Genomic DNA, 57,671 nt, shown 5'->3' with positions numbered 1-57,671 from the left:
ACCGGACGTGACCGTCGCCGAGCTGGTGCGGCGCGTGCAGGTGGAGCTGACCGGGGCGCTGCGGCACCAGCGGTACCGCTACGAGGACATGCTGCGCGACCTGCACGCCGTCGGCGATCACCGGGAGACCCGCAGCGCGTTCGGGCCTGTGGTGAACCTGATGATGTTCAACCCGGAGTACGCGTACGGCGACATCACCGGCGAGTACAACCTGCTCTCCACCGGCCCGGTCGACGACCTGTCGGTGAACGTGTACGCCGGGATCGCCGGGCGCAGCACGCGGGTGGACTTCGAGGCCAACCCGCGCCTGTACGGCGACGAGACGCTCACCCGGCACCACCGCCGGTTCCTGGACTTCCTCGGCGCGTTTGCGCGGTCGGCCGACCACGCGGTGGGCGACCTGCCGCTCGCGGCGCCCGGCGAACTCGCCGGCCTCGTCCCCGCGCGTGGCCCGCACGTCGAGGACGTGTGCTTGTTGCCCGACGTGCTCACCGCGCACGCCGGCTCGGAGCGCGTCGCCGTGCGCGACGGCGCCGTCGTGCTGACCTACCGAGAACTGGACGAGCGTTCAACTGCGCTCGCGCGCAGGCTGATTGCGTGCGGCGCGGGACCCGACGACCGGGTCGCGGTGCTGCTGCCGCGCTCGGCCGGCTCGGTGGTCGCGCTGTGGGCCGTCGCCAAGGCCGGCGCCGCCTACACCCCGATCGACCCGGGCACCCCGGCGCTGCGGCTCGCCGAACTGCTGCGCGACGTGCCCGTCGCGGTGTGCGGCGACGACGTCGCCCTGCCCGACGGCGTGACCCGCGTGGATCCGGCGGGCGGCGAGGTGTCGCCGGCGCCGTTCGACGCGGGCGAACGGCTGCGTCCGCTGCACCCCGACCACCTCGCGTGGGTGATCCACACGTCCGGCTCCACGGGCACCCCCAAGGCCGTCGCCGTCAGCCACCGCGGGCTCGCGGGCCTCGTCGCGACGCTGCGGGAGCGGTACCCGGCCGACGCCACGTCGCGCGTGCTGCACCTGGCCGCCCCGAGTTTCGACGCGTCGCTGCAGGAACTGCTGCTGTGCTTCGACGCCGGCGCCACCCTGGTGGTCTGCCCGCCCGACGTGGTCGGCGGACCGGACCTGGCCGCGCTGCTGCGCGAGCAGGCCGTCACCCACGCGATCACCGCGCCTGCCGTCCTGGCCGTCACGCCCGAGGCCGACCTGCCGGCGCTGCGGATGCTCGACGCGGGCGGCGAGGCCCTGGCGAGCGACGTCGCCGACCGGTGGTCGCGCGGGCGCACGATGCTCAACGCGTACGGGCCCACCGAGACCACCGTCCTCGCCATGCTCAGCGAGCCGCTGCGGCCGGGTGGGGGAGTGCCCATCGGCGCACCCGTCCACGGCGTGACGGCCGTCGTGCTCGACGCGCGGCTGCACCCGGTGCCCGTCGGCGCGGTCGGCGAGCTGTACCTGGGTGGGCCGGCCGTCGCGCGTGGATACCTCGGCGACCCGGCGCTGACCGCGGCCCGGTTCGTCGCGTCGCCGTTCGGCCGCGTGTACCGCACAGGAGACCTGGTGCGCTGGAGCCGTGCGCGTTTCTGGTCGTCGGAGCTACCAGAAACGCGCACGGGCGGCGGGGACGTCCTGGAGTTCGTCGGGCGCGCCGACCGGCAGGTGAAGATTCGCGGCTACCGCATCGAACCCGGCGAGGTCGAGGCGGCGCTCGCCGCCCTCGGCGACGTCTCGAGCGCGGCCGTCGTCGTCCGCGGCGACACGCTCGCGGCCTACGTCGTCGGCGACGTCGAGCCCGACGACGTGCACGTCCGCCTCGCCGAGCGCCTGCCCGCCTACCTGCGGCCCGCGACGGTCACCGTGCTCGACGCGCTGCCGCTCACGCCGGGCGGCAAGATCGACCGTCGCGCCCTGCCCGCCCCGGCTGTCGACACGGCCACCGGCTCGCGCCCGCCGACCGGCCCGACCGAGACGCTCGTCGCGCAGCTGATGTGCGAGATCGTCGGCGTCGACCGGGTGGGGGCGGACGCGAACTTCTTCGCCCTCGGCGGGCATTCGCTCGGCGCCGCACAGCTCGCGGCGCGGCTCGGGGCCGCGTTCGGCCGCGACGTGCACCTGCGCGACGTGTTCGACCACCCCACCGTCGCCGAGCTCGCCGCGGCCGTCGACGCCGGACCGGCCGCCGCGATGCCCGCGCCCACGCGCTCGGACGACGACACGCCCGCGCCGCTCGCCCCCGCCCAGCGACGGCTGTGGCTGCTCGCGCAGGGCGACACCGCCGCCTACCACCTGCCGTTCGCGCTGCACCTCGACGGCACCCTCGACGTGGCCGCGCTGCGCGCTGCGCTCGGCGACGTCCTCGACCGGCACGAGATCCTGCGCACCGTCTACACCGAACCCGGCCCGCGGCAACGGGTCCGGCCCGTGGCCGAGGTGCTGCCCGCGCTCGACGTCGAACCCGTCGACCCGGCCGACGTGGACGCCCTGATCGCCGAGTGGGCCGCCGCACCGTTCGACCTCGCCACCGGCATCCCGCTGCGGGTGCGGCTGCTGCGCGTGGGCCCGGACCGGCACGTGCTCGCCGTCGTCGCCCACCACATCGCCATGGACGGCGCGTCGTTCGTGCCACTGACCCTGGACCTGGCCGCCGCCTACGCCGCCCGCGTCGACGGGCACGGCCCGCGGTGGGAACCGTTGCCGCTGCGGTACTCCGACTACGCCCGCTGGCACCGCGCCCTGCTCGGCGACGCGGACGACCCGGACAGCCTCGCCGCCCGCGAACTCGCGCACTGGACCACCACGCTCGCCGGGCTGGGCGAGGCGCCGACGCTGCCCACCGACCGTCCCCGCCCCGGCAGCCCCGGACCGGCCGAATCGCTCGAATTCGCCGTCCCCGCCGCGCGGTTCGAGGCGCTGCGCCGCCTGGCCGCCGCGCACGACGCCACCGCGTTCATGGCGGTGCACGCCGCCGTCGCCGTGTGGCTGTCGGCGTGGACCGGGGGGCGCGACGTCGCCGTCGGCTCCGGCACGGCCGGCCGCGAGCACCCCGACCTCGAGCGTCTCGTCGGCATGTTCGTCGGCACCGTCGCGCTGCGGCTCGACGTGGACCCGGCCGCGTCGTTCACCGAGCTGCTCGCCGCGGCCCGTCGCGCGGACCTCGACGCCTACGCGCACGCGACGGTGCCGTTCGACCGCGTCGTCGACGCGCTCGGGTTCGCCCCGTTCCAGGTGATGCTCGCCTACGACAACCTCGCCGTACCCGACCTCGCGCTGCCCGGGCTGAGCGTGCGCGCCGAGGAGATCCCGTCCGGCCGCGCCCGGTTCGACGTGGAGATCGCGGTGCGCGAGCTGCCCGACGGCTCCCTGCACGGACGGGTGATCTACGACGGTGCCCTGTTCGAGCGCGCGACGGTCGCCGCCGCGGTGGCCCGCCTGCACGCGGTGCTCGACGCGGCCGTCGCCGCGCCGCAGGCACCCGTCGGCGATCTCGAGCTCGGCGCTCCCGAGGTCGTCCTGGCAGACCCCGGGCCGGTCGCGACGTTGCCGGAGCTGCTCGCCGCGCACCCGCTGCGGGTGAGCGCTCCGGGCGGCGCGCCGATCGAGTTGATCGCCGCCGCAACACCGTTGGCGCGGCACCTGATCGAGCGCGGTCTCGGCCCGGAGGATCGGGTGGCGATCCTGCTGCCGCGGTCGGTGGACTCGGTGCGCGCGGTGGCCGCCGTCGCGCTGACCGGGGCGGCGTTCGTGCCCGTCGACCCGGCGCAGCCGGCGGTGCGGATCGCCCGGATCCTCGCCGACGCCGGGGTGCGGCACGTCGTCGCCCGGCCCGGTACGTCGCTGCCCGACGGCGTCGCACTCGTCGACCCGGCCGCCGGATCCGCGCGGTCGGCGCCGATCACCGACGCCGACCGGGTGCGTTCGCTGCGACCCGACCACGCCGCGTACCTCGTCTACACCTCCGGCTCGACCGGCACGCCGAAGGGCGTCGTCGTCACCCACCGGGGGCTCGCACCGCTCGTCGCGGCGCTGCGCAGCCGGATGGACCTCGACCCGCAGGCGCGGGTGCTGCACTTCGCGTCGCCCGCGTTCGACGCGTCGGTGCTCGAATACCTCCTGGCCGCCGCGGCCGGCGGCACCCTCGTCGTCGCGCCGCCGGACGTGTACGGCGGCGAGGGCCTGCTGGAACTGCTGCGCGCCGAACGCATCACGCACTGGTTCTCCACCCCGGCCGTGCCTGCCCAACTGGACCCCGCGGGCCTGGACGCGCTGCGCGTGCTCGCCGTCGGCGGCGAGGCGTGGCCGGCCGAGACCGCGGCCCGGTGGGCGCCCGGCCGGACCATGCTCAACGTGTACGGGCCCACCGAGACCACTGTGCTCGCCACCGCCAGCGCGCCGCTCGTGCCGGGGGAGCGGCTGACCATCGGCACCGGCCTCGACGGCGTCACCGCGCTCGTGCTCGGCCCGCGGCTGCGGCCCGTGCCCGTCGGCGTGGTCGGCGAGCTGTACCTCGCCGGGCCGGGCCTGGCCCGCGGCTACCTCGGGATGCCGAGCCTGACCGCGAGCCGCTTCGTCGCGTCCCCGTTCGGCGGCGGTCGCATGTACCGCACGGGCGACAGGGTGCGCTGGAGCGGTGTGTCCTTCGGGCGGCCGGAGCAGCCCAAAGGACACACCGGCGGCGGAGCCGCCCTCGAGTTCGTCGGGCGGGTGGACCATCAGGTCAAGCTCCGCGGGTTCCGCATCGAACTCGGCGAGATCGACGCCACCCTCACCGGGCATCCCGCGGTCGCCGCCGCCGTCACCGTCGTGCGGGGCGAGGCGCTTGTCGCGTACGTACACGGTCCCGACCCCGCCCGCCTCGACCCGGCCGAGCTGCGGGAGTTCGTCGCCGCGCGGCTGCCGCGGCACATGGTGCCCGCCACGGTCACCGTCCTCGACGCGCTGCCGCTCACGAGCACCGGCAAGATCGACCGCGCCGCGCTGCCCGAACCCACCGCAGACCCGGACCGCCCGAGCACCGGATATCGCAGCGCCGCCGAGGAACTCGTCGCCGGTGTCGTCGCCGACCTGCTCGACCTGCGCGCCGTCGCCGCCGACGACGACTTCTTCGCGCTCGGCGGCAACTCGCTGCTCGCCACCCAGCTCGCCGCGCGCCTCGGCGCGGTCGCCGGCCACCGCGTCGGCGTGCGGGAGATCTTCGAGCACCCCACCGTCGCCGGCCTCGCCGTCGCCGTGTCCGATCCGATTGCCGGCGAACGCCTTCCGCTGCTGCCGACCGACGACACCGGTCCGGTGCCGCTCGCGCCGGCGCAGCAGCGGATGTGGCTCGCCAACCGGCTCGACGTCGCCGACGCCGCCCCCGGCGACCACGTCGCGTTCGCCGTCGACCTCGCCGCCGGCACCGACCTCGACGCCCTCGCGACCGCCGCCGCGGACGTGATCGCCCGGCACGCCGTGCTGCGCACCGTCCACCCCGACGGTCCGGACGGGCCGACGCAGCGGGTGCTGCCCGGCATCGCTCTTGACCTCGCGCCACACGCGACACCCGCCGACCTCGACGACGCCCTCACCGAATTCGCCCGCACCGGATTCGATCTCACCGTCGACCCGCCGCTGCGCACCCGCCTCTACCGCACCGGCGCCGGCTACACCCTCGCGGTGGTGCTGCACCACATCGCCGTCGACGGGCTGTCGCTGCTGCCGCTCGGCCGCGACCTCGCGCTCGCCTACGCCGCCCGGCGCGACGGGCGCACCCCGGCGTGGCCGCCGCTGCCCGTCACCTACCGCGACTACGCCCGCTGGCAGCACACCCTGCTCGGCGACCCGGCCGATCCCGACAGCCTCGCCGCCCGCCAGCTCGCGCACTGGACCCGCACCCTCGCCGGCGCCCCGCCGCTGCTGGCCCTGCCCACCGACCGTCCCCGCGGCGACGGCGACGGCGCTGCCGGGCGCGTGCGCTTCTCGGTGCCCGCCGAACTGCACGCCGCCGTCGACAAGCTGGCCCGCGCCCACGACGCGACGACGTTCATGGTCGTGCACGCCGCGCTCGCCGTGCTGCTCGCGACCCTGGCCGCCGCCGAGGACGTCACCGTCGGCACCCCCGTCTCCGGGCGGGTCGACCCGATGCTCGACGACGTGGCCGGCATGTTCGTCGGCACCGTCGCGCTGCGGCTGCCCGTGCCGGCCCGCGCGACGTTCGCGGAACTGCTCGCCGACACCCGCCGCGTCGACCTCGACGCGTTCGCGCACGCCGACGTGCCGTTCGACCGGGTCGTCGACGCCCTCGGCGCCTCCGCGTCGCGGCACCACCCGGTCTTCCAGGTGGTGCTCGCCTACGAGAGCTTCGCGCTGGACGGCCTCGACGTGCCAGGCGTGACCGGGGTGCGCGAGATCTCTACCGACACGGCCCGATTCGACCTCGAGGTCACCGTCCGCGAGACCCGCTCCGCCGCCGGCACCCCCACCGGGCTCGACGGGGTGCTCACCTACGACCATGGCCTGTTCGACCACGACACCGTCGCCGCGTGGGCGCCGTTCCTGCTGCGCATCCTCGACGTGGTCACCGCCGACCCGGCCGTCGCCGTCGGCGGCATCGACCTGCTCGGCCCCGACGACGACGCGTCCGCACCCCGGCCGGCCACCGACACGGCCACGCTGCCCGCGCTGGTTGCCGAGCAGGCACGCCGCCGCCCCGACGCGGTCGCGCTCACCCACGGCGACGACACCCTGACCTACGCCCAGATGCACGCCCGCTCCGGGGCGCTCGCCGAAATGCTCGCCGAGCGCGGGCTCGGCATCGAGGACGTCGTCGCCGTCGCGCTGCCCCGCTCGCTCGACCTGGTGGTGGCGATCCTCGCCGTCGCCCGCGCCGGCGCCGTGTACCTGCCGCTGGACGTCACCCACCCGCCGGCGCGGCTGCGCGCCCTGCTCGACGACGCCGCCCCCGCTGCGGTGCTGTGCGACACCGGGTTCGCGGTCGACACGGATGTGGCTCTCCTGCACGTCGATGCGCCCGAGGTTCGGCAACGCCTGGACGCCGGCGCCGCGTTCGACGCTGCCGTGCCCGCCGGTACCGGCGCGTACCTGATCTACACCTCCGGCTCCACCGGCACCCCCAAGGCCGTGCTCGTCGGGCACGAGGCCGCCGCGGCGGTGTTCGCCGCCACCGGCGACGTCGGGTTCGGCCCGCGCGACGTGTGGACCCTGTTCCACTCCCCGGCGTTCGACTTCTCCGTGTGGGAGATGTGGGGAGCGCTGACCACCGGCGGGCGCCTCGTCGTCGTCGACCACTACACCGCCCGCGACCCCGGGGCGTTCGCCGCGCTGCTCGACAGCGAGGGCGTCACCGTCCTCAACCAGACGCCCACCGCGTTCGGCCAGCTCGCCACCGTCGACACCGCGCTGCCCACGCTGCGGCTGCTGATCTTCGGCGGCGAAGCCCTCGACCCCGGGCGGGTCCGGCCGTGGCTCGCGGACCGGCCGCACGTGCGCGCGGTGAACATGTTCGGCATCACCGAGACCACCGTGCACGTCACCCGCGGCCCCGCCGCCGAGCCCGGCGTCGGGCGGCCGCTGCCCGGGCTCGACGTGCAGATCCTGGACCGGTCGATGCGCCGCACCCCGCCCGGCACCGTCGGCGAACTCTACGTCGCCGGAGGCCAACTCGCCCGCGGCTACCGCGGCCGCCCCGGCCTGACCGCCACCCGGTTCGTCGCCGCGCCCGGCGGCGCCCGCCGCTACCGGACCGGCGACCTCGGCCGCCGCGGCCGCGACGGGGTGCTGCACCACCGGGGCCGCGCCGACGACCAGCTCGAGCTGCGCGGCTACCGCATCGAACCCGGCGAGATCGAGGCCGCGCTGCTGCGCTGCGACGGCGTTACCCAGGCCGTGGTGGTGCTGCGCGACGACCGGCTCGTCGCCTACCTCGTCGGCGGCTCACCCACCGGGGCGCTGCGCGCGCTGCGCCGCACCCTGCCCGACTACCTCGTGCCCGCCGCCGCCGTCGCGCTGGATGCGCTGCCGCGCACCGCCAACGGCAAGCTCGACCGCGCGGCCCTGCCCGCACCCGCCGTCGCCCCCACCGGCGGCCTCGCCCCGCACGGGCCGCTCGAGGAACTCGTCGCCGAGGTGTTCCGGGAACTGCTCGGCGCCGGGCCCGTCGGCGCCGGCGACGACTTCTTCGCGCTCGGCGGCAACTCGCTGCTCGCGACCCGCCTCGCCGGGCGCCTCGCCGACATCGCCGACGTCGACGTCACCGTCCGCGACGTGTTCGACGCCGCCACCGTCGCCGGCCTCGCCGCGCTCCTCGCCGCCCGCGCCGGCACCGGCCGTCGCCGTGCCCCGCTCGTCGCGGCCGGCGACGACGCCCCGGCGCCGCTGTCGCCGGCGCAGCAGCGGCTGTGGTTCGTCAACCGGCTCGACCCCGGATCCGGCAGCTACAACCTGCCGTTCGCGGTGCGGCTCGACGGCCGGCTCGACGTCGCGGCGCTCACCGCCGCCGTCGCCGACGTCCTCGACCGGCACCGCACCCTGCGTACCGTGTACCCCGACGCCACCGCGCAGGTGGTGCGGCCCGCCGCGCGGCCCGGCCTCGAGCCCGTCGCCGTGCCCGCCGAGGGACTCGACGAGTTCGTCCGCGAGTTCGCCGCCCCCGGCTTCGATCTCACCCGCGAGACGCCGGTGCGGATGCGGCTGTACCGGCTCGCGCCGCGGCGGCACGTGCTTGCGGTGGTGGTGCACCACATCGCCGCCGACGAATGGTCGCTCACCCCGCTGCTGCGCGACATCGTCGACGCCTACACCGCCCGGCTCGCCGGGGAGGCTCCGCGGTGGGCGCCGCTGCCGGTGCAGTACACCGACTTCAGCCGCTGGCAGCGCGCCGGCGCCGACGACCAGCTCGCGCACTGGACGACCGTGCTCGCCGGCCTGTCCGACGAGGTGACCCTGCCCGGCGACCGGCCGCGGCCCGCGCGCCCGACCGGCCGCGGTGCCACCCACCGGGTGACGGTGGATCATGCTGTAGCCGAAGGTGTTTCGCGGCTCGCGCGGAACGGTAGCGCGACGACGTTCATGGTGCTGCACGCGGCGCTGGCCGTGCTGCTGGCCCGGCACGGCGCCGGCGACGACATCGCCGTCGGCACCGTCGTCGCCGGGCGCGGCGACCCGCAGCTCGACGCCCTCGTCGGCATGTTCGCCGGGACCCTCGTCCTGCGCACCCCCGTCGACCCGGACGCCTCCTTCGCCGACCTGCTCGCCGAGGTCCACGCCCGCGACCTCGCCGCCTACACCCACCCCGACGCGCCGTTCGAGACCCTCGTCGAACGCCTCAATCCCGCCCGCAACCCCGCCCGGCACCCGCTGTTCCAGGTCGCCCTGTCGCTGCGCCGCCCCACCGTCGACGCGTTCGAGCTGCCCGGCCTGACCGCGCGGGTGCTGCCGGTGGCCGACGAGCACGCCAACTTCGACGTCCAGCTCGTCGTCACCGAGACCGGCACCGGCGTCGACCTCGAATTCGCCTACGCCACCGACCTGTACGACGCGGGCACCGTCGCCGCGTTCGCCGACCGGTATGTCGCGATCCTGCGGGCCGCCGTCGCCGATCCGGCCGTGCGGATCGGCGACATCGACCTGCTCACCGAGCGGGAACGCGCCGCGCTGGTCCCCGCCGCCGGCCCCGAGCCGGCCCCGGCGCGGACGCTGTGGCAGTGGTTGGCCGCCGGCGCCGCCCGCGGCGGCGACGGTGTGGCCGTGCGCGACGGCGACACCGAACTGACCTACCCGCAGCTGCTCGCGCGCGCCGACGCGCTCGCCGCCCGGCTGCACGCCGCCGGCGCCCGGCCCGGCACGGCCGTCGCGTGCGCGCTGCCCCGCTCGCTCGACTCCGTCGTCGCGGTGTGGGGCATCGCCCGGCTCGGCGGCGCCCCGATGCTCGTCGACCCCGCCCAGCCCGCCGCGCGGCTCGCCGCGATGCTCGGCGACGCGACCGTCGGCGTCACCGGCGCCGCGCACCGCGGGTCGCTGCCCGCCACCGTGACCTGGCTCGATGTCGCCGGCTCCCACGGTGCCGGCTTTCACGGTGACGGTGTCGAGGTGGCCGACCCGGGCTCCGGCGCGCCCGCCTACCTGGTGTTCACCTCCGGAACCAGCGGAAACCCCAAGGGCGTCAACATCACCCACCGGGGGGTGAGTGCCCTCGCCGAGGACCTCGCCGAGCGGTTCGCCGCCGCGCCCGGCGACCGGATGCTGCACGTCGCGTCGCCGAGCTTCGACGCGGCGATGCTCGAGCTGCTCGTCGCGGGCACCGCCGGCGCGACCCTCGTCGTCGCCGGGCCCGACGCGTACGGCGGCGACGCCCTCGCCGACCTGCTCGCCGGCGAGCGCATCACGCACGCGTGCGTCACCCCGTCGGCGCTGGCGACCGTGCCGCCGCGGGCGCTGCCCGACCTGCGGGTGCTCATGCTGGGCGGCGAGGCCGTGAGCGACGAGCTCGTCGCCCGTTGGGGCGCGGGCCGTCGCCTCTACAACGGCTACGGCCCCGCCGAGGCGACCGTCTTCGCCACCTGTTCGTCGCCGCTGACGCCCGGCGCGGACGTCGTGATCGGCACCCCCGTGCGCGGGGTGCAGGCCGTCGTGCTCGACGAACGGCTGCGGCCCGTGCCCACCGGCGTGGCCGGCGAGCTGTACCTGGCGGGGGAGCGGCTCGCCGACGGGTACCGCGACGACCCGGGCCGCACCGCGACGCGGTTCGTCGCCGCCGACGGCGGTCGTCGCCGGTACCGCACGGGCGACGTGGCCCGCTGGGCCCGTGCGCGTTTCCGGTCGTCGGAGCTACCAGAAACGCGCACGGGCGGCGGGGTCGCGTTGCGGTTCGTGGGGCGCAGCGACGATCAGGTCAAGCTGCGGGGCGTGCGCATCGAACCGGGCGAGGTCGACGCCGCGCTGCGGACCGTGCCCGGCGTCGAGCAGGCCGCGACCGTCGTGCGCGACGGGGCGCTCGTCTCCTACGTCGTGCCCGCCGGCGTCGACGCCGAGGACGCGCGCGGGCGGCTGCGGCAGAGCCTGCCCGCCCACCTCGTGCCCGTCGTCGTCGTGCCGCTCGACGCGGTGCCGCGCACCGCGCACGGCAAGCTCGACGTCGCGCGGCTGCCCGCCCCCGACCTCGGCGGGCGCGACGAGCCCGGCACCGGGACCGAGGCGCTCGTCGCGCGGGTCTACGGCGAACTGCTCGACTCCCCGGTCGGCAGGACCGACGACTTCTTCGCCGTCGGCGGCAACTCGCTGCTCGCGACCGTGCTCGTCGGCCGGCTGCGCGAGGAGACCGGCGTCGCCGTGCCGCTGCGGCTGATCTTCGAGAACCCCACCGTCGAAGGGCTCGCCGCCGCGCTCGACGCCGGCGGACTCGACGTCGAGGCCGGGCCGGTGCCCGTCCACCCGCGCCCCGCCCGGATCCCGCTCAGCCGGGCGCAACGTCGCCTGTGGGGGCTCAGCCGCCTCGACCCCGACGCCTACCTGCTGCGCGCCGACGTGCGCCTGACCGGCCCGCTCGACGTGCCCGCCCTCGAGGCCGCGCTCGGCGACGTCGTGGCGCGGCACGAGATCCTGCGCACCCGCATCGTCGTCGACGAGCAGGGCCCGCATCAGGTCCTGGCGGACCGTGGTGTCCATTGGGACCTCGAGGGGACCGAAAGGACACCACGGCGCCTGCGCCTGACCGTGGACCACGCCGCGGCGGACGGGCCGTCGCTCGCGCCGCTGCTGCGCGACCTCGCCGTCGCCTACGCCGCCCGCGCGGCCGGGCAGGCGCCGCGGTGGGAGCCGCTGCCGCTGCAGTACGCCGACTACGCGCTGTGGGAACAGGCCCGCGGGATCCCGGAGGCGGACGCCGCGCACTGGCGGCGCGCCCTCGACGGGCTCGACCCGGTCGAATTACCCACGCAGGCAGGGTATTCGGAGACGGCGTCGTCGGAGCAGGAGGCCGGGACCGTCGCGTTCGAGGTGCCCGCCGACGTGCGCGCCGGGATCACCGACCTCGCGCGGGCCCACGGCGCCACCGAGTTCATGGTGCTGCACGCCGCGCTGTCGGTGCTGCTCGCCCGCGTCGGCGCCGGACACGACGTCGCCGTCGCCGCCGTGGTCTCCGCCCGCCGCTGGGCGCAGGTCGAGAACCTCGTCGGCCCGTTCCTCGAGACCCTCGTGCTGCGCGCCCGCGTGGAACCCGACATGCCGTTCGCCGGGCTGCTCGCGCAGGTCCGCGACTTCGACGTCGCCGCCCTCGACCACGCCGGGGTGCCCTACGAGCAGATCCTCGCCGGCCTGCCCGGCCGCGCCCCGCAGGTCGCGCTCGCCCTGCAGGACTTCACCCTCGCCCCCACCCGGATCGGGGACCTCACCGTCGAGGCCGAGGAGATCGTCCGCGGCGCACCGAAATTCGACCTGCAGTTCGCGTTCGCGCCCGCCGCGGACGGCTACGCCGGCACCCTCGTGCACGACGCGTCGCGGTTCGCCGGACCCACCGCGCGGCGGCTCGCGGACCGGTTCGTCGCCGTCCTGCGGCACCTCGTCGCCGCGCCCGGCACCACCGTCGGCGACCTGCCCGTCGACCGTCCCGCCGCGCCGCTGACCGGCGCCGCCCCCGCCCCGGCCCGACCCCTGCCGGACCTGCTGCGCGCCACTGCCGCCGCGCACCCCGACCGGGAAGCCCTGCGCGAGGTCGACACCGCCCTGACCTACCGCGAACTCGACGCCCGCTCCGACGCGCTCGCCGACGAACTGCGCGCCGCTGGCGCCGGCCCCGGCACCGTCGTGCCCATCGACCGGCCCCGCGGCCTCGAGTACGTGCTGCGGCTGTGGGCGATCACCAAGACCGGCGCCGCATTCACCGGCGCCCCCGACGCGGCCGGCCCGGCGCCGGCGAACGTCGCGTACGTCGTGTCGACCTCGGGCTCGACCGGGGCGCCCAAGCGCGTCGCCGTCACCCACGCCGGCCTCGCCCCGCTCGCCGCCGAGGCCGCCCGCCGCTACCGCGTCGGACCCGGCGACCGCGTGCTGCAGGGCTACCACCCGGCGTTCGACGCGGCCCTGCTCGAGATCCTGCTCGCCCACACCACCGGCGCGACCCTCGTCGTCGCCCCGCCGGAGGTGTACGCGGGGGAGGACCTGCAGCGGCTGCTGCGCGCCCAGCGCATCACCCACTACCTGTCCACCCCGGCGGTGCTCGGCACCCTCGACCCGCACGAGCTGCCCGACCTGCGGGTCGTCGCGTCCGGCGGCGAAACCCTGCCGCCGGCGCTCGCCGCCCGCTGGACCGACGGCCGGCACATGCTCGACGCGTACGGACCCACCGAGGCCACCATCGTCGCGACCCTCGCCGACGTCGACGGCCGCGGCGGCATCGGCCGGCCCGTCCCCGGCACTGTCGCGCACGTGCTCGACGCCCGGCTGCGCCCGGTGCCCGACGACGCCGTCGGCGAGCTGTACCTGGCCGGGGCGTCCGTCGCGCTCGGCTACCTCGGCGCCCCCGGCCTCACCGCGCAGCGGTTCGTCGCCGCGCCCGGCGGCACCCGCCGGTACCGCACCGGCGACCTGGTGCACCGCCGTCCCGACGGCACCCTCGCCTTCCGGGGCCGCACCGACCGGCAGCTCAAGGTCCGCGGCGTGCGCATCGAACCCGGGGAACTCGAGGCCGCCCTGCTCGCGCAGCCCGGCATCCGGCACGCCGTCGTGCTGGCCTCCGGTGGGGCGCTCGTCGCCTTCGCCGCCGCCGACCCGGACGTCGACGAAGCCCGCGTGCGCGCCGGTCTCGCCGAAACCGTTCCCCCGCACCGCATGCCGACGCGGCTGCGGTTGCTGCCGGAACTGCCCACCACCGTCAACGGCAAACTCGACACCGCAGCCCTGCGCGACCTCGACACCGCCGGGGATGCGCCCGCCGACGACCGGCCGCTCACCGACGTCGAGGACCTCGTCGTCACCGTCGCCGAGAGCGTGCTCGGCGCCCGGCCCGACATCCACGCCGGGTTCTTCGCCGCCGGCGGTGACTCGCTGTCCGCCGTCGTCCTCGCCGCCCGCCTCGCCGACGCCTTCGGCACCGACGTGCCCGTCCGCGCCGTGCTGCAGGCACCGACCCTCGCGGCACTCGCCGCCCACATCCGCGACGGCGACCGCACCCGGATCCCGTTGCGCCGCTATGACGACGACGCCCCCACCCCGCTCGCGCCCGCGCAGCAACGGCTGTGGCTGCTCGGCCGCGCCGAGCCCGGCAGCGCCGCCTACACCGTGCCCGTCGCGCTGCACCTGACCGGGGACCTCGACACCGCCGCGCTGGCCGCGGCCGTCGCCGACGTCGCCGCCCGGCACGAGATCCTGCGCACCGCCTACCCCGACGGCGTCGCGGCCGAGGTCGATCCGCCTGTGCTCGAAGCGGTTCCGGGCACCGACCCGGCCGCCGCCGTCGCCGAGGTGCTCACCGCGCCGTTCGACCTCACCGCCGACGCGCCGCTGCGGATCCGGCTGATCGAACTCGGCGCCCACGAATGGGTGCTCGCCGCCGCGGTCCACCACATCGCGTTCGACGGCGGCTCCGTCGCGCCGCTGCTGACCGACCTGCAGCACGCCTACGCCGCCCGCCTCGCCGGGGCGGAGCCGATCTGGTGGCCGCTGCCCGTGCGCTACCGCGACTACGCCCGCTGGCAACGCGACCTGCTCGGCGACCCCGCCGACCCGGACAGCCTCGCCGCCCGCCAACTCGACCACTGGGCAACGACTCTCGCGGGCCTGCCCGACACGCCGCTGCCGCTGCCCGCCGACCGGCCCCGGCCCGCGCGGCCCAGCCACCGCGGCGGCGCCGTCACCGCCCACCTCGACGCCGGCACCCACCGCCGCCTCCGCGACGTCGCGCGGGCCCACGATGCGACCGGCTTCATGGTGCTGCACGCGGCGCTCGCCGCGCTGCTCGCCCGCCGCAGCGGCCGCGCCGACATCGCCGTCGGTACCGCCGTCGCCGGGCGCGCCGACCCGCGCCTGCACGCCCTCGTCGGCATGTTCGTCGGCACCCTCACCCTGCGCACGACCGTCGCCGGGGACGAGCCGTTCGGGGATCTGCTGCGCCGCATCCGCACCACCGATCTCGACGCCCTCGCGCACGCGGACGTCCCGTTCGACCGGGTCGTCGCGCGGGTCGCGCCGGTCCGCGGCACCCACCATCCGTTGTTCCAGGTGCTGCTCGCCCACCGCACGGTGCCCGCGGGGGAGGACCTGCCTCAGTTGCCCGGCCTGCGCGTGCGCGAATTCGACGCCGGCACCCCGGCCGCGCAGTTCGACCTCACCTGGGACGTCACCGAACGCGACGGCGACGGGGGCATCGACGTGCGTCTCGTGTACGCCACCGACCTGTTCGACCCCGCCACCGCCGGCGCGCTGCTCGACGACTACGTCGCGCTGCTCGGTGCCGCGCTCGCCGACCCCGGCACCGCCGTCGGCGACCTCGCCGCCTCCGCGCCGGCACCGTTGTCCGCGCCCGCCGCGGCGCCGCGCACGCTGCCGCAGCTCCTGGCCGCCACCGCCCGCACCCACCCCGGCGCCATCGCCGTGCGGGCCGGGGCCGTCGCCTGGACCTACGCCGGGCTCGCCGCCCGCGCCGACGTCGTCGCCGGGGAACTGCGCGCGCGCGGCGTGACCCGCGGCGACGTGGTCGCCGTGGCCGTGCCGCGCGGGGAATGCTGGCCGCTCGCGGTGTGGGCCGTCGCCCGGACCGGCGCGGCGTGGGTGTCCGTCGACCCGGCGCAGCCGCCCGTCCGCGTCGAGACCGTCCTGCGCGACAGCGGCGCCACCGTCGGGTTGACCGTGGCAGGTGCCGAACCGGTGGGGGAGGGCATCGACTGGGTGGACCTGACCGGCGAGTGGGAGGCGCGGGAAATCCCTGCGCCGCAACCGCATCCGGACGACACCGCGGCGGAGCCGCGTCCGGACGACACCGCGGCGGAGCCGCGTCCGGACGACACCGCGTATCTGATCTACACGTCCGGGAGCACCGGCACCCCCAAGGGTGTCGCCGTGCCGCACCGCGGCCTGACCGCCGTCGTCGACGCGCAGCGGCACGTCCTCGGCGTCGCGCCGGGCAGCCGGGTGCTGCACGCGGCGTCGCACACCTTCGACGCGTCGGTGTTCGAACTGCTCGCCGCCCACGCGCACGGCGCGACCCTCGTCGTCGCCCCCGACCACGTCTATGCCGGAGCGGCGCTGCAGCGGCTGATCGTCGACGAGCACGTCACCCACGTGGTCGCCACCCCTACCGTGCTGGCCACCGTCGACCCGGACGCGCTGGGGCGCCCGGTCACCGTCCTGTCCGAGGGCGAGGCGCTCACCGCGCCCGTCGTCGAACGCTGGCGGCGGCACCGTCTGCTCAACGGGTACGGGCCCACCGAGTTCACGATCGCCGTGTCGTTCGGCGGGCCGTTCGACCCCGGCGCCCGGCCCACCGTCGGCGCCCCCGTCGCCGGCGCCACCGCCCACGTCCTCGACGCGCGCCTGCACCCCGTCCCGGCCGGGGTGATCGGTGAGCTGTACGTGACCGGGGCGGGCCTGGCCCGCGGCTACTACGGCCGAAGCGGGCTCACCGCAACCAGATTCGTCGCCGACCCGCACGGCGAGCCGGGTGCGCGCCTGTACCGCACCGGCGACCTCGCGCGCGTCACCGCCGACGGCGAGCTCGACGTCCTCGGCCGCGTCGACGAGCAGATCCAGCTGCACGGCATCCGCGTCGAACCCGCCGAGATCGACGCGGTGCTCACCGCCGCCGACGGCGTCGAGGCCGCCGTCACCGTCGCCGTGCCCGGCCCCGCGGGCGGAACCGTCCTCGCCTCCTACGCGCAGGGCAGCGCCGACGCCGCCGCGCTGCGCACCCGCGTGGCCGCGCACCTGCCGCGCGCGCTGCGGCCCACCGCGATCACCGTCGTCGACGCGCTGCCGCTGCTGCCGTCCGGCAAGGTCGACCGCGCCGCGCTGCCCCGGCCCGACTTCGCCTCGCCCGCAGACGGATTCGTGCCGCCCGACGGGGCGACGGCCCAGACGGTCGCCGCCGTGTTCGCCCGGCACCTCGGCCGGCCCCCCGGATCGGTGTCCGCCGACCTCGGGTTCTTCGACCTCGGCGGCACGTCGCTCGGGGCCGTCGCCGTCGCCGCCGACCTGCGTGCCGAACTCGACCGCGACGTCCCGCTCGACTGGCTGCTCACCGCGCCGACCGTCGCCGACCTCGCCGACCGGATCGACCACGGCGGCGACGACACCGACCCGCTCGCCACGCTGGTGCCGCTCGCGGGGCGCCCCGGCGGCACCCCGCTGTTCTGCGTCCACCCGATCAGCGGAATGTCGTGGTGCTACACGGGACTCGCGCCGCACCTGCCCGGAGTCGCGCTGTACGGGCTGCAGGCCACCCGGCTCGAGCCGCTGCCGCGCACCGTCGCCGAGTTCGCCGCCCGCTACCTCGACCGGATCCGCACCGTCCAGCCCGAAGGCCCCTACCACCTGCTGGGCTGGTCCCTCGGCGGCACCATCGCGCACGAGATGGCCGTGCAGCTGCACGAGGCGGGGCAGCAGGTGGCGTCGCTGATCCTGCTCGACACGCTCACCCCCGACACCCTCCCCGACGTCGCGGCCCTGCCGGACGAACCCGTCGTCGAGCTCGAGGTGCCCGGCCTGCCGTCGACGTTCGTCGCCGAGATCCGGGAGCGGGCTCTGGCCGCGGGCGCCGCGCTGGAGGAGGCCGTCACCGCGCACACCCCCCGCGTCCTCGACGGCGACGCGCTGCTGTTCCGGGCCCGGCCCGGCGGGCAGACCGGACCCGACCTCGCGGCGAGCTGGCGGCGCCACGTCCGCCGCGTCACCGAGCACGACGTGCCCTACCCGCACTCCGACCTGACCACCCCCGGCGCGCTGGCCCTGATCGGCCCCACGCTCGCCCGGCACCTGACCGAACGACAGAGTTCCGCGCCCGTAGGGTGCACCGACAGTGTCACAGCAACGAGGGAGACACCGTAATGGAAGTACACGACTACCTACGCATCCTGCAGGCGCGATGGAAGATCGTCGCCGTGACGACCGTGGTGGCGGTACTCGGTGCGCTCGGAGCCTCCCTGCTCACCACCCCGATCTACCAGGCGAGCACCCGGCTGTTCGTCTCCACCTCCTCCGGGGCCTCGGTCAACGAGATCTACCAGGGCAACCTGTTCTCGCAGCAGCGCGTCGCCTCCTACACCAAGTTGCTCACCGGCACCACGCTGGCGCAGCGCACCCTCGACCGGCTCGGCCTGTCCGACGTCACGCCGTCGCAGCTCGCCGGAAAGGTCACCGCATCGTCCGCCCCGGACACCGTGCTCGTCGACGTCAAGGTCGACGACGAGTCGCCGGAGCGGGCCCGGGACCTCGCCAACGCCCTCTCCGACGAGTTCGTCGTCATGGCGCGCGAGCTCGAGACCCCCGAGAACGGCGGTGAGCCCACCGCGCGGGTCGTCGTCGAGCAGCACGCCGACACCCCGGTGACCCCGGTGTCGCCGAAGACGAAGCGCAACCTCGCGCTCGGCCTCGCCGTCGGCCTGCTCCTCGGCATCGCCCTCGCGGTGCTGCGCGACCGGCTCGACAACACCGTCAAGGACCGCAAGACGGTCGAGGAGCTCGCCGGGACGGGCCTGGTGGGCACCATCCCCCTCGACAAGGAGCGGCAGGAGCACGCGGCGATCGACTTCCAGGAGTCGAACTCCGGCAGCGCGGAGGCGTACCGGGAGATGCGCACCAACCTCAAGTTCCTCGACGTCGACAACCCGCCGCGCGTCATCGTCGTCACCAGCGCCCTGCCGGCCGAGGGCAAGACCACCACGGCCATCAACACCGCGCTGGTGCTCGCGGAGGCCGGTCATTCCGTGGTGCTCGTCGAGGGTGACCTGCGCCGGCCGCGGGTGTCGAAGTACCTCGGGGTCGTCGGCGACGTCGGGTTCAGCACCGTGCTGTCGGGCCAGGCCGGTCTGGAGGACGTGCTGCAGCCCAGCCAGTACGAGGGCCTGTGGGTGCTGGCCTCCGGGGCGCTGCCGCCCAACCCCAGCGAGCTGCTCGGCTCCGAAACCGCCAAGCACGTCATCGATCACCTGCGGGCGCGCTTCGAGTACGTGATCATCGACGGCTCGCCGGTCCTGCCCGTCACCGACTCGGTCGTGCTCGCCGCGGCCACCGACGGCGCGCTGCTCATCGCTCGCCACGGCAAGACCACCCGGGAGCAGCTCAGCCGCGCGGTCGGCAACCTGGGCAGCGCCGGCGCGCACCTGCTCGGCACCATCATCACGATGACGCCGAACAAGGGCCGCGGCGCCTACGAGTACCGGTACTACTACGAGTCCGACGAGTCGGCGAAGAAGGCCACGGCCGCTGCGTCGACGTCCGCCCCGGCCGGGTCGGCTCCCGTGCAGCCGGGTCCTGTTGCACAGACCACCGGCGGACGCCGCTACCGCGAGGAGCAGAACCGGCCGGAACCGTACCGGCCGGAGCAGCCGCATCGGGGCGGGTCGGACCACGACGACGCGCAGCCGGGACAGCACTACCGGGCCCCGCAGGCGTACACCGCCGACCCCGCCTACCGCGAGCAGGCGGTGCCGACGGCGGTGTCGCGGCCCGTCGCGCCGTCGCCCATGCAGGGCCCGCGCAACGGGTCAGTCGTGGATCCGGGCGAGGAGCGGTAGCAGCAGATCGGCCATCTCGGTCCCGACGGCGACGAACGTGTCCTCGTCCAGACCGATCGGATCGGTGACGTCCTCCGGTCCGGGCGCGGGGAACTGCGCCCGGGCCGCGGCGAGCTCGGCGACGGTCTCGGCGCCGCTGAGCTGCTGCAGCCGCGCGGCCTCTCGCAGCGTGAACGTCCGCTTGAGCATCCGCGGCGCCGCCTGCAGCACGGCCCCCCGATGCGACTCGGCCATCGTGATCACCAGGTCGGCGTCCTGGGCGATGTGCGGCGACAGGCGCCGGGCGACGAAACCGTCGGGCTCGCCGCCGAGCTGGCGCAGCACGAGCGCGGCCGTCGGCTCCATGGGCCGCCCGACCATGCCGCGGGTGCCGGCGCTGTGCGCGGACAGCTCACTCCGGCCGGTTTCCGTCGCGTATGCGGTGGTCAACAGCTCGGCGGTGGGCGATCGGCAGATGTTCCCGGTACAGACGTACAGAATCCGCATCGCTCGATCCTAGGCAGCACACGGCTCGCTCGTCCGGTTGTGACGGCGTGTGTCCGATTCGCCGGGTGGGCGTGTCCGGACCGTTCGGTAGCATCGGGCGGTCGGGATGCGCCGGGGGTGGATGTGCGGCGCAAAACACAATCAGAAGGCGGCTGATGAGTTCGGTTCTCGGGGTGACCGCAGGGACGAGTGCCGTCCGGATCGTTCGTCCGATCGATCCGGCCGCGCCCGCCGCGGGCTACCAGTTCCAGGTGGTGGAGACCAGGCAGGACGATCCGGCACGGCTCGCGGCGCAGACCGTGGGCGTGCTCGTGCAGGCCGGCATCGCGGGCGACACCGTCGAGCGGGTGGGCCTGGTGTACCGCGACGCCGCCGACGCCGAGCGGCTCCGCGCCGCGATGGCCGAGCAGGGACTCGACCGCTACACCCTCGTCGGCGAGTCCGAGGCGGCCCTGGCCTACCTGCGGGCCACCGGCGAGCTCCCCGGTGACGTCGCGGTGCTCTACGACCTGGGTGCCTCCGGGCTCACCGTCACCGTCGTCGACCGCACCACCGGCGCCGTGCACACCGAACGCACCAGGACCGTCTCCGGCCGCCTGTTCGACGACGCAGTGCGCCTGCACCAGCTCGGCTCGGACGGGGTGTGGCGACCCGACGACCCGGAGGACGAGGAGTTCGTCGCCCAGTGCCGCACGGCCAAGGAACAGCTGTCCGGCAGCGACGCCGTCGCCGTGCCGGGCACCGCCGGCGTGATCCTCATGTCCCTCGAGACCTTCGACCCGCTGATCACCCCGCTCGTGGAGGGTTCCGCGCGGTTCCTGCGCGACGTCGTGCACCGGTCCGGCGCCCGGCCCGAGGCGATCGTGCTGCTCGGCGGCGGCGCCCACGTCCGGCTGGTGCGCCGGGTGCTCGAGACGTGGATGAAGCTGCCCGTCGTGGTGCCGCACGAACCCGAACTCGTCCTGGCCAAGGGCGGCGCCCTGCGCGCCGTCGCCGCGGGCCCCACCGCGTCGGCGGTCACCGAACTGATCGTCCCGCCGGGGGCCACCGAACGCATCGTCCCGCCGCGCGGAGTGGCGCCGCAGCGCACCGAGCGGCTCGCGCGGACCGAGACACCCGCGCCGGCCCCGGTGGACGACGCCGGGCCGCCCGAGCGGACGCCGGCGTGGAAGCGGGCGGCGACCGCGCCCGGCCCGCAGGTGTCGGGCCGCCAGATCAGCGGGGCCGGGCTGGCCGGCACCGCCCTGGGTGTGGTGGCCATGATCGGGCTGGCGCTGGGCGCACAGAACACCTTCGCCGGCGACGACGAGTCGGAGCCCCGGCCGACCGAGGTGATCGTGACGACGCCGCCGCGGACCCCGCAGCCGGCGCCCGCCGTCGCGCCGGCGCCGGCGCCGACGACGACCACCGTGCCGCCGATCGAGGAGTCCACGACGGAGCGGGTGGTGCCGCCCCCGCCGGTGGCCACCGCCCCGCCGCCGCCGCTGATCCCCGGGCTCAACATCCCGGTACCGACACTGCCGCCGCTGCCGCCCCTGCCCACGATCGAAGTGCCGCCGGAGCTGCGGCTACCGATCTGACGGACCCCTCCGCCGCCGGGGAGCCTCGTGGCCGATGGCGCCCGGCGCGACGGGTTAGAGTACAGACGATGTTTTCGCCGCAGAACACCCCGCTGTGCGACTCGGTCACGCTGGCCTATCGGCGCGTGCGCGCCGAGCCCGGTCAGCTGACCGTGCTGCGGCGGGCCCTGGAGCGCTGGCTCGACGCGGTGCACGTGCGCCCCGAGCTGACCCGCGACGTGCTGCTGGCCAGCTACGAGGCCCTCGCCAACGCCGTCGAGCACGCCTACCGCGACGGTGCATCGGGCACCCTCGACCTCGAGGCGACGCTGATCCCGGGCGACCGTCAGGTCGAGGTCGCCATCATCGACCGCGGCAGCTGGCGCGCGAACGACGCCGAGCCGGGCACCAGCTCGCGCGGGCACGGTCTCACGCTGATCAAGTCCCTGGCCGACACGGCGACCGTGGCCCCGGCCGACACCGGGACCGTCGTCACCATGCGCTGGAGTATCTAGCGGCAGTAGTTGTCGGCGACCGTAGTCGCCGGCATCGCTAGTTTCGGCGGCGGGGCAGCCGCACCACCTGGACGAAGAACTCGTCGATCTGCCGGACCGCCCCGATGAACTGGTCGAGGTCCACCGGCTTGGTGACGTACGCGTTGGCGTGCAGCCGGTAGCTGCGCAGGATGTCCTCCTCTGCGGCCGAGGTGGTCAGCACCACGACCGGGATGTCGGACAGGTCCGGGTCGGACTTGATCTTCTCGAGGACCTGGCGCCCGTCGTACTTGGGCAGGTTGAGGTCGAGCAGGATCAGGTCGGGACGCGGCGCTCCGACGTGCTCGCCGCGCTGGTACAGGAAGTCCAGCGCCTCCTCGCCGTCGCGGACGACGTGCAGCTCGTTGCCGATCTTGTTGTCCTCGAAGGCCTCACGGGTCATCAGCTCGTCGCCCGGGTCGTCCTCGACCAGGAGGACGTCGATGGGTTCTGCGGGGGTCATGCGGGGGCTCCTTCGAGATCGGTGTCGGCCGGGGCGTGCTCTTCGGGTTCTTCGTCGGGCAGGGCGGGCAGGGTGAAGCAGAACCGGGTGCCGCCGGTGTGCTCGGTGTCGATCCAGATCCTGCCACCGTGGTACTCGACGATCTTCTTGCACACCGCCAGGCCGATGCCGGTGCCGGTGTAGACGTCGCGGCCGTGGAGGCGCTGGAAGATGACGAATACCTTCTCGGCGAACTCCTCGTCGATGCCGATGCCGTTGTCCGTGACGCACAGCTGCCAGCGGCCGGCGCCCGCCCGGTCACCGTGGTCCTCACCGTCGATCCGGTCGCACGTGATCCGCACGACGGGTGCGCGGTCGGGGTGGCGGAACTTGATCGCGTTGCCCAGCAGATTCTGCCAGAGCATCGTCAGCAGGGTCGGATCGCCCGTGATCTCGGGGAGCTGCTCGGGCCGCTCGATGCGCGCCCCGGACTCGTCGACGGCGGCGGCGAGGTTGGCCACTGCCTTGTCCAGCGGCTGATCCAGATCGACGCGCACGTGGGCGTCGTTGACCCGGCCGACGCGGGAGAACGCCAGCAGGTCGTTGATGAGGACCTGCATGCGCTTGGCGCCGTCGACGGCGAACGCGATGTACTGGGTGCCCCGTTCGTCGAGCTTGTCGCCGTAACGCTTCTCGAGCAGCTGGCAGAAGGAGGCGACCTTGCGCAGCGGCTCCTGCAGGTCGTGGGAAGCGACGTAGGCGAACTGCTCGAGTTCGGCGTTGGAGCGGCGCAGTTCCTCGGCCTGGGCGTCGAGGTCCGCCTTCTGGCTGGCGAGGCGCTGGTGCTGGGTGTGGGCGGCCGCGAGCGCGAACACGATGCGCCCGCGCATGGCTTCGACGTCCTGGGCCAGGGCCCGGATGTCCTTCGGGCCCTGGGGCCGGATGTGCTGGTCGAAGTTGCCGTCCGCGACGACGCGCCGCGTCGCCGCGCGCAGGCTGACCAGCGGCATGGCGACGAGGTTGTGCACGAGGATCACCATGAGCAGGCCGGTGAGCAGGAAGCCTGCCACCATCGCCACGAGCACGGAGTTGCGGATCGTCCGGGCGTGGATGAGGTCGTCGTAGCCCTCCGCGCGGGCCTGGACGAGTTCGGCGTTCTGCGCCTCGAAGAGGGTGCGCATGGCGTCGAACGTGGTCCGGCCCCGCTCGGTGCTCGCAGGATCCACGGGCTGGGGGACGCCGGGGACGACGCTCGCAACGAGCGGGTCGGCGTAGTCGGCGCGCCACGCGGCCGCCGCCGCCTCGATCTCGTCGACGTCGGCGAGCAGTTCCGGATGGCCGGCGGTGAACTCCCGCATCCGGTCCGCGGCCTCCTGCTCGACCCGCTTGCCCGTCAGGTACGGCTCGAGGAATTCGACGTCGGCGGTGGCGGCGTAGCCGCGGGCGCCGGTTTCCTGATCGAGCAGCGCCGCCTGCAGCCGATACGCCTCGGCACGGGCCGGCTGGATCTGGTCGACTAGTTCGTCCGTGATCTGGGCCGTGCGCTGGATGAAGTAGCCACCCACGATGGTGCCGAGAACGACGAACACGGCGAGGACCGCGAAGGCGACCTGGAACCAGCTCTGGACCGTCAGCCGCGAGCGCACCCGCTCGACCTTGGGTTCGGGCATCGACGGGTCTCTCATGACTGCTCCGTCACCTTCTCGCTCCAGCGCACATGTACCACGGCCACGTCGTCGGCGAGTCCTCCGTGACTCTCCGCCAGCGCCTCGGCCCGGTCGATCAGGGTGTCGACGAACGCCTCGGGCGCCAGGTGGCCCTCCTCGCGGGCCAGCCGCAGCAGGCCCTCCTCGCCGAGGCGTTCGCCGCCGTCGCCGATCCGGCCTTCGAACAGCCCGTCGGTGAACATCATGATGCCGCCGCCTTCCGGCAGTTCCAGCTCGTGCACGGGCCATGTCGAGACGCCGGGCAGCAGTCCGAGGGCGGGTCCGCCGGGCGCCTCCACCCAATCCACCCCTCGGGAACTGTGCAGCAGCAGACCCGGATGCCCGGCGCGCATCACCTGCACCCGGCGCCGGTCCGGCGACATGGCGAGGCTGGTGAGGGTGGCGAAGTGCCGCTCGTTCGCCCGTTCGGCGACCATGATCTGCTCGAGCTTCTGCAACTGCGCGACCCCGGTGACGCCGGTGACCACGAGGGTGCGCCAGGCGATCCGAAGGCTCACCCCGAGTGCGGCCTCGTCGGGGCCGTGCCCGCTGACGTCGCCGATGAGCACGTGCACCGTGCCGTCCTCGGTCTGCACGACGTCGTAGAAGTCGCCGCCGAGCAGGGACTGCTCGCGCCCGGGCCGGTAGCGGGCCACGACGTCCACGTCGCCCGTGCCGCGCAGCATCGGCGACGGCAGCAGGCCGCGTTCGAGGCGGGCGTTCTCCCGCGCCTGCAGCCGGCTGGCCTGCAACGCGACGGCGGCATGCTCGGCCTGCTTGCGCTGGATCGCGTAGCGCACGGTCCGGCCGAACATGTCCGGCTCCACCCGACCCTTGACGAGATAGTCCTGCGCGCCGGCGGTCACCGCCGCCAGCCCCGTCTGCTCCTCGGCGAGGCCGGTGAGCACCACGACCGGAACGCCGGCGGCGTACTGCTGCACCCGGGCCAGCGCGTCCATGCCCTGCGCGTCGGGCAGATGCAGGTCCAGCAGGATGCAGTCGGGCAGTCCGTCGGCCAGCTCCGCGCGGGCCGCGGCCATCGTCTGGACCCATTCCAGGCGCATGCCCTGCGCGCTGTCCGCCACCAGTTCCTCGACGATGAGTGCGTCGCCGGCGTCGTCCTCGATCAGGAGGACCGACGGCTCCTCCCGGTCCCAGTCGGTCTCCAGAGCAACCGATGTACCTTTGCTGCTACTTCCTGGTGGTGCGCCGGCAGGCCCGTGCTGCTCGGAGAACATGGCCCCTGCCCTTCGATCTCGCGTGCCGTGATCCCGGATCCCTCGCTCCGGACGACAACAGAGGAAGAATACCTATCGTTCACCCGCCCGCCGTCGCCCGCGGACGACGAACCGGTCACCGGGCATGGCGGCCCTTCCGTGCGACGGGCTCGGGGGCGCCGGGCCGCGCCAGCAGTGCGGCGATGCCGGTGGTGAGCGGAACGGACAGAGCGAGCGCGATGCCGCCCACACACGCCCGCACCACCTCGATGGCGACGGCGTCGCCGGTGAGCACGTCCGAGATGGACCGGCCGGCGACGCTGAACAGCAGCAGCAGGGGCAGGGCGCCACCGGCGTACGCCAGCACCAGGGTGTAGACGGTGCTGGCGATGTGGTCGCGGCCGACCCGCATCGCGGAGGAGAACACCTTGCGGCGCGAGGCCGTGGGATCGAGCGCCGCCAGCTCGAACGCCGACGCCGCCTGGGTGATGGTCACGTCGTTGAGGACGCCGAGCGAACCGATGATGAAGCCGGCGAGGAGCAGGCCGGTGATGCTGACCTGCTCGAGGTACAGCTGCACGTCGGTGTTCTGTTCCTCGGACAGCCCGGTCAAGTGTGTCATCCAGATCGCGAGGTACGAGAGCAGGGCGGCGAGCAGCATCGACGCAAGGGTGCCCAGCAGGGCCGAGCTGGTGCGCAGATTCACCCCGTGCGCGAGATAGAGCACCGCGTAGAGGATGATCGCGCCGCCGACCAGCGCGACGGGCACGGCGGGTTTGCCGTCGAGCAGCGCGGGGAGCATGAACACCACGAGCACCCCGAACGCGATCAGCAGGCCGATCAGGGCGCGCAGGCCACGCCACCGGGCCACGGCCACGATGACCACGGCGAACGCCGTGATGATCAGCGCGAGGGGGAGCCCGCGGGAGTAGTCGTAGAACGAGTACTGGGTGGCGCCGGACGGGTCGACCTGCCGCACCAGCCGGATCTCCTCGCCGACGCGCAGGTCCGGCTGCCCCGGGCCGGGCCCGATCTCGAGCAGGGTGCGGGTGCCCTCGTTGGGGCCCGAATCGATGGTGACGATGCTGCGCTGGCACTGGTAGGCGTCGGTCGCGGGGGGAACGGGGTCGCCGGTGAACGGGCGGCCGGCCGAACTGCTCCCGCACGGGCCGATGTCCTGCTCGACGACGGTGCCGGCCTCGGTGACGACGGCTCCGCCGCCGGTGGTCTGGAACGGGGCCGGAATGTCGACCGCCTGCCCGCTGGGCCACAGCGCGACGGCGCCGGCGAACACGGCGACGCCGATCGCGACGAGGAGTCCGACGACGACCTTCGCAGCGGTGGGTCCGACCGGGATCGGCCCGGAGAAGTGGCCGTGGCCGTGTCCGTGTCCGTGGCCGGGGGGCTCTGAGCGAGTCACCGCATCAGGGTAACGACGAGATCGCGGCGAGGTCGCATCGCGGAAGCCCGGCCGCATCCGGGGGACAAGGGCTGGTGGTGGCGGGGAGCAGGGGGGGTGTCCCCGCCACCGTCGACCTGATCTCGCACAGGGGGGATGGCGTGATCAGGGAGCCCAGCACGCTGAGGTGCCGTAGACAAACGTACTGGCTCTGTCGGCCCCCGGGGTAGTACCTACAGTGTGTCGGTCCTCACCGGGGTCCGGCCGCACGCTCGTTTTCGGGGGGAGTCGACGGCTCTGCCTGCGGTGACGCCGTTCGTTCGTCGCAACATATACTTTCGACAACGGTCGGCGTGTCGTGCATCCCGGGCGTGTCGCGAGCAGGTCACCGCGGTCACTGCTTGTAGCTGGACAGGAAGTTGCCGAAGCGTTCGATGGCCACCGCCAGGTCACGGGCCCACGGCAGCGTCACGATCCGCAGATGGTCCGGATCCGGCCAGTTGAAGCCGGTGCCCTGCACCATCAGGATCTTCTCCTGCAGCAGCAGGTCCTGGACCAGCTTCTCGTCGTCGTGGATCTCGTACACCTCCGGGTCGAGGCGCGGGAAGGCGTACAGGGCGCCGCGCGGCTTGACGCAGCTGACGCCGGGAATCGAGTTCAGGCGCTCCCACGCGACGTCGCGCTGCTCGAGCAGCCGGCCACCGGGCAGGATCAGGTCCTCGATGCTCTGATGCCCGCCGAGCGCCACCTGGATGGCGTGCTGGGCCGGCACGTTGGGGCACAGGCGGGTCGAGGCGAGCAGGTCGATGCCCTCGAGGAACCCGCCGGCGTGGTCCTTCGGGCCGGTGATCGTCATCCAGCCCGACCGGTACCCGGCGACCCGGTAGGCCTTCGACAGGCCGTTGTAGGTCAAGCACAGCAGGTCGGGCGCGAGGGTGGCCAGGGAGATGTGCTTGGCGTCGTCGTAGAGAATCTTGTCGTAGATCTCGTCGGCGAGCAGCAGCAGCTGGTACTTGCGGGCCAGCTGTACCAGCTGCTCGAGCACCTCGAGCGAGTACACGGCACCCGTCGGGTTGTTCGGGTTGATGACCAGCAGGGCCTTGGTCTTCTCCGTGATCTTCGACTCGATGTCCTCGATGTCGGGATTCCAGTCGTTGGACTCGTCGCACAGGTAGTGCACCGGCGTACCGCCGGCCAGGGACGTCATCGCCGTCCACAGCGGGTAGTCCGGCGCCGGGATCAGCACCTCGTCGCCGTCGTCGAGCAGGGCCTGCATCGTCATCGTGATCAGCTCGGAGACGCCGTTGCCGAGGTAGACGTCGTTGATGTCGAGCTTCGGGAAGCCCGGCACGAGCTCGTAACGGGTGACGATGGCCCGGCGCGCCGACGCGATGCCCTTCGACTCCGAGTAGCCCTGGGCGTTGGGCAGGGCCGCGATCATGTCCTGCACGATCGTCTCGGGTGCCTCGAACCCGAACGGCGCCGGGTTGCCGATGTTGAGCTTCAGGATGCGGTGCCCCTCCGCCTCGAGCCGCGCGGCATGCGCGTGCACCGGCCCCCGGATCTCGTACAGCACGTTCTGCAGCTTCGCGGACTGCTCGAGCTTGCGGGTGATGCGGTGATGAAGGTGGCCCTGTTCTCCTGTACTCACGGCGTCCATGGTGCCACCCGGCCGCAACCGGGTTTCAGCCGGATTTCGCCTGCATCGCCGCGTCCACCGCGACGATCGGCCCGAAAAGTGCAATCATGACCACTTGTGACCGTTGCGTCGGGGTGACGCGCGGGTGGATTGAGGAGTCGCACGGTATGGCACAGGGAACTGTGAAGTGGTTCAACGCCGAAAAGGGTTTCGGCTTCATCGAGCAGGACGGCGGTGGACCCGACGTGTTCGTCCACTACTCGGAGATTCAGGGCTCCGGCTTCAAGTCGCTGGACGAAGGCGCCCGGGTCGAGTTCGAGATCGGGCAGGGACAGAAGGGCCCGCAGGCCCAGGGAGTCCGTCCCATCTGAGCGGGTCGTCCCGACGGTTCGACGGCGCTGCACCTACGGTGCGGCGCCGTCGCTGTATTCGGACCGGTCACAACTTCGTGGGTGGTTCGTCTCGTTTGTCCTACTATTCGGTAACATCCCGGCGCGTTGCGGACATATGGGATGTAAGAACCGTGATGTTCGGGGGACGGGCGAGACAACCAGGGGGTTGGTGTACATGGTGGGGGACGGGAGCGCGGGGGCGCGCTGGAAAGACCGGAAACGGTACCTGTGGCTGTGCGGGCTCGCCGTCCCGCTGAGCCCGTTCGTCGCGTGGCTGCTCGTCGAGTACCTGCACCTCGGTGTCTTCTGGGCGTTCGGTGCGCTGCTGATCGCGGTGATCGTCCCGCTCGTCGACCGGTTCACCGGCGTCGACAAGGCCAACCCGCCGGAAGAGGTCGTGCGCGACCTCGAGGAGGACCGGTACTACCGCTGGTGCACCTACCTGTACCTGCCGCTGCAGTACGCGGGCCTCGTCTTCGCCTGCTGGGTGTGGACCGTCGCGCCGATGGGCTGGCCCGAGCGGTTCGCGATGGCCGCCACCGTCGGCGTGGTCGGCGGCGTCGGCATCAACGCCGCGCACGAACTCGGGCACAAGCGCACCGACCTCGAACGCCGGCTCGCCAAGATCGCCCTCGCCCAGTCGGGCTACGGGCACTTCTTCGTCGAACACAACCACGGTCACCATCTGCGGGTCGCCACCCCGGAGGACGCGGCGACGGCGCGATTCGGCGAGACGTACTGGGAGTTCCTGCCGCGCTCGGTGTTCGGCGGTCTCCGGTCGGGCTGGCGGTACGAACGCGAGCGCCTGGCCCGTCGCGGGCTGCCCTGGTGGAGCCCGCGCAATAACGTCCTGAACGCCTGGGCGCTGACCGTTGTGCTGTACGCCGGGCTGATCGCGGTCTTCGGATGGTCCGTCGCGCCCTGGCTGATCGTGCAGGCCGTCCTGGCGGTGATGTTCCTCGAGGCCGCCAACTACCTCGAGCACTACGGCCTGCTGCGGGAGCAGCGACCCGACGGTTCCTATGTGCGCGTGGCGCCCCGGCACAGCTGGAACAGCGACCACAGCTGCAGCAACCTGTTCCTCTACCACCTGCAGCGGCACAGCGACCACCACGCCAACCCGCTGCGCCGCTACCAGACGCTGCGCACGATGGAGGAGGCGCCGCAACTGCCCGCCGGCTACGCGGTCATGATCCTGCTGTCGTTCGTTCCGTCGTTGTGGCGCAAGGTGATGGACCCGCGTCTTCTCGACCACTACGAGGGCGACCTCGCGCGCGTGAACCTCGATCCCGGGCGTCGCGAGGAGCTCATCGCCCGGCACAGCTGACGTCCCGGACTATCGCTCGTGTACCGGGTGCTCGGGTCGGGGGTGCCGGCTGTACCAACCGGCATACTGTCGGGCGGCGGGCGCTGCGGTGAGACCGTGGGCAAGGACCGACAACCCCACGGTGACGACCGCCGTCGTCAACAACACTTCCTCGTGCGGCAGCGTTCCGGGTTCCTCGACGATCAGGATCGTGAAGACGATCGTCGCCAGCCCGCGGGGGCCGAACCAGCCGACGAAGGCGACGGTCGGGCCGCGGGCGTGAGTGCCCAGGAGAGATATCGCGACCGGGATCACGCGTACGACGGTCAGGCTCAGCACTGCATACGCAAGCACAGGCCACGACAGAGCCGCCAGCGCCGGGCCGAGCAGCACAGCCCCGAAGACGACGAATGTCACGGCGTTGAACACCTCGCCGGATTCCTCGATCAGATGGGAGACATCTCCACCGGCGCGGTGCCGCATCGCCCCGAATACCAGACCTCCGACGAATGCTGCGATGAAGCCCGATCCGCCCAGTGGCACGGCGGACGTGTAGGCGAGCGTCGCGGCGGCCACCGGCACGATCTGACTCCACAGCGGATCGACCGGGATATGTCGGCCTGCGACGATCAGCACCGCGGCGGCGACCGCGCCGGCGCCGACTCCCGCGAGGACGCCGTAGCCGATCTCCTCGAGGACCAGCGTGACAGCAGCGCCGCCACCGATCGCACCCGCCTCTGCTTCGGCGATTGCCAGCACGATCAGGAACACCGGCACGCAGATCCCGTCGTTGAGACCGCTTTCGACGTTGAGACCCTGCCGGATCCGCAGCGGAAGGATCGGCAGCGTCACGACTGCCTGCCCGAGGGCAGCATCGGTGGGCGCGAGAATCACGGCGAGCAGGAGCGCCTCGGGCCAGGTCAGATCCGCAAGTACGAGCACCGCAACCGCGAACCCCGCGGCAATGGTGACAGGTAGGCCGAGTCCGAGAAGGCGTGCAGGAAGCGAGATTTCTGAGCGAAGCCCGGCAACGTCGACGTGGGAGGCGTCGGTGAACAACACGAGGGCGAGGGTCACCTCGGCGAGCAGCTTGACTGTTTCGCTGGTGGCCTCGAGGTCGATCAGTCCTGCCACCTGCGTTCCCATCAGCAGCCCGCCCGCCGTGAAGACGATCGGCGCGGTGATCGGTGTGCCGGCCACTCGCCCGGAGATCGTCGCATAGGCGAGCAGGACGCCGGCGATCGCGGGAAGAGCCCAGGTCATGACGTCCTCCGTGTTCGACGTCGCCCTTCCGGGCGGCTGGGCTCACTCGCTGATGAGCGCTTCGGCCCACCAAGCAGGCGGTTGTGGCAGTGCCGATTCGGGCGGGCCCGAGATCTTCGTCGGGCCGAGCACCGGCCAGGCAGTTGGGTCGAGCTGCGCCTGCCGGGTGACTATCGCGTCGGCGCTGATGTCGAACACGGTGAGATCCTGCGCGATGGTGACGGGCCCGTCGTATCGAGTGCGCATCTCCGCATAGACAGGACCCACGGTCTCGTGGTCGACAGCGAGGTGCCACATCGTCGACATTCTCGCGCCGGCTCGGGCGAAGACCTCGCCGGCCATGTGCGGGCTGGTGTGCGAACCGTTGACGACTTTCTCCGCGAAGTCCGGTGGCACGCCGGCCTTCCGTGCGAAAACGGATGCGGAGGGGAACGTTTCGTGGACGAGGAGGTCCGCCCCGTCGCACGCGTCGACGAGGGTTCGGCAGGGCCGGGTGTCTCCGGAGAACACGACGCTGCGGCCGTTGTAGTCCAGCCGGTATCCGACCGAGCCGTTCTGCATGTGGATCACCGGGAACGAACTGACCTGTACACCGTTGCGCTCGTACACGGTGGCGGTGCGGTCCCAAGGCACCTCGGTGGTCACCGTATGAGCGCCGGACTGGCCGGGGTGACCGCACAACGACTGCATGTCCCATGCGTGCGCCGCCTCGAGATGCCGGATGTAGGAGCGGGTCCCGAGCTCGGGTGTCTCCCCGGCCGGTCCCCACACCTCGACCGGGTCGCGACGGCCCGCCTTGGCCAGGCTCCACACCAGCGTCGGCATGTCACCGACGTGATCGGCGTGCAGATGCGACAGGAACACCTTCGTGGTTGCGGTCACCGGAAGTCGGAGCCCGTTGTAGTTGGCCAGGGCTCCGGACCCGAGATCGAAGAAGAACAGGTCCCGCTCGGGGTTGCCCACCTCGATCAGCAACGAAGCCGATGCCTGGCTCGGCTTGACGAACGGATCGCCCGACCCCAGCACCGTGACCCTGATTTCGCCGTCCCGAACAGGCTCCGTTCCTGCCGTCGAGTCCGGATGCGGCACACTGGAAGGCGTCCCGAGCACAGGGGTCGTGGTCAAGGGGGATCCGCCTTCGAAGGCCAATTCGGTCAGCTCGGTGAAATCCGGGACCATGCTGCACTCCTTCACGACCGCGCGACTTCTCCATGCTCGTATATCGGAGACGGCACGTACGCAGAATCACCGAAAAGGCCGGAGAACGCGGGCGATGCGCTGGAGGGCGTCCGGTCAGCTCTTCCCGATCCCAGGGTTACAGTTCGCGGGGGCAAAGTTGCCACTGATCGAGAAGTCCTGGCAACTGAGCATATGCGGATGCTGGGTGCCGAGCCCATAGGCGGCAAGCATCACCACGACGACCGTGAACAGGACGATCGCGGCGCGCCGGCGACCCAGGTGCTCGGCTTCCGGGAAGAGCACCTTGATCATCAGTGCTGTCAGAATGGGCATGCCGAGCAGAGTGACCGCGACTCCGAACCAGAACAAGACGTCGTGGAAGGTGGACGAGGTTGCCACGGGCAGGAGCCACAGCAGCAGAAGCCACAACGAGGGCAGCAGCAGTGCATAGTTCCGTGCTCGACGCCGTTCTCGGCGATCACCGACCAACTCCAGCCCCAGGAACGCGCTGGTCGCTGCGGCCCACAGGGCCAGATGCTGTTCGAAGAAGATCACTCCGTACACCCCCAGAGTGAACGCCGGCCACCAACCGATTGCCGATGCGGCTACGGCCATCGCAACGACCCTGCGGGTCTCGGGATCCGCGGCTTCGGAAGTCGATTCGGGTCCGGCCTCATCCTCCACGACGCTGATTGTGCACGACGTTTCGAGCGCCTGCGAAACGGATGAAGCTGTCACCCGCCGGGGTGAGGCATGCCCGGCGTTCCTGCCGCTTGCGTCCGTCGGTGTGCATTTTCCCTCGTGCATGCGCATGCAGGGGTACAACAGCGGTGTAGGCGTGCGTGTCCGCTCAGGAAGACGACGACGCCCCCCACGCGAGGTGGGGGGCGTCGGGGGTGTTACGCGCGCCGGCCGGGGGCCTTGGCGCCGGACCTGAAGCCCAGCGCTCCCGGCTTGGCCTGCGGCGGGGCCGGTGCCTCGGCGCCATTGGTTGGCGAGGCCTCGGTGCCGTTGGTCGACGGCGCCTCGGGGGCCGGTGCCTTCTCCGGCGGTGCATCCGGATCGGGCGCCTCACCCGGGGGTGCGTGCGCCGGCTCCGGTGCCTTCGCGGGAGGCTCGGGCTTCTCCGCCGGGGGCTCGGGCCTCTCTGCCGGAGGCTTCGGCGCGGCGGCCTTGCGGGCGCCGGGAGCCTTCGCTCCGCCCTTGAACGCCAGGCCACCCGGCTTCGCCTTCGGCGGCTCGGGAGCCGCCGGAGCCTCCGTGACGGGTGCCTCGGCGGCGGGTGCCTTCGCGGGGGCCTCGGCCGCCGGTGCCGCGACGGGTGCCTCGGCGGCCGGTGCCGGCGCGGCCTTCTTCGCGCCCGGAGCCTTGAGCCCGCCCTTCATCTGCAGTCCACCCGGCTTGGCCTTCGGAACCGACGGCGCGGCGGGTGCCTCGGCCGCCGGTGCCTGCGCAGCCGGGGCCTCGGCCGGGGCGGCCGCGGCCGGAGCCGTCTTCTTGGCGCCCGGGGCCTTGAGCCCGCCCTTCATCTGCAGTCCGCCCGGCTTGGCCTTCGGGGCCGCCGGGGCCTCGGCCGGAGCGGATTCGGCAGCGGGAGCGGCGGCGGCCGGAGCGGCCTTCTTGGCGCCCGGGGCCTTGAGTCCGCCCTTCATCTGCAGTCCGCCCGGCTTGGCGGCCGGGGCCGCGGGAGCGTCGGACGCGGCACCGTCGCCGGCTGCGGGAGCCTTCGGGCCCGGGGCCTTCAGGCCGCCCTTCATCTGCAGCCCGCCCGGCTTCGAGCCGGGAGCCTTGGCGGCGCCCTTCATCTGCAGGCCGCCGGCCGGGGCCGTCTTGGGTGCCGCCGGGGTCGCGGCCGCCTCCTCGATCTCCTCGACGCGCTCCTTCTCCACCGTCTCGGCGGTCGCCTCCGAGGCCACGGCGGCCTCCTGGGTTCCGGCGGTCGCCACCGGTTCCGCGACGGGCCGCTCCCGCGGGATCACCTTGATGTTCTCGCTGAGCGTCGCGGGCTCGAGACGGGTGATGGAGTCGAGCATGAGCTGGGCGACGTCGACGACCTCGACGCCCTCGCCCTCGCCCTTCTCCTGACGCGCGGTGACACCGTCGTTGAGCATGACGCGGCAGAACGGGCAGCCGGTGGCGATCTTCGACGGATTCGTCGACAGTGCCTCGTCGACGCGGTCGATGTTGATCCGCTTGCCGATCTTCTCTTCCATCCACATGCGGGCACCACCGGCACCACAGCACATGGACCGTTCGCCGTGCCGCGGCATCTCGGTGAGCTTCGCGCCGGACGCGGCCATCAGCTCACGCGGTGCGTCGTACACCTTGTTGTGGCGGCCGAGGAAGCACGGGTCGTGGTAGGTCACGTCCTGGCTCACCGATGCCACCGGCACCAGCTTCTTCTGCCGCACCAGGCGGTTCAGCAGCTGGGTGTGGTGCACGACCTCGTAGTTCCCGCCGACCTGGGGGTACTCGTTGTTGAGCGCGTTGAAGCAGTGCGCGCAGGTGACGACGATCTTGCGCTTGGAGTCCTCGACGCCCTCGAACACCGAGTTCAGGGTCTCGATGTTCTGCATCGCGAGCTGCTGGAACAGGAACTCGTTGCCCGCGCGACGGGCCGAGTCACCGGTGCAGGTCTCCTCGGCACCGAGAACCATGAACTTCACGCCGGCGGTCGCGAGCAGCTCGGCGACGGCCTTCGTGGTCTTCTTGGCCCGGTCCTCGTAGGCGCCGGCGCAGCCGACCCAGAACAGGTACTCGTAGTCGGCGAAGCTGTCCGCGTCCTGGCCGAACACCGGAACGTCGAAGTCCAGCTCGGAGATCCAGTTGAGCCGGTCCTTGGCGTTCTGGCCCCAGGGGTTGCCCTTGTTCTCGAGGTTCTTGAACAGACCCGCGAGCTCGGACGGGAAGTCGGACTCGATGAGCACCTGGTAGCGGCGCATGTCGATGATGTGGTCGACGTGCTCGATGTCCACCGGGCACTGCTCGACGCAGGCGCCGCAGTTGGTGCAGCTCCACAGCGTCTCCGTGTCGATGACGGGCGCGAGCTCGCCCTCGACGGTCTCGCCGACCAGCTTGCGATCGGCCTCGGCCAGGGCTGCCGCCGGGATCTTCCCGAGCTTGGTCTCGTCCGCGTTGCCCTCGGCGTCGACCAGGCCGACCTCGTCGCCGCCGAGGTCCTTGCGGCCACCGGCGAGCAGGTAGGGCGCCTTGGCGTAGCCGTGGTCGCGCAGCGAGGTGATGACCAGCTTGGGCGACAGCGGCTTACCGGTGTTCCAGGCAGGGCACTGCGACTGGCAGCGACCGCACTCGGTGCACGTGGTGAAGTCGAGCCAGCCCTTCCAGGAGAAGTCCTCGATCTGGCCGGCACCGAAGGTGTCGGTGTCCGGATCGGCCGTCTCCATGTCGATGGCCTTGCCCTTCGACGTCATCGGCTTCGCGGCGCCGAGGGCGACGCCACCGTCGTCCTCGCGCTTGAAGTAGATGTTGAAGAACGCGGCGAAGCGGTGCCAGGCGACACCCCACGTGATGTTGCGGCCGACGACGTACAGCCAGACCATGCCGGACATCAGCTTGACGAACGCGAAGATCGACACCATCACGGCGCTCGCCGGCAGCAGCTTGGCGAGGTTCATCGTGAAGAAGTCGGTCCACGGGTTGGCGTGGCCGTAGGTCGCGATCTTGCCGGCCTTGACGAAGATCATGCCGAGGCCCTCGATGAGGACGACGGTCTCGACGAAGTACGCGGCCCGGAAGTCGGAGCCGGCGAAGCGCGAGAGCCGCGCGGGCTTCCGCGGGTGGTTCAGCTGCCGGATGATGATCAGCGCCGTGATTCCGATCACGGTTCCGAGGCCGAGCAGTTCGTCGATCAGGTGATAGACGGCGGTGTTGCCGATCAGTGGCCAGTGGAACGCCGGGTCGAAGGTCTGGCCGTAAGCCTCGAACCAGACGATCGCGCCGAGCATGAAGCCGACCATCACCAGCCAGTGGGCCCAGCCCACGGTGCGGAACTTACTCATCCGGGTGTGTGCGACGAACTCGACGAGCATCTGCTTGAAGCGCGGGAAGAACGGCCGCCACCGATCCGGAGCCGGCTGGCCGATCCGGACGACGTTGACCATCTTCATCGCGCCACCGATGAACGAGTACCAGCACACCAGACTGAGCAGCACGCCGATCGTGCCCAACGTGATCGTCAGGGCATTCATAGGTGGCCTTTCGTGTCGGGGGCGGCAGCGCGCCGCCTGGTATAAGCCCACGCATCCTAACCCGAACTAAGTTACCAGCCGGTAGCTATAGGAAGTTACCGGCCGGTAGTCTAGTCTCGCGGTGCTGCGGCGCGGTGCTGGGCAGAGGTCGACCGCGTGGGGGGCGGCCGAATTGCCGCATCGCGCCGTAGCGTGAGTGTCCGCTCACGTTAAGCGTTAAACCTTTCGACTCATTGAGTCAGGCAAACCTAACGTGCGGTAGCTGGTCACGCTTCGGCATACGTACTCGTGAGTCCGGCAACGGAGTGGCAACGGATTCGGTACATTCCGGACGCGAGGATCCGTGTGATGTCGGTTATGATGCTGCGCGAGATGTGCTTCGCGCACCCGCGATCAGGGCCTACGGTGCGCAGGGGCACATTGGTGTCAGAACTTGGGGGGCGTCCGTCGGGGGCGTGCGCCGAAGTCACAGAACGGAATCGAATGAAGTTCAGGAAGCTCGCCGCCGTCGCGGCGATGACCATCGCCGCCGTCGGCGTCACTGCCGGCACGTCCTACGCCGCACCGGCGGTCACGGCACCGGAGAAGATCAACTACGAGACCAAGGCGGAGGGCGACTCCGTCGTCACCGTCATCGATGCCGGTTCGTTCGCCGTGTCCGGCGACGGCAAGAGCGTCGAGCTGCAGGACGGCGACGGCAACGCGGTCGTGAGCCTGCCGCTGGCCATCCAGCTCGGCGACCTGCAGCTGCCCTTCGAGCGGGAGATCAGCGAGGACGGCAAGACCCTCACCCTGACGCCGGTCACCGACCCGTCGAAGGCCACCCCGGTCGAGCCCGAGGACAAGGTCGCTCCGGGCCTCAACCCGGTCAGCCTCAAGCTGAGCGACGTCGCGTCGCCCGAGGAGAACCTCAAGGCGCAGCAGAACTTCGCGTCCCAGCTCGGCATCGCCACCGCCGTCGGCGGCCTGGTGGGCACCATCATCGGTGCCATCGCAGGTTGCATTGTCGGTGTCGGTGTCGGCTGCATCCCGGGTGCCACCATCGGCGGCATCATCGGCACCATCGTTGCCGGTGGTCCGACGCTGGTCGTCGCCGGCATCGGCCTGATCAACACCCTCATGGCGCCTCCGGGCACCACGGAGTGGGCCGAGAAGTAACCCTCGCCCTCAGCCCACTGCGGCCCCGCCACCGATCCGGTGGCGGGGCCGCAGTCGTTCTCCGGGCCAGTCAGGACTGGAGCGTGATCAGCCGGAAAAGATGCACCACGATCTCGACGGCGTAGACCACTACGTCGACGCCAACCGTTGCTAGGTCTGCTGACAACAGTCACTCACTTTCTCGTCGAACCGCCGTCAACGGACGCCGGGATATGCGACGGTCCGGCCGCGGAGCACACTCCGTGGCCGGACCTCGGGACCTTCAGGATCCTAAACCGGGCGGCTGGTTTCCCGGCGTCTCGCTCGGCGCGACACGCCGCACAGCACGAGGGCCCGCCTCCGGCCGGAGGCGGGCCCTCGTGGAGCTTTCAGGGAGCGACGATCACCAGGTGCGCACGCGCAGCCCGGGGTTCTCGGCGAGGACCGCGGAGATCGGCGTCGCGAACAACTCCGGCGACTCGCCCAGCAGGCCGCTGACCACGCCGGCAATCTCGCACATGCCGTACTGACCGACGTTGGAGGCGCTGGAGATGCCCAGGGCCAGGGTGCCGGTGACGATCGTGCCGCCGCTGTCGCCCTGCAGGGCGCACAGGTTGGTGGAGAAGCCGTTCTCCAGCACGCGGTGGCCGACCTCGACGGTCTGGCCCGAGGCGGTCACGACACCGCAGCTGTAGCCCGAGCGGACGCCGGACTTGCACGCGGGCGCGCCGACGACGGGCTCGGCGACACCGGTGATCGGCAGCGGCGCCGCCAGCGGCACCCGCACACCGTTGTTCTCGAACCGGCCCTGGGCCTCGGCGGTCGGCCGGATCACGGCGTAGTCGCGGCCGTCCAGGCTGGTCTTCTCGAAGGTGCCGAGCTGCTGGCCGAGCTCCTCACCGAGCAGCTGGTACACCTTCGACGCGAACTGGGTGCCGGCGGACGGCCGGTTCGGGTCGCAGTGCCCGGCGGTGATGTTGACCGGGCGGTCCGAGCTGTCGACAGCGTTGAAGCCGAGCGAGCAGCGCAGGCCCTCCCCGGCGCCGAGCGCTGCGTAGGCGTCCCCGCCGAACAGGGCCGTCGGGGCGGCGAGGTCGGCGACGGGCCGCAGGTCGCCGGCGGCCGGCTCCGGGACGAGCGGCGCGGGCGCGAACAGCACCCGGGCACCCTGCAGGAAGTCGGGCAGCCGAATCCCGGCGACGTTCTCGGTGCGCAGCACGACGTCGTTGTTCACGACGTCGATGGCGACGCCGCGCACCAGGTCGGCGACGGCGGGCGGCTGGGTGGCCAGCCAGTCGTTCAGCGCCTTCAGTTCGTCGCGCAGCTGCGTCTCGGTGCGGTCGGTGTCCTCGACGGTGAATCCGGCGTCCTCGGCGGCCTCGCGGGCCGCGTCGTAACCCTCGCCCTCGGTCAGCCCCACCTTCGGCGTGCCGTCCCGCTCGAGCCACACGCCGGAGAACACGGCAGCGAACTCCTCCCGCGCCGATTCGGCGAAGCGGGCCAGCTCCTGGCTGCGGGCAGCATCCGTCAGGTACCGCTCGGGGCTCATCTGCAGGTCCCGGGCCAGCGCCTCCACGAGTTCGTTCGGCAGCGCCGTCGCCTCGATCGGGGCCGGGTCGGCCTGTGCGATGGCGGCGGCAGGGCCGAGCAGCATGAGCGCTGCCGAACCGTAAACCGCTGCTCGACGGGCGAAGGAGCGTCGCATGGATGCCTTCCTCGTTGATCTCCGCGACGGTGCGCGAAGATGCCGGCCCCGGGCGGGCCGGTGCTGGACGGGACGATCATATGGGGTCGGCCGCGCGAACACCCAGCCGCGCGGCGTGGCGCGGGACCGGTCAGGCTGCAGCGCCGGTGCGCACCCGCGCGCCGGTCTCGGCCTCGATGTCCTGGATCGAGATGCCCAGGCTGGAGGTGCCACCCTGCGGTGCGAGGACGAGGTTGGCCTCCACACAGTCGGGGGCGCCGGAGCTGTTGGAACCGCTGATCACGCCGAGCGCGAGGGTGCCGGTGACGATGGCGCCGCCGCTGTCGCCGGAGAGGGTGCAGGCGGTGGTCGCGAAGCCGCGGATCGTGGTGCTCGTGCCGTCGGCACGGACCAGCTGGGTCTCGATCCGGTCGGCGGCGACGATGCCGCACGTGAAGTACGACGACTGTCCGGACTTGCACACCGGGGCGCCGGCGACGGGCGCGGCGGTGCCGGTGACGGTCAGCGTCGAGCCGTTGCCGCCGCGGATGACGGGCCGGTTCAGGCCGACGTCCTGGCCCGCCTGGTCGAGGCCGATGATGCCGTAGTCCAGGGTGCTGCCCTCGCCGACGGTCGAGCGGGTGAACGCGCCGATCTTCAGGCTCTCGTCGATGTTCTCCCGGTTGGGCAGGTAGACGGTGGAGCCGCCGTCCTCGCGGGCGACCGCGTCGCAGTGGCCGGCGGTGATGTTGGCGGCCGATCCGTCGGCGTCGACGGCGTTGAAGCCGAACGAGCAGACACCGATGCGGTCGAGCGGCGTCGAGCGGACGTCCCCGTCGGCGGTGATGTAGGTGTCGCCACCGAGCGGGCCGGGCTCGTTCGGCGGCTGGCCCGGGGTGAGCATGACCTGGACGTTGGCGATGAGCGTCGGCAGGTTCAGGGCGCGGCCGGCCGGGCTGTTGGCGATGTCGACGATCAGGCGGTTGTTGAACACGTCGATCGACGTCGCGTTCACCTGGGAGGACAGTTCGCGGGGGAGCGCGGCGACCCAGCGGTTCAGCTCGGCGAGGGACTGCTCGAGCCCGTCCGCGGACACCGGCGCGACGGTGACGTGGTAGCCGTCGTTCTCGGCCTGCCGGGCGGCGTCGGGGTTGGTGACCGCGACGACGGGCCGGCCGTCGGTGCCCAGCCATGCCCCCGCGAAGTCCTCCGGCCGTTCGGCACGGAAGCTGCGCGCGTAGTCCGCGAGTTCCTGCGCGCGTTCGGATCGCGCGAGGTACTCGTCGGCGCTGATCTTCAGGTCGCGGCTGATGGCCTCGACGAGTTCGGCGGGCAGTTGATCCGCGGGCAGCTGATCGGCCGGGGCGGCGTGGGCGGTCGCAGCGAGCGGCCCGGCCAGCAGCAGTGCCGACGCCGCCGCGACGACGACACGGCGAACGGTGGTACGAGCAGCGGCGCGCGACGCCGACGAGTGACGCATGGGGGCCCTTCGAGAATGGGTTGACGGGTTTCGTGCGCGGTCGTGCCGCGGAAGCCGACACAACCGTGTGACAGCGTACGGGACGGGGAGGGTCACCCTGCCGCCTCGGAACCGGTCGTGTCCGTTGGGTCCGGTTCCGTGGTTTCGGGGGGCGTCGACGTTGACGTCCCGGTCGGCGCGACGGTCGTGGGGGTCGTCGTCCGGGCGGGCCGGTCCCGTTCGCGGGTGGCCTCGCTCGTGGTCGGTGCGACCGTGGTCGACCGCGTGGTGGTGGACGGGGCCGGCCGGGACATCGTGGCCCGGGCCGACGTGCTCGGCGGCGCGGCCTCGACGGCGGTGCCGGGGGCGGGGGTGAGCGCCACGAGCCCGGAGTCGACGGTGGCCGGCGCCGCGTCCGGGGCGGTCGTCGTGGTGGTGGTACCGGTCGGGGTGCCGGTGCTCGGGGGCACCTGCACCGCGCTCGACAGCGACTCGTAGGCGGCGCCCGCCTCCCGCACGGGTGTGTCCGCGGGGGTGTCCCGCAGCGAGAACACCAGGGCGCCCATCCCGACGAGCAGCGCGACGGCCGCCGCGACGGCGCCGCCGACGACCAGCCGGTTGTGCGGGGCCCGGTCCGGGCCCCCGGGCACCGCGTCCGCCTCGGTGCCGGCCGCTGCGACAGTGCCGGCCGCCGCGACAGTGCCGGCCGCCGCGACGGGGGCCGTGGCCGCGACGGGCGGCTCGACGGGGGCGACGGGGTCGAGCTGGGTGCGCGCCGCGGCGCCGGTGCGGACCGCCGGCATGATCCGGGTGGCGCCGAGCATGTCCGCGGAACCGGCCGCGGCGGCGAGCGCCGCGCCCCGCACCACCGCGTGCTGCGGCTGCGGCGGCAGCACGCACCGCACGCCCATACCGGCCTTCACTGTCTGCGCGACGAGTTGCGCCGCCGACGGGTCCACCGGCTCCTCGGTGCTGATCACGACGGCGTCGAGGTTGCTGACGAGCCAGCCGAACGCGCCGAGCGCGGCCGACAGCTGCGCGGGTACCGACGGGGCGTCCCCCTCGGGGTAACGGAACGAGCGGCCCGCGGCGACACCGGACCGCACGAGCGTCACTGTCGATCCGCCGGCGTCGAGGTGATAGACGGCGACGAGCCGGCCGCTCTGCTGTGCGACCCGGGACTCGAACCAGGCCGCGACGGCCTCGGCGTCGGAGATCAGGGTGACGTGCCGCAGCCCGACGTAGTCGAGAGCGTTGCGCAGCACCGCCACGGTCGCCGGCGACCATGCGGTGGGATGTGCGGCGGCGACGGTCGCCGGGGCGTCGCCGACCAGGGGTGCGGCGTCGGCGAGCAGGCATTCCATCGCGGTCGCGACGAGGTCCTCCGCGCGGGAGAGGACGCCGTCCTCGGCGCGCACCCCGGCCGGTTCGCCCACTCGGTCGACGAAGCCGGAGAAGGAGCTGCACTCGTCGGCGGCGCCGGGGTCACGGACGCCGAGCGTTGCCGTGCCGTCGGAGTGCAGGTGCAGACGGGTGAGGCGTTCGACCGGCTCGGGGTCGGGACGGATGCCCTCGGCGGAGGTGACGGCCACGGCGGACACGATGGTGCCGACTCTCAGGCCCACGCCTACGGACATGCAGAAATCCCCCCGTTCCCACTGGTTGCCGGTTGCCGAACCTCGGCGCCGTGGCCGAGCGCACGGAGCATCGAGATGAGCTCCGATCGCGAGCCGGCGCCGAGCCGCCGCCGGATGCGCGCGACGTGATGCTCGACAGTCTTCGCGGAAATGTACAGGCGCGACCCTACTTCGCGGTAGGTCAGGCCGGCGACGACGAGGTCGGCGACCTCCGCCTCCCGATCCGACAGGGGCTCGGCGCCGCCGGCGCGTCGGCCGCGGGCGTGGGCGTGGGCGCGGCGGTGCGCGGCGCGGCCGACGGGTGCCGCACGGCCCGTGCGACCTGGAGCAATGCCGTCGCCGTCGCCGTGTCGTCGACGCGCAGCGCGGCCTCGCCGGCCAACCGCGCCCCGTCCCACGGCAGGCCGATCGCGGCGAGCGATTCCGCGGCCGCCTGCACGCGCGCGGGGTCGGCATCGCCCTGCAGCACCCGCAGCCAGGCCTGCCCGGCCCGGGCCAGGGCGGCCGCGTAGGCGGTGGTCTCCGCCGCCGCCCCGAGGGCCCGGGCGTGCGGCAGCAGCTCCGCGGGCCGGTCCGCGGCGATGGCCGCCTGCACCCCGTACCAGTGCAGCGTCGCGCCCCACAGCGGCGGTTCGTCGAGGGTCGTCAGAAGATCCTGGGCCTGACCGACCAGGTGGGCGATGCGGTCGGCCTCGCCGAGCCGGACCGCGGCGAGCCACAACTCGCCGAGCGGCAGCAGGCTCAGCAGGTCCACCGAGTACTCGGCCACCACGCCCTGCGCCGCGGTCCAGGCGGCGGTCAGCGCGCCGACGTCGCCGCCGCGGCGGGCCAGGCCCACCCGCAGCCCGTGCAGGAACAGCAGGTCCCGCTGCTCGGTGGCGTGGGGGGCGAGCTCGTCGGCGGCGGCCGTCGCGGCCGGCAGGTCGCCGCCGATCAGCGCCGTCCACGCCGCGAGCAGGCGGTGCCGCACGGACGGCGCCGCGGTGGCGCGGCCGAGCACGGCGCCGGCGTGGGCGAGTTCGCCGGAGTGCAGGCACAGCAGCGCGGTGATCGCCTCCGGGGTGTCGGGCAGCAGCCGCGTCCGGTCGGCCGCCCCGTGCACCGACAAGGCCCGCGTGAGGGTGTTCATCGCGACGCGCCCGTCGCCGCCGAGGGACTCGCGCAGGCCCGCGGCCAGCAGCTGCGCGGCCGCCGCGGACGACGTCGGCGCCGCGGCCTCTGTGCCGAACCGGGCGGCGGTGCCGGGGCGGCCCGCGGCGAGCAGCACCGTCGCGGCGATGGGCGCGTCGGCGCCGGCCCGTTCGGGGCCGAGCCACTCGTACAGATCCGCGCTGCGCCCGAGCATGCCGCGGCGCGCGGCGACGGTCGCGGCGATGCGGGTGGCGGCGGCCAGCTCGCCGGCGGGCAGGGCACCGGCCCGGTCGAGCAGACGGTCGGTGAGCTGTCCGGCGGTGGCGAGGTCGCCGGCGAGCCCGGCGGCCTCGGCGCGGCGCACGTCCAGCGCATCGGCGTCGGCGCCGGCACGGATCGCCGCGTCGTACAGCGTGCGGGCCTGCGCGGGCTCGGCCGCGTCGGCGAGCGTCACGAGAAGGGCGGCGAGGCGGGCGTCGGCCACCCCGGCCTCGGCGAGAGCCCGGGCGGCGTCCGCGGTCAGCAGCCCCGCGTCGAGGCGCAGCGCCGCCAGCCGGTGCGCCAGCGTGCGGACGGCATGGGTCCCGAGGACGGCGGCGGGCACCGCGGCGGCCGCGGGGATCGGGACGTCGCCGTCGACGGTGAGCAGGCCGCTGGCCCGCGCGGCGTCGACGAGCTCGCGGGCGCGGTCCGCGTCGACGCCGAGGACGGTGGCGACCTCGAGCGGGTCGAGGGTGCCGCCGAGGCCGGCGAGGACCAGGACCCGGGGCAGGTCGGGGTCGCCGCCGCCGAGGCGGTCGCGAACGCGGGCCGCGGCGGCCCGCCGGGGATCGGTGCCGTCGCGCAACGCCGCGAGGGCCGCGTCGACGACGTCGCGGGCGCCGCCGGTCAGCCGGTGCACCGCGCGGATCGGTTCCGGGCGCGGGGTGAGGCCGAGAGTTGCTGCGCGACCGGCTATTTCGCGCGGGCTGAGGGGGTGCAGTTCGACGAGCGCCGAGTGCGCGCCGAACGCGGACAGCAGCGCGCGCAGATCGCTGCGGTGCGGCCGCGGCTCCGTCGCGACGATCACCGGCCGCTCGCCGCGCCGCACCTGCTCGGCGAGGGCGAGGACCGACTCGGCGGGCAGGGTGTGCGCGTCGTCGACCACCAGCGCAGCCGGCGCGGGGGAATGCGGATCGGTTCCGACCGTGAGGCCCCGGCCGGCGAACGTCTGCCGCACCGAGGACAGCAACGCGGACTTGCCGCTGCCGGCGGGACCGGTGAGCAGCAGCCGCGGCGGGGTCGCGGCGACGGCGTGCGCGACGTCGCGCGGCAGGGGGGTGGGCTGCGGCATCGGTCAGTTGCCGAGGAGTCCGCCGACACCGTCGACGACGCCACCGACGGCACCACCGACCCCGTCGACGACGCCGCCGACCGCGTTGCCGGTGCCGTCGAGGACCGCGCCGGCACCCTGACCGGCGCCGCCGAGCGCGTCACCGACCTGCGAGCCGTAGTTCGGGGACGGCGCGGGCGCCGGGGCGGGAGCGGGAGCCGGCGCGGGGGCGGGGACGACCGTGGTCGTGGGTGCCGGGGCGACGGTGCCGGGGGTGCCGGGCGCGGGGGTACCGGGGGCCGGCGCTCCCGGCGCCGCACCGGGCGCGGGGGTGCCGGCGGGAATGCTCCCGGCGGGGGCGACGGCGCCCGGCGCCCCGGGTGTCGCCGCCGTGGCCGCGGCCTGGGTGCCCGGTGCCGCACCCGGGGTGGTGCCGCTCGTGCCGGTCCCGGTGGTCGCGGTCGTCGCCGGGCCCCCCGCCGAGGCCGGGGTCGCGCCCGGGACGGTCTCGGAGGTGGCGACGCCCGCACCGGTCTCCGACGCGTCGGAGGTGCCGAGCGTGCCCATCGCGAGACCACCCGCGCCGAGCACGACGAGCGCAGCGGCTGCGGCCCCGGCGAGCACGTAGCGCCGCGAACGGGAAGGCGCCGGCGCCACCGTCGCGGCGGCCGGGGCCGGGACGATCGCCGGGCGAACCGGCGAGACCGTCTCGGTCGGCCGATCGTGCAGGGTCGTCACGGGCAGCGCGGTGGTGGGCACCTCGTCGTCCGCCGGCGGGGTTACGGTCGCGGAGCTCACCATCGGCGGCTGGGCCGCCGCGGAGCTCACCGGCGGCTGAGCCGCCCCGAGGGCGGCGGTGTGGGCGGGCCGCGGGCCGGCGACCACCGGAATGCCCAGCTCCGCCGAGATCAGCTCGGCGACCAGGGGGATCGCGCCGCCGCCACCGGTGAGCAGCACCCGCCCCACGTCGGACGGCTCGACCCCGGCGCCGCGCAGCGCCTCGTGCACCAGCGCGATCGACGCCTGCAGCGGGCCGCGGGCGAGTTCCTCGAACTCGTCGCGGACGAGACGCACGTCCCGCCGCACGCCGGGCAGGTCGATCGCGACGACCGTCTCGGTGTCGGTCGACAGCTGTTCCTTCGCGGCCGTCGCGCGGGCACGCAGCTCGGCCAGCGCCGCCGTCATGGGGGCGGCGAACGGATCGAAGTCGGGGACGTCGTCGCGCACGGTGTCCAGCAGATGGGTGGTGACCAGGTGGTCGAGGTGACCGCCGCACACGTCCTCGCTGCCGATCGGGCGGCCGAGGAGCACCGGCTCGGCGCCGGTGCGCAGCACCGAGACGTCGAGAGTGCGGGCGCCGAGGTCGTAGACGACGACCACGCCGTCGCCGAGGGGGCCCTGGGCGGCATCGAGCCAGCGCACCGCGGCGAGGGGTTCGGGCATCAGCGTCACGTCGGGCAGACCGGCCCGCGACAGCGCATCGCGCAACGCATCGACGGTGTAGCCGGCCCACGGCGCCGGATGCGCCACCGTGATCGTGGGCGCCTCCGGCAGGTCACGCGACGCCTCGTGCACCAGGCAGCCGATCGCCGTGGCGGTGAGGTCCTCCCCGGAGTACGACGCCCCGTTGTCGGCGAGCACACCGACCGGATCCCCGACCCGGCTCACGAAGTCGGTGAACACCAGCGAACCCGGCGCGGCCGGACGACGACCGAGGTGCGGCGCGTCGTCGGCGGGAAGGTGCAGCTCGCTGGCGCGGGACAGGACGACCGGGCGGTACGTGTCGGCGCGATCGAACGCGGTGGCCGCCACCGAGTCCGCCGAACCGATCGTGACTCCGAGTCCTGTTGCCATGTCGTTTCGCTCCCCTGGTCGGGGCGGACGGATCCGCCGTGTCGCGTTGGATGTCGTAATCGGACACGATGTCGTTAGCCCGATTCGAGACCTTCGGCCCCGGCGCGGGGGCGATCCCCCTATCCGTCCCGATCCCCTAACCCCCGCCCCCGTACGGGCCCCGGACCGATGGGGGACTCCGCCCCCTTGGGCGGGGGACGGGCCGTTCGTAGCGTGAATCGCAGAACACCGACCTCAGGAGATGCGATGTCCACCAACGCTGTGCTCGACTTCATCCTCAGCCTGCTGCGCGACGAAGAGGCCCTCGCCCGCTACTGCGCGAACCCCGACGCCGCCCTGGCCCAGGCCGGTCTCGCCGACGTGTGCCACGCCGACATCGTCGCCGTCGCGCCCCTGGTCGCCGACAGCGGACTGTTCGCGGGGACGGCCGCCGAGCTGACCGCGGCGCTCGGTGGGGCGGCGGGTGCGGCCGGCGCGATCGGTGCCGGTGCGGCCGGTGGTCTCGCCGGTGGCCTGGCTGGCGGCGCGGGCCTCGGTCTCGCCGGCGGGGCGGGGCTCGGCCTGGCGGGTGCCGTCGGCGGCGGTCTCGGCGGCGGTCTCGGCCTCGACACCGACTTCGCGGCCGAGCTGGCCGCCGATCTCGCCGGCACGCTGGGCGCGGCCCTGGAACTCGGCGGCGATCTCGGTGCCGCGCTCGGTGCGGCGTTCGGAGCGGCCCTCGGCGCGGGCGGCGCGCTCGGCGGCATCGGTTCCGGCGCGCTCGACCTGGCGGGCGACCTGGACCTGGGCGCGGCGCTCTCCGGCGCCCTCGCCGGCGGCCTCGGGCTCGACGCCGCGACCGGCGTCGTCGCGGACCTCGGTGCAGCGCTCGACGCGGCGCTCGGCGCGACGGCCGGGACCGCCCTGGACCTGTCGGGTGCGCTCGAGGCCGCCTTCGGCGTCGGCGGTGAGCTCGGCGGCCAGCTCGGTGGGGCCCTGGGCGGTCTGCTCGACACCGCGCTCGCCGCGGGCGGCGGCTTCTCCACCGCGGTCGAGGCGGCCTTCGCCGGTGGCGCGGACCTCGCGACGGCCGTCGGCGCGACCCTCGGCGGCACGCTGGGCCTGGGCACCGACCTCGCCGGACAGCTCGGCGGCGCCCTCGAATCCGTGCTCGAGGTCGGTACCGGGCTCGCCGGTGGCCTGGACCTCGGCGGGGGCCTCGACGCCGTCACCGGCGTGACCGCGGGACTCGGAGCCTCCCTGTCCGCGCTGCTCGAGGCGGGCGGCTCCGTCGCCGGTGATCTCGGTGGCACCCTCGGCGCCGTACTCGAGGGCAGTGCCGACGGCGGGCTCGTCGGCGGCATCGACCTCGGCGCCCTCCTCGGCGGCGACGCCTCCGGCGGCGTGGACCTCGGCACCGCGGTCGGCGGCCTCCTCGGCGGCGCGCTCGGCCTCGAGAACTCCGCGACCCTGGAGCTCGGCAACGCCCTCAACGTCGCGCTCGACCTGTCGACGACCGTCGAATCGAGCGCCGACGGGACCCTCTCCGCGGTGCTCGGCTCCGCGTTCTCCGTCGGCGGGGAAGCCGGTGCGAACCTCGGTTCCGCGCTGGGTGGGGTGTTCGAGGCCGGCCTCGGCGGAACGCTCGACTCCACCGTGGACCTGAGCTCCCAGCTGGCCACCACCCTCGGCGCCGGTCTCGGCGCCGACGCGGACCTGACCGGCCAGCTCGGCTACGCCCTCGACGGCGCGCTCGACCTCGGCGGGCAGCTCGCCGGCGGCGGCGAGGCGGTCGGCGGTCTCACCGGCGGCGTGTCCGGGGGACTGGATACCGTCGCTGACCTCGGCGCCGGACTCGGCAGCGGCCTGACCGGTGGATTGACCGGCGGGCTCGACGGGGCAGCGGACCTGGGCGGCGGGCTGGCCGGTGGACTGTCGGGCGGGCTCGACGGGGCAGCGGACCTGGGCGGGGACCTGGCCGGTGGATTGACCGGCGGGCTCGGGAGCGCCGCGGATCTCGGGGCGGGGCTCGGCAGCGGCCTGACCGGTGGCCTGGAGGGTGCCGCGGACCTCGGCGGCGAGCTGACCGGTGGCCTGGCGGGCGGCCTGGGCAGCGCGACCGACCTGGGCGGCAGCCTGAGCGGCGGCCTCGACGGCGCCGCGGGCGGCGCGTCGCAGGTCGGCGGCGCCGTCACGGGCGGGCTCGAGGGAGCCACGGACGCCGGCGGTGCGCTCGGTGCGGGCCTCGGCGGCGCGGCCGAGGGCACCTCGCAGCTCGGTGGCCAGCTCTCGGGAGCCCTCGACGGCACGACGGACGCGTGGTCGTCCATCGACGCCGGCGACGTCTTCGGCAGCGCGGGCGGCACCGGTGGCCTGTTCGGTTCCGCCGACACCGGTGCCGACGCCGATCTGCACGGCGGGATCGACGCCGGCGCCGGTGCCGGCACCGATTCCGACTTCGACACCTTCCTCGGCTGACCCACCGCACGGACCCGGCGCCGGCCCCGCGTGCACCACGCGGGGCCGGCGTTCGTCGCGGAGGACATAATCTCGGTGCAGCCCGCACTCCGACAGAAGGCGAGTCGAAGCGATCACCATGCACACGTCGTCCGCAGATGCCGCCGCTCGCCGCGCGGCCCTCGTCGAACTGATCGACGCGGCCGCCGAACACATCCGCGCCGCCGAGCGCGGTGACCTCGCCGCCAGGCTCGAGGCGGCGCGCACTCGCGTCGTCGACCCCCGGCTGCGGGTCGTCGTCGTCGGCCAGCTCAAACAGGGCAAGAGCCAGTTCGTGAACTCGCTCCTCAACCTCGAGGTGTGCTCGGTCGGCGACGACGAGACCACCGCGGTGCCCACCGTCGTGCAGAACGCCGACCGCACCTTCGCCGAACTCGTGCTCGCCGAGCCCGGCCGCGATCCCGTCCGGGTGGACCTGCCCATCGACGAGTTGCAGCACGTCACGCCCGGCACGCCGCGCGCGGGCGGCCGGGAAGTGCTGCGGCTCGAGGTGAACGTGCCGAGCCCGCTGCTCGCCGACGGTCTCGTCCTCGTCGACACCCCCGGTGTCGGCGGGCACGGAAACCCGCACGCCGCAGCAACATTGGGTCTGCTTCCGGCGGCCGACGCGGTGTTCGTCGTCTCCGACGCCAGCCAGGAGTTCACCGAGCCGGAGCTGAGCTTCCTGCGGCAGGTGCTGCAGCTGTGCCCGGCCGCAGCGGTGCTGATCACCAAGACGGACCTGTACCCGCACTGGCGCGAGATCGTCGCCGCCGACCGCGGGCACCTGCAGCGCGCCGGCCTCGACGTGCCCCTGCTGCCCGTCTCGTCGCTGCTGCGCAGTCACGCCCTGCGCCTCGACGACGCGTCGCTGCACGAGGAGTCGGGCTTCGAATCGGTGTACGGGTTCCTCCGTGAGCGGGTCGTCGCGCGCGGCGCCGACGCCGCCCGGCGGTCCGTCGCGCTGGACGTGAAGTCGGTCGTCGAACACGTCGCGCTCAGCCTGGGCAGCGAGCTCGCGGCGCTGCGCGACCCCGAGACCGGTGCGGCGGCCGTCGCAGAACTGCAGCGCGCCAAGACCGCCGCGGAGGCGCTGCGCACCCGGGCCGCCCAGTGGCAGCAGACCCTGGCCGACGGCATCGCCGACCTCGCCGCCGATATCGACCACGACCTGCGGGACCGGCTGCGCCGGGTCACCCGCGAGGCGGAGGCCACCGTCGACGAATGCGACCCCGGTGAGGAATGGCCGCGGATCGGGGAATGGCTGGGCGAGCAGGTCGCCGAATCCGTGGGCGACAACTTCGTGTGGGCCCACGAACGTTCGGTGTGGCTCGCGGAGGTCGTCGCCCGGCACTTCGCCGACAGCGGTGCGGTGGACCTGCCGGATCTGCGCCTCGGCGACCTCGAGGGGCTGCTCGAGCCCGTCTCCCGGCTCTCGGACCTCGAGTCGGGCCGCATCGGCGTCGGCCAGAAGATGCTCGTGGGAATGAAGGGCTCCTACGGCGGCGTGCTCATGTTCGGGCTCATCACCACGCTCATGGGAATGGCGCTGGTCAACCCGATCTCCGTCGGGGCGGGAGTTGTGCTCGGCACCAAGGCCTATCGCGACGACAAGCAGGCGCGCATCGCCAAGCGCCGCGCCGACGCCAAGGTCGCCGTCCGCAAGTTCACCGACGACGTCGGCTTCCAGGTGGGCAAGGAGTCGAAGGACCGGCTCCGGCTGATCCAGCGCCAGCTGCGCGACCACTTCACCGAGCTGGCCGAGCAGACGCTGCGGTCGCTGTCCGAGTCGCTGCGCGCCGCGCAGGAGGCCGCGACGGTCGAGGAGGCGCAGCGGCAGCGCCGCATCGCCGAACTCGAGACGCACGTGCGTGCGCTGACGACCCTCCGCGAGCGGGCCGCGCAGCTGGCCGGGGCCGGCGCGTGAGCGTCGAGCAGGCCCGCGAGCTCGTCGCCCACGCGCGTGCCCGGTACGGCGGCGACCCGCGCGCCGCCGAGCAGCTCGCGCTGTGTGCGGCGCGGCTCGAGCAGCCGCTGCGCGTCGCACTCGCCGGCTCTCTCAAGGCCGGCAAGTCGACCCTGCTCAACGCCCTGGTCGGGCAGGACATCGCCCCCACCGACGCCACCGAGTGCACGCGCGTCGTCACGTGGTACCGCAGCGGCTCGACCCCCTCGGTCACCGCCCGCTACGACGGCGACCGGATCCTCCCGGTGCCGGTGCAGCGCCGCGACGGCCGGCTCACCTTCGACCTCGGCGAGCTGACCGCGGACCGGGTGGACCGCATCGACGTCGAGTGGCCCGCCAGTGCGCTCGCCCAGACCACGATCATCGACACTCCGGGCACGTCGTCGCTGTCACAGGACGTCTCGGCCCGGACGTTCGAGCTGCTGACCCCCGACGACGAAGCGTCCGGCGCCGACGCCGTCGTCTACCTGATGCGCACCCTCGGTGCCGCCGACGTGCAGTTCCTCGGCCGGATCGGCCAGCACGTGGGCGGCGAGTCCGGTCCGCTCGGCGTGATCGGCGTGGTCTCCCGCGCCGACGAGGTCGGCGCCGGCCGCATGGACGCGATGATGTCCGCCAAGGAGGTCGCGGCCCGGTTCGCGGGCGAGCTCGAGCGCACCGGACTGTGCCAGGCCGTCGTGCCGGTCGCGGGGCTGCTCGCGCTGGGCGCGCGGACGTTGCGGCAGAGCGAGTTCGCCGCGTTCGAGGCGCTCGCGCAGGTGCCGTCGCAGGATCTTCAAGTGGCGATGCTGTCGGCGGATCGGTTCGCCCGCCCCGACATCGCGCTGCCTGTCGATCCGGGGACGCGGGCGCACCTTATCGACCGGTTCGGCCTGTTCGGGATCCGCATGGCCGTCACGCTGATCCATCTCGGGGTACGGGACTCGCCGACGCTGGCCGCGGAACTGGTGGCGCGCAGCGGGCTGGACGAACTGCGTCAGGTGATCGACGTGCAGTTCGGCCAGCGCGCCGATCAGCTCAAGGCGCATTCGGCGCTGATGTCGCTCGAACGGGTCCTGCGCGCCCACCGCGACGGCCCGCTGCTCGCCTCGGTGCAGCGGCTGCTCGCCGACGTCCACGGCTTCACCGAGCTGCGCCTGCTCGGCCGCCTGCGCTCGACCCGGGTCGCGCTGAGCGAGAACGACCTGCTCGAACTGCAGCGGCTGATCGGCGGTTTCGGTATCGGCCCTGCCCAGCGGCTGGGCCTCGGGCCGGACGCGACCGCCGCGGAAATCCACGCCGCCGGCGTCGCCGCCGTCCGCACCTGGCGTGCCCGCGCCGAGCATCCCCTGCTCGACCGGTTCACCTCGAACGCGTGCAGCGTGGCGGCGCGCAGCGGGGAAGGCATCCTCGCCGACGTCGCAGGCTGACAGGTCTCGGACTTCGACAACGGCCGCGACGGTTGTCGAAGTCCGAGACGCATGTGGACACATTTGTCCACAGTCGGAGCACTCATCCACAGATTCGCGGTTGCGGGTTCCGTGTCGCCTCGACCGGGCCGGATCGATCTCAGACTCGACGCCATGGTCGATCCGATCCTCCGCTCCGCCGCCCTCGCCTCCGGGACCACGGAGGCAGAACTTCGCCAGGCGCTACGCACGGGCGAACTCCAGCGCATCGCTCCCGGTGCCTACCTTTCCCGCACCGACCTTGAAACGCTCGACGCGACCGAGCTGCACCGTGCCCGGATTCGCGCCGTCCGGTGTGCGCTCGGATCGAGAGCCGCGATCAGCCATGTTTCGGCGGCGATCGTCCACGGGTTCGACGTCTGGGACGCCGACCTTTCCCGGGTCCACCTCACGCACAACCGTCCCACGGGTGCGCGTCGCACCACGCATCTGCACTCGCACGCGGCACCGTTGGCCGTCGATGACGTCGAGATCGTCGACGGTGTGCCCGTCACCTCCGCAGCCCGGACCGTCGTCGACCTCGCACGTACCCTGCCGCCCGAGCAGGCGGTGGTGATCGGGGATTCGGCGATGCGTATGCACCCGGCACTCGACCTCCGGGCCGCGCTCGACGCGGCCGGGAGCAGGGCGGGAATCGCCGCGGCGCGCCGGATCGCCGGTCTCCTCGACGGGCGTAGCGAGAGCCCTGGCGAGTCGCTCAGCCGCCTGCGGATGCGTGAGGCAGGTACCCGCCCGCCGGAACTGCAGCACGAGCTGCGCACGCCCGCGGGCCTTTTCGTCGCCCGGGTCGACTTCTTCTGGGAGGACCCCGGCATCGTCGGCGAGTTCGACGGCATGGGCAAGTACGGAAGCGGGGCACCGGGTGTGGCCGCCGACGTAGTACGGCGGGAGAAGCTGCGGGAGGATGCGATCCGGGAGCTGGGTCTCGAAGTGGTGCGCTGGACGTGGGCCGAACTGTTCCGGTTCGACGTCGTGCTGGAGCGGCTGGCTCGGGCTGCCGAACGTGCCCGACGGTAGACACAACTCCCGGACATCGACAGCGGTTGCGACGGTGGTCGATGTCCGACAGCTGTGTGGCTGGCTCCGGCGTCAGCGACGCCGGGCCGCGACGGCGCCGACGACGGTGAGCCCGGCCCAGAGCAGGGGAGCCCACAGCAGGACGCCGGCGGTGGCGTCGCCGGCGTCGGCGAGGACGCTGCGGGCGGCGACGGCCGTGACGACGGTGGCGACGGAGACGACGGCGAGCGCGAGGGGTGCCCGGGGGTGGCCGCGGCGCAGGAGTTCGAGGAAGACGACGGCGAGCAGGACGAGGAGCAGGCCGGCGGCGGCGAAACCGGCGAGGGTGAGGGCGACGGTGTCGGCGATGCTCTCGGCGGTGGTGCCGGGGTTGGCGCTGCGCAGCGAGTGCTCGAGGGCGTCCCGGACGGGTTCGCGGTCGAGGAGGACGGCGCCGAGCAGTCCGGCGAAGACGACGAACGACAGGACCCAGGCCGAGACCGCGGCGCCGACGCGCGGTGCGGGGGAGGCGGTGGGGTGCAGCGGGGTGACGGAGAACTCCGGGCGGGGTGGCTGCGGGCGCGTGCTCACCCCGGGATCGTAGCCTCCCGCAATTCTTGTGATCCGAGTCACAAAGGGAACATCGCGGGACGGTCTGCCGTTGGAGGAAGCAGACAACTTGAGCGTCGAAGGCTCAACTTTGACTTGACTCGGGATTCCGGGCGGGTGCAAGCTTGAGTCGACTGCGCTCAGCTGAGCCGATCCGGCTCAGGTTGTGCAAGGACACCTATGCGGCACACCGGTGTGCCGCAGCGAAGAATGGAGAAACACTATGGCTCGTGCGGTCGGTATCGACCTCGGAACCACCAACTCCGTCGTTTCCGTTCTGGAGGGCGGCGAGCCCGTAGTGGTCGCCAACTCCGAGGGATCGCGCACCACCCCGTCGGTCGTCGCCTTCGCCAAGAACGGCGAGGTGCTGGTCGGCCAGCCCGCCAAGAACCAGGCGGTCACCAACGTCGACCGCACCATCCGCTCGGTCAAGCGTCACATCGGCACCGACTGGACCGTGGAGATCGACGGCAAGAAGTACACCTCGCAGGAGATCAGCGCGCGCACGCTCATGAAGCTGAAGCGGGACGCGGAGGCCTACCTCGGTGAGGAGATCACCGACGCCGTCATCACCGTCCCCGCCTACTTCGAGGACGCACAGCGGCAGGCCACCAAGGAGGCCGGGCAGATCGCCGGCCTGAACGTGCTGCGCATCGTCAACGAGCCGACTGCCGCGGCGCTGGCCTACGGCCTGGACAAGGGCGAGAAGGAACAGACCATCCTGGTCTTCGACCTCGGTGGCGGCACCTTCGACGTGTCCCTGCTCGAGATCGGCGACGGCGTCGTCGAGGTCCGCGCGACCTCCGGCGACAACCACCTCGGTGGCGACGACTGGGATCAGCGCGTCGTCGACTGGCTGGTCGAGAAGTTCAAGGCACAGCACGGCGTCGACCTGACCAAGGACAAGATGGCCCTGCAGCGTCTGCGCGAGGCCGCGGAGAAGGCGAAGATCGAGCTGTCGAGCTCGCAGTCGACGTCCATCAACCTGCCGTACATCACGGTCGACGCGGACAAGAACCCGCTGTTCCTCGACGAGCAGCTCTCGCGCAGCGAGTTCCAGAAGATCACCTCGGATCTGCTCGACCGCACCCGCGCGCCGTTCCAGCAGGTCATCAAGGACGCCGGCATCTCCGTCAAGGACATCGACCACGTCGTCCTAGTCGGCGGCTCGACCCGCATGCCCGCCGTGACCGACCTGGTGCGCGAGCTGACCGGTGGCCGTGAGCCCAACAAGGGCGTGAACCCGGACGAGGTCGTCGCCGTCGGCGCCGCCCTGCAGGCCGGCGTCCTCAAGGGCGAGGTCAAGGACGTGCTGCTGCTCGACGTCACCCCGCTGTCCCTCGGCATCGAGACCAAGGGTGGCGTGATGACCAAGCTCATCGAGCGCAACACCACCATCCCGACGAAGCGCTCCGAGACCTTCACCACGGCCGACGACAACCAGCCGTCGGTGCAGATCCAGGTCTTCCAGGGTGAGCGTGAGATCGCGGCGCACAACAAGCTGCTCGGCTCGTTCGAGCTCGGTGGCATCGCCCCGGCTCCGCGCGGCGTCCCGCAGATCGAGGTGACCTTCGACATCGACGCCAACGGCATCGTGCACGTCACCGCGAAGGACAAGGGCACCGGCAAGGAGAACACGATCAAGATCCAGGAGGGCTCCGGCCTCTCCAAGGAGGAGATCGACCGGATGATCAAGGACGCCGAGGCGCACGCCGAGGAGGACCGCAAGCGTCGCGAGGAGGCCGAGGTCCGCAACCAGGCCGAGTCGCTCGTGCACCAGACCGAGAAGTTCCTCCAGGAGAACGGGGACAAGGTCGCCGCCGACGCCAAGAGCAAGGTCGAGGCCGCGATCAAGGAGACCAAGGACGCCCTCGCCGGCACGGACATCGCCGCGGTGAAGACCGCCGTCGAGAAGCTCGCGACGGAGTCGCAGGCCCTCGGTCAGTCCCTGTACGAGTCGCAGGCCGCCGACGCGGGAGCTGCCGCCGGTGACGGCGCGGCTGCCGGCTCGGACAACGTCGTCGACGCCGAGGTCGTCGACGAGCCGACCGACTCGGAGAAGAAGTGACGGCGGAGAAGCCCGAGCAGGAGCCGGTGACCGTCACCGACAAGCGTCGGATCGACCCCGACACCTTCGAGGTTCGCGACCCGGAGACCGGGTCGCAGCCCGTCGGCGGTGCGGACACCGAGGCTCCGGCTGCGGGAGAACACGAGGAGGCCGCGCTCGCGGCCGAACCGTCGCCCGAGTCGGCTCAGCTGGCCGAGCGCACGGCGGACCTGCAGCGCCTCACCGCGGAGTACGCCAACTACCGGCGTCGCGTGGAGCGCGAGCGGGTGGTCACGACCGAGGCGGCCAAGGCCTCGGTGGTCACCCAGCTGCTCGACGTCGTGGACGACCTCGACCGGGCCCGCGCCCACGGCGACCTCGAGCAGGGGCCGCTGAAGTCGGTGGCGGACAAGCTGAACGGCGTCCTGTCGGGCCTGGGGCTCCAGCCCTTCGGCGACGAGGGCGACGCCTTCGACCCGGAGATCCACGAGGCCGTGCACATGGAGGGCGACGGCGCGAACCCGGTGCTCGACACGGTGCTGCGCAAGGGATACCGGCTCGGTGAGCGGATCCTGCGGCACGCGATGGTGACCGTGACGGACGCGGGCGACGCACCGGCGGAAAAGCCGGCGTCCGGTGCGGACAACGAGTAGGTACAGGGAAACAGCGAGAGGAGGAGACACCCGGTGAGCCAGAGGGAGTGGATCGAGAAGGACTTCTACAAGGAGCTGGGTGTCTCCTCCGACGCGTCGGCCGACGACATCAAGAAGGCCTACCGCAAGCTGGCGCGGGATCTGCATCCCGACGCCAACCCCGGCGACACCCGGACGGAGGAGCGCTTCAAGGCGGTCAGCGAGGCGTACGCCGTGCTGTC

Annotated in this window: 31 protein-coding genes (2 of these 31 only partly in view); 14 read left to right on the top strand and 17 right to left on the bottom strand. The window is 73.3% G+C overall.

The annotated features are described in order from the left end of the window. On the top strand, window positions 1–18,025 hold the 3' portion of the coding sequence (locus ISO16_RS10910; protein ID WP_072635964.1) for a non-ribosomal peptide synthetase. It extends 872 nt beyond the left edge of the window; only the last 18,025 of its 18,897 coding nucleotides appear in the window; its start codon lies off the left edge, out of view; its stop codon occupies window positions 18,023–18,025. Continuing rightward, window positions 18,025–19,713, top strand: a complete 1,689-nt coding sequence (locus ISO16_RS10905; protein ID WP_072635963.1) for a polysaccharide biosynthesis tyrosine autokinase — start codon at window positions 18,025–18,027, stop codon at window positions 19,711–19,713. Before ISO16_RS10910 ends, ISO16_RS10905 begins: the two co-directional genes overlap by 1 nt. Here ISO16_RS10905 and ISO16_RS10900 read toward each other — a convergent pair. After that, window positions 19,684–20,199 carry an arsenate reductase/protein-tyrosine-phosphatase family protein gene (locus ISO16_RS10900; protein ID WP_072635962.1) on the bottom strand — a complete coding sequence of 172 codons (516 nt, stop codon included), beginning with the start codon at window positions 20,197–20,199 and terminating at the stop codon, window positions 19,684–19,686. The genes ISO16_RS10905 and ISO16_RS10900 overlap by 30 nt on opposite strands. Window positions 20,200–20,354: 155 nt before the next feature. Between ISO16_RS10900 and ISO16_RS10895 the strand changes: the two genes are divergently transcribed. Together ISO16_RS10895 and ISO16_RS10890 are read left to right on the top strand one after the other, a co-directional pair. Continuing rightward, window positions 20,355–21,779: a chaperone protein gene (locus tag ISO16_RS10895; protein ID WP_072635961.1), complete on the top strand. Its 1,425-nt coding sequence runs from the start codon at window positions 20,355–20,357 to the stop codon at window positions 21,777–21,779. Window positions 21,780–21,847: 68 nt separating this feature from the next. Beyond that, the gene (locus ISO16_RS10890) at window positions 21,848–22,273 is read left to right on the top strand and encodes an ATP-binding protein (protein WP_072635960.1); all 426 of its coding nucleotides are present in this window, start codon (window positions 21,848–21,850) and stop codon (window positions 22,271–22,273) included. Window positions 22,274–22,310: 37 nt separating this feature from the next. Here the strand turns inward: ISO16_RS10890 and ISO16_RS10885 are convergent, their stop codons facing one another. The 5 genes from ISO16_RS10885 to ISO16_RS10865 form a co-directional block, all read right to left on the bottom strand. After that, window positions 22,311–22,754, bottom strand: coding sequence for a response regulator (locus ISO16_RS10885; RefSeq protein ID WP_006934327.1), 444 nt, complete (start codon window positions 22,752–22,754; stop codon window positions 22,311–22,313). Next, window positions 22,751–24,418, bottom strand: a complete 1,668-nt coding sequence (locus ISO16_RS10880; RefSeq protein ID WP_230304517.1) for a sensor histidine kinase — start codon at window positions 24,416–24,418, stop codon at window positions 22,751–22,753. The genes ISO16_RS10885 and ISO16_RS10880 overlap by 4 nt, the downstream gene beginning before the upstream one ends. Further along, window positions 24,415–25,677, bottom strand: a complete 1,263-nt coding sequence (locus ISO16_RS10875; RefSeq protein ID WP_170913973.1) for a PP2C family protein-serine/threonine phosphatase — start codon at window positions 25,675–25,677, stop codon at window positions 24,415–24,417. Before ISO16_RS10875 ends, ISO16_RS10880 begins: the two co-directional genes overlap by 4 nt. Window positions 25,678–25,792: 115 nt before the next feature. Beyond that, window positions 25,793–27,133, bottom strand: a complete 1,341-nt coding sequence (locus ISO16_RS10870) for a YibE/F family protein (RefSeq protein ID WP_230304516.1) — start codon at window positions 27,131–27,133, stop codon at window positions 25,793–25,795. Window positions 27,134–27,449: 316 nt separating this feature from the next. Then, window positions 27,450–28,715: a pyridoxal phosphate-dependent aminotransferase gene (locus tag ISO16_RS10865; protein WP_029545602.1), complete on the bottom strand. Its 1,266-nt coding sequence runs from the start codon at window positions 28,713–28,715 to the stop codon at window positions 27,450–27,452. A 146-nt stretch (window positions 28,716–28,861) separates the two neighbouring features. Here ISO16_RS10865 and ISO16_RS10860 point away from each other — a divergent pair, with 146 nt between their 5' ends. Then, the gene (locus ISO16_RS10860) at window positions 28,862–29,065 is read left to right on the top strand and encodes a cold-shock protein (protein ID WP_003938894.1); all 204 of its coding nucleotides are present in this window, start codon (window positions 28,862–28,864) and stop codon (window positions 29,063–29,065) included. A 196-nt stretch (window positions 29,066–29,261) separates the two neighbouring features. Then, a complete protein-coding gene (locus ISO16_RS10855) occupies window positions 29,262–30,413 on the top strand; it encodes an alkane 1-monooxygenase (protein WP_072635958.1) in 1,152 nt (383 codons plus the stop codon). Window positions 30,414–30,422: 9 nt separating this feature from the next. Here ISO16_RS10855 and ISO16_RS10850 read toward each other — a convergent pair whose 3' ends face one another. The 4 genes from ISO16_RS10850 to ISO16_RS10835 form a co-directional block, all read right to left on the bottom strand. After that, window positions 30,423–31,655 carry a cation:proton antiporter gene (locus tag ISO16_RS10850; RefSeq protein ID WP_072635957.1) on the bottom strand — a complete coding sequence of 411 codons (1,233 nt, stop codon included), beginning with the start codon at window positions 31,653–31,655 and terminating at the stop codon, window positions 30,423–30,425. A 42-nt stretch (window positions 31,656–31,697) separates the two neighbouring features. Beyond that, a complete protein-coding gene (gene gntH, locus ISO16_RS10845) occupies window positions 31,698–32,834 on the bottom strand; it encodes a guanitoxin biosynthesis MBL fold metallo-hydrolase GntH (protein WP_072635956.1) in 1,137 nt (378 codons plus the stop codon). A 114-nt stretch (window positions 32,835–32,948) separates the two neighbouring features. After that, complete coding sequence (locus tag ISO16_RS10840; protein ID WP_083662304.1) at window positions 32,949–33,518, bottom strand: hypothetical protein; 570 nt, start codon at window positions 33,516–33,518, stop codon at window positions 32,949–32,951. Window positions 33,519–33,733: 215 nt separating this feature from the next. Next, complete coding sequence (locus ISO16_RS10835) at window positions 33,734–37,042, bottom strand: (Fe-S)-binding protein (protein ID WP_072635955.1); 3,309 nt, start codon at window positions 37,040–37,042, stop codon at window positions 33,734–33,736. 483 nt (window positions 37,043–37,525) lie between these two features. Between ISO16_RS10835 and ISO16_RS10830 the strand changes: the two genes are divergently transcribed. Next, window positions 37,526–38,200, top strand: coding sequence for a hypothetical protein (locus tag ISO16_RS10830; protein WP_072635954.1), 675 nt, complete (start codon window positions 37,526–37,528; stop codon window positions 38,198–38,200). Between the two features lie 382 nt (window positions 38,201–38,582). On the opposite strand, the gene ISO16_RS10825 is transcribed toward ISO16_RS10830, so the two are convergent. The 6 genes from ISO16_RS10825 to ISO16_RS10805 all read right to left on the bottom strand — a co-directional run bounded on the left by ISO16_RS10825 (window position 38,583) and on the right by ISO16_RS10805 (window position 47,256). Beyond that, window positions 38,583–39,884 (bottom strand): S1 family peptidase, encoded by a 1,302-nt coding sequence (locus ISO16_RS10825; protein ID WP_072635953.1) that lies wholly within the window; start codon window positions 39,882–39,884, stop codon window positions 38,583–38,585. Between the two features lie 130 nt (window positions 39,885–40,014). Then, a complete protein-coding gene (locus ISO16_RS10820) occupies window positions 40,015–41,343 on the bottom strand; it encodes a S1 family peptidase (protein WP_006934299.1) in 1,329 nt (442 codons plus the stop codon). A 92-nt stretch (window positions 41,344–41,435) separates the two neighbouring features. Then, entirely contained in the window at window positions 41,436–42,959 is a 1,524-nt protein-coding gene (locus tag ISO16_RS10815; RefSeq protein ID WP_072635952.1) for a hypothetical protein, read from the bottom strand. Further along, window positions 42,950–43,144, bottom strand: a complete 195-nt coding sequence (locus ISO16_RS28655; RefSeq protein WP_230304585.1) for a response regulator transcription factor — start codon at window positions 43,142–43,144, stop codon at window positions 42,950–42,952. The genes ISO16_RS10815 and ISO16_RS28655 overlap by 10 nt, the downstream gene beginning before the upstream one ends. Next, window positions 43,141–45,423, bottom strand: a complete 2,283-nt coding sequence (locus tag ISO16_RS10810; protein WP_230304514.1) for a LuxR family transcriptional regulator — start codon at window positions 45,421–45,423, stop codon at window positions 43,141–43,143. The genes ISO16_RS28655 and ISO16_RS10810 overlap by 4 nt, the downstream gene beginning before the upstream one ends. Before the next feature lie 3 nt (window positions 45,424–45,426). Beyond that, window positions 45,427–47,256: an Hsp70 family protein gene (locus ISO16_RS10805; RefSeq protein WP_072635950.1), complete on the bottom strand. Its 1,830-nt coding sequence runs from the start codon at window positions 47,254–47,256 to the stop codon at window positions 45,427–45,429. 246 nt (window positions 47,257–47,502) lie between these two features. Here ISO16_RS10805 and ISO16_RS10800 point away from each other — a divergent pair, with 246 nt between their 5' ends. The 4 genes from ISO16_RS10800 (at window position 47,503) to ISO16_RS10785 (ending at window position 54,162) form a co-directional block, all read left to right on the top strand. Continuing rightward, window positions 47,503–49,713, top strand: a complete 2,211-nt coding sequence (locus ISO16_RS10800) for an IniB N-terminal domain-containing protein (RefSeq protein WP_072635949.1) — start codon at window positions 47,503–47,505, stop codon at window positions 49,711–49,713. Window positions 49,714–49,831: 118 nt separating this feature from the next. Further along, a complete protein-coding gene (locus tag ISO16_RS10795) occupies window positions 49,832–51,658 on the top strand; it encodes a dynamin family protein (protein WP_072635948.1) in 1,827 nt (608 codons plus the stop codon). Continuing rightward, a complete protein-coding gene (locus ISO16_RS10790; RefSeq protein ID WP_072635947.1) occupies window positions 51,655–53,106 on the top strand; it encodes a dynamin family protein in 1,452 nt (483 codons plus the stop codon). The genes ISO16_RS10795 and ISO16_RS10790 overlap by 4 nt, the downstream gene beginning before the upstream one ends. A gap of 153 nt (window positions 53,107–53,259) precedes the next feature. Continuing rightward, window positions 53,260–54,162 (top strand): hypothetical protein, encoded by a 903-nt coding sequence (locus ISO16_RS10785; RefSeq protein WP_072635946.1) that lies wholly within the window; start codon window positions 53,260–53,262, stop codon window positions 54,160–54,162. A gap of 72 nt (window positions 54,163–54,234) precedes the next feature. Here the strand turns inward: ISO16_RS10785 and ISO16_RS10780 are convergent, their stop codons facing one another. Then, on the bottom strand, window positions 54,235–54,732 hold the full coding sequence (locus ISO16_RS10780; RefSeq protein WP_072635945.1) for a hypothetical protein: 498 nt from the start codon (window positions 54,730–54,732) through the stop codon (window positions 54,235–54,237). A gap of 241 nt (window positions 54,733–54,973) precedes the next feature. On the opposite strand from ISO16_RS10780, the gene dnaK reads away from it, so the two are divergent. The 3 genes in view from dnaK to dnaJ are tightly spaced (at most 33 nt apart) and all read left to right on the top strand, a layout consistent with a single transcriptional unit that may run on beyond the window. Beyond that, window positions 54,974–56,818 (top strand): molecular chaperone DnaK, encoded by a 1,845-nt coding sequence (dnaK, locus tag ISO16_RS10775; RefSeq protein ID WP_006945114.1) that lies wholly within the window; start codon window positions 54,974–54,976, stop codon window positions 56,816–56,818. Continuing rightward, a complete protein-coding gene (gene grpE, locus ISO16_RS10770; protein WP_006945115.1) occupies window positions 56,815–57,450 on the top strand; it encodes a nucleotide exchange factor GrpE in 636 nt (211 codons plus the stop codon). Before dnaK ends, grpE begins: the two co-directional genes overlap by 4 nt. 33 nt (window positions 57,451–57,483) lie before the next feature. Next, a protein-coding gene (dnaJ, locus tag ISO16_RS10765; protein WP_006945117.1) for a molecular chaperone DnaJ crosses the window boundary here: on the top strand, window positions 57,484–57,671 show its 5' portion. The gene runs 994 nt beyond the window's last position; 188 of the gene's 1,182 nt are visible here — the first part of the coding sequence; the start codon lies at window positions 57,484–57,486; its stop codon lies beyond the right edge, outside the window.

It is taken from the genome of Rhodococcus sp. M8 (assembly GCF_015654185.1).
Taxonomy (GTDB): Bacteria; Actinomycetota; Actinomycetes; order Mycobacteriales; family Mycobacteriaceae; genus Rhodococcus; species Rhodococcus aetherivorans.
This window is presented reverse-complemented; position numbering and strand designations above follow the sequence as displayed.

Coding starts and splice junctions, on each gene's coding strand:
- ISO16_RS10905 (WP_072635963.1), top strand. CDS start 18,025: ATGGAAGTACACGACTACCTACGCATCCTGCAGGCGCGATGGAAGATC.
- ISO16_RS10900 (WP_072635962.1), bottom strand. CDS start 20,199: ATGCGGATTCTGTACGTCTGTACCGGGAACATCTGCCGATCGCCCACC.
- ISO16_RS10895 (WP_072635961.1), top strand. CDS start 20,355: ATGAGTTCGGTTCTCGGGGTGACCGCAGGGACGAGTGCCGTCCGGATC.
- ISO16_RS10890 (WP_072635960.1), top strand. CDS start 21,848: ATGTTTTCGCCGCAGAACACCCCGCTGTGCGACTCGGTCACGCTGGCC.
- ISO16_RS10885 (WP_006934327.1), bottom strand. CDS start 22,754: ATGACCCCCGCAGAACCCATCGACGTCCTCCTGGTCGAGGACGACCCG.
- ISO16_RS10880 (WP_230304517.1), bottom strand. CDS start 24,418: ATGAGAGACCCGTCGATGCCCGAACCCAAGGTCGAGCGGGTGCGCTCG.
- ISO16_RS10875 (WP_170913973.1), bottom strand. CDS start 25,677: ATGTTCTCCGAGCAGCACGGGCCTGCCGGCGCACCACCAGGAAGTAGC.
- ISO16_RS10870 (WP_230304516.1), bottom strand. CDS start 27,133: ATGCGGCCGGGCTTCCGCGATGCGACCTCGCCGCGATCTCGTCGTTAC.
- ISO16_RS10865 (WP_029545602.1), bottom strand. CDS start 28,715: ATGGACGCCGTGAGTACAGGAGAACAGGGCCACCTTCATCACCGCATC.
- ISO16_RS10860 (WP_003938894.1), top strand. CDS start 28,862: ATGGCACAGGGAACTGTGAAGTGGTTCAACGCCGAAAAGGGTTTCGGC.
- ISO16_RS10855 (WP_072635958.1), top strand. CDS start 29,262: ATGGTGGGGGACGGGAGCGCGGGGGCGCGCTGGAAAGACCGGAAACGG.
- ISO16_RS10850 (WP_072635957.1), bottom strand. CDS start 31,655: ATGACCTGGGCTCTTCCCGCGATCGCCGGCGTCCTGCTCGCCTATGCG.
- gntH (WP_072635956.1), bottom strand. CDS start 32,834: ATGGTCCCGGATTTCACCGAGCTGACCGAATTGGCCTTCGAAGGCGGA.
- ISO16_RS10835 (WP_072635955.1), bottom strand. CDS start 37,042: ATGAATGCCCTGACGATCACGTTGGGCACGATCGGCGTGCTGCTCAGT.
- ISO16_RS10830 (WP_072635954.1), top strand. CDS start 37,526: ATGAAGTTCAGGAAGCTCGCCGCCGTCGCGGCGATGACCATCGCCGCC.
- ISO16_RS10825 (WP_072635953.1), bottom strand. CDS start 39,884: ATGCGACGCTCCTTCGCCCGTCGAGCAGCGGTTTACGGTTCGGCAGCG.
- ISO16_RS10820 (WP_006934299.1), bottom strand. CDS start 41,343: ATGCGTCACTCGTCGGCGTCGCGCGCCGCTGCTCGTACCACCGTTCGC.
- ISO16_RS10815 (WP_072635952.1), bottom strand. CDS start 42,959: ATGTCCGTAGGCGTGGGCCTGAGAGTCGGCACCATCGTGTCCGCCGTG.
- ISO16_RS10810 (WP_230304514.1), bottom strand. CDS start 45,423: ATGCCGCAGCCCACCCCCCTGCCGCGCGACGTCGCGCACGCCGTCGCC.
- ISO16_RS10805 (WP_072635950.1), bottom strand. CDS start 47,256: ATGGCAACAGGACTCGGAGTCACGATCGGTTCGGCGGACTCGGTGGCG.
- ISO16_RS10800 (WP_072635949.1), top strand. CDS start 47,503: ATGTCCACCAACGCTGTGCTCGACTTCATCCTCAGCCTGCTGCGCGAC.
- ISO16_RS10795 (WP_072635948.1), top strand. CDS start 49,832: ATGCACACGTCGTCCGCAGATGCCGCCGCTCGCCGCGCGGCCCTCGTC.
- ISO16_RS10785 (WP_072635946.1), top strand. CDS start 53,260: ATGGTCGATCCGATCCTCCGCTCCGCCGCCCTCGCCTCCGGGACCACG.
- dnaK (WP_006945114.1), top strand. CDS start 54,974: ATGGCTCGTGCGGTCGGTATCGACCTCGGAACCACCAACTCCGTCGTT.